This window comes from Streptomyces sp. ISL-100 (assembly GCF_018614615.1).
Taxonomy (GTDB): domain Bacteria; phylum Actinomycetota; class Actinomycetes; order Streptomycetales; family Streptomycetaceae; genus Streptomyces.
Genome location: NZ_JAGGOK010000069.1, coordinates 56,450 through 112,759, shown reverse-complemented (window position 1 = coordinate 112,759; position 56,310 = coordinate 56,450). Strand labels below are relative to the sequence as shown.

At 71.0% G+C, this 56,310-nt stretch carries 54 protein-coding genes, 1 pseudogene and 1 riboswitch (2 of these 56 only partly in view); of the genes and pseudogenes, 34 read left to right on the top strand and 21 right to left on the bottom strand.

What is annotated here, in order from left to right; genetic code table 11:
- Positions 1-216: the 5' portion of a long-chain fatty acid--CoA ligase gene (locus tag J7E89_RS29450; RefSeq protein ID WP_214977503.1), read on the bottom strand. It extends 1,581 nt beyond the left edge of the window; the window shows 216 of its 1,797 coding nt (coding positions 1-216); its start codon is at positions 214-216; the stop codon falls past the left edge of the window.
- Positions 217-501: 285 nt separating this feature from the next.
- On the opposite strand from J7E89_RS29450, the gene J7E89_RS29445 reads away from it, so the two are divergent.
- The 6 genes from J7E89_RS29445 to J7E89_RS29420 all read left to right on the top strand — a co-directional run bounded on the left by J7E89_RS29445 (position 502) and on the right by J7E89_RS29420 (position 5,419).
- A complete protein-coding gene (locus J7E89_RS29445) occupies positions 502-1,263 on the top strand; it encodes a metallophosphoesterase (protein ID WP_214977502.1) in 762 nt (253 codons plus the stop codon).
- A 93-nt stretch (positions 1,264-1,356) separates the two neighbouring features.
- Entirely contained in the window at positions 1,357-1,824 is a 468-nt protein-coding gene (locus tag J7E89_RS29440; RefSeq protein ID WP_214977501.1) for an SRPBCC family protein, read from the top strand.
- A 7-nt stretch (positions 1,825-1,831) separates the two neighbouring features.
- Entirely contained in the window at positions 1,832-3,052 is a 1,221-nt protein-coding gene (locus J7E89_RS29435) for an ArsA family ATPase (RefSeq protein ID WP_214977500.1), read from the top strand.
- 82 nt (positions 3,053-3,134) lie between these two features.
- The gene (locus J7E89_RS29430; protein ID WP_214977499.1) at positions 3,135-3,602 is read left to right on the top strand and encodes a DUF5304 domain-containing protein; all 468 of its coding nucleotides are present in this window, start codon (positions 3,135-3,137) and stop codon (positions 3,600-3,602) included.
- Positions 3,603-3,658: 56 nt separating this feature from the next.
- A complete protein-coding gene (locus tag J7E89_RS29425) occupies positions 3,659-4,600 on the top strand; it encodes an ROK family glucokinase (protein WP_214977498.1) in 942 nt (313 codons plus the stop codon).
- Between the two features lie 66 nt (positions 4,601-4,666).
- On the top strand, positions 4,667-5,419 hold the full coding sequence (locus tag J7E89_RS29420; protein ID WP_214977497.1) for an endonuclease/exonuclease/phosphatase family protein: 753 nt from the start codon (positions 4,667-4,669) through the stop codon (positions 5,417-5,419).
- Positions 5,420-5,521: 102 nt separating this feature from the next.
- On the opposite strand, the gene J7E89_RS29415 is transcribed toward J7E89_RS29420, so the two are convergent.
- Positions 5,522-6,241 (bottom strand): hypothetical protein, encoded by a 720-nt coding sequence (locus J7E89_RS29415; RefSeq protein WP_214977496.1) that lies wholly within the window; start codon positions 6,239-6,241, stop codon positions 5,522-5,524.
- Positions 6,234-7,013: a carboxylesterase gene (locus tag J7E89_RS29410; RefSeq protein WP_214977495.1), complete on the bottom strand. Its 780-nt coding sequence runs from the start codon at positions 7,011-7,013 to the stop codon at positions 6,234-6,236. The genes J7E89_RS29415 and J7E89_RS29410 overlap by 8 nt, the downstream gene beginning before the upstream one ends.
- Positions 7,014-7,221: 208 nt before the next feature.
- Here J7E89_RS29410 and J7E89_RS29405 point away from each other — a divergent pair, with 208 nt between their 5' ends.
- The 4 genes from J7E89_RS29405 (at position 7,222) to J7E89_RS29390 (ending at position 11,020) form a co-directional block, all read left to right on the top strand.
- Positions 7,222-7,944, top strand: coding sequence for a 1-acyl-sn-glycerol-3-phosphate acyltransferase (locus J7E89_RS29405; protein WP_214977592.1), 723 nt, complete (start codon positions 7,222-7,224; stop codon positions 7,942-7,944).
- Between the two features lie 36 nt (positions 7,945-7,980).
- A complete protein-coding gene (gene macS, locus J7E89_RS29400) occupies positions 7,981-9,213 on the top strand; it encodes a MacS family sensor histidine kinase (protein ID WP_214977494.1) in 1,233 nt (410 codons plus the stop codon).
- Positions 9,210-9,887, top strand: coding sequence for a response regulator transcription factor (locus tag J7E89_RS29395; RefSeq protein ID WP_214977493.1), 678 nt, complete (start codon positions 9,210-9,212; stop codon positions 9,885-9,887). The genes macS and J7E89_RS29395 overlap by 4 nt, the downstream gene beginning before the upstream one ends.
- Positions 9,888-9,991: 104 nt before the next feature.
- Positions 9,992-11,020 carry a 6-phosphofructokinase gene (locus J7E89_RS29390; protein ID WP_214977492.1) on the top strand — a complete coding sequence of 343 codons (1,029 nt, stop codon included), beginning with the start codon at positions 9,992-9,994 and terminating at the stop codon, positions 11,018-11,020.
- A 129-nt stretch (positions 11,021-11,149) separates the two neighbouring features.
- On the opposite strand, the gene J7E89_RS29385 is transcribed toward J7E89_RS29390, so the two are convergent.
- From J7E89_RS29385 to J7E89_RS29375, 3 genes are all read right to left on the bottom strand, one after another.
- Positions 11,150-13,024 (bottom strand): anthranilate synthase family protein, encoded by a 1,875-nt coding sequence (locus J7E89_RS29385; protein WP_214977491.1) that lies wholly within the window; start codon positions 13,022-13,024, stop codon positions 11,150-11,152.
- Positions 13,025-13,141: 117 nt separating this feature from the next.
- Positions 13,142-13,198, bottom strand: coding sequence for a trp operon leader peptide (locus J7E89_RS42485; protein ID WP_355716996.1), 57 nt, complete (start codon positions 13,196-13,198; stop codon positions 13,142-13,144).
- 65 nt (positions 13,199-13,263) lie between these two features.
- Positions 13,264-13,839: a TetR/AcrR family transcriptional regulator gene (locus J7E89_RS29375; RefSeq protein ID WP_214977489.1), complete on the bottom strand. Its 576-nt coding sequence runs from the start codon at positions 13,837-13,839 to the stop codon at positions 13,264-13,266.
- A gap of 51 nt (positions 13,840-13,890) precedes the next feature.
- Between J7E89_RS29375 and J7E89_RS29370 the strand changes: the two genes are divergently transcribed.
- The 3 genes from J7E89_RS29370 (at position 13,891) to J7E89_RS29360 (ending at position 16,615) form a co-directional block, all read left to right on the top strand.
- The gene (locus J7E89_RS29370; RefSeq protein ID WP_214977488.1) at positions 13,891-14,847 is read left to right on the top strand and encodes a DUF2867 domain-containing protein; all 957 of its coding nucleotides are present in this window, start codon (positions 13,891-13,893) and stop codon (positions 14,845-14,847) included.
- 18 nt (positions 14,848-14,865) lie between these two features.
- Positions 14,866-16,218 carry a class II 3-deoxy-7-phosphoheptulonate synthase gene (locus J7E89_RS29365; RefSeq protein ID WP_214977487.1) on the top strand — a complete coding sequence of 451 codons (1,353 nt, stop codon included), beginning with the start codon at positions 14,866-14,868 and terminating at the stop codon, positions 16,216-16,218.
- Between the two features lie 166 nt (positions 16,219-16,384).
- Positions 16,385-16,615 carry a (2Fe-2S)-binding protein gene (locus J7E89_RS29360; protein ID WP_308315639.1) on the top strand — a complete coding sequence of 77 codons (231 nt, stop codon included), beginning with the start codon at positions 16,385-16,387 and terminating at the stop codon, positions 16,613-16,615.
- Between the two features lie 30 nt (positions 16,616-16,645).
- Here J7E89_RS29360 and bfr read toward each other — a convergent pair whose 3' ends face one another.
- Entirely contained in the window at positions 16,646-17,125 is a 480-nt protein-coding gene (bfr, locus tag J7E89_RS29355; protein ID WP_214977485.1) for a bacterioferritin, read from the bottom strand.
- Positions 17,126-17,280: 155 nt separating this feature from the next.
- Here bfr and J7E89_RS29350 point away from each other — a divergent pair, with 155 nt between their 5' ends.
- A complete protein-coding gene (locus J7E89_RS29350; protein ID WP_214977484.1) occupies positions 17,281-17,913 on the top strand; it encodes a sulfite oxidase-like oxidoreductase in 633 nt (210 codons plus the stop codon).
- Between the two features lie 4 nt (positions 17,914-17,917).
- On the opposite strand, the pseudogene J7E89_RS29345 reads toward J7E89_RS29350, so the two are convergent.
- From J7E89_RS29345 to thiO, 6 genes and pseudogenes are all read right to left on the bottom strand, one after another.
- A pseudogene (locus tag J7E89_RS29345) lies at positions 17,918-18,087 on the bottom strand (DUF4396 domain-containing protein); the annotation flags it as partial.
- 41 nt (positions 18,088-18,128) lie between these two features.
- A complete protein-coding gene (locus tag J7E89_RS29340) occupies positions 18,129-19,004 on the bottom strand; it encodes a deoxyribonuclease IV (RefSeq protein WP_214977483.1) in 876 nt (291 codons plus the stop codon).
- Positions 19,005-19,044: 40 nt separating this feature from the next.
- Positions 19,045-20,979, bottom strand: coding sequence for a Stk1 family PASTA domain-containing Ser/Thr kinase (gene pknB, locus J7E89_RS29335; protein WP_214977482.1), 1,935 nt, complete (start codon positions 20,977-20,979; stop codon positions 19,045-19,047).
- A gap of 240 nt (positions 20,980-21,219) precedes the next feature.
- On the bottom strand, positions 21,220-22,014 hold the full coding sequence (locus J7E89_RS29330) for a thiazole synthase (protein ID WP_214977481.1): 795 nt from the start codon (positions 22,012-22,014) through the stop codon (positions 21,220-21,222).
- A gap of 3 nt (positions 22,015-22,017) precedes the next feature.
- On the bottom strand, positions 22,018-22,218 hold the full coding sequence (thiS, locus tag J7E89_RS29325; RefSeq protein WP_214977480.1) for a sulfur carrier protein ThiS: 201 nt from the start codon (positions 22,216-22,218) through the stop codon (positions 22,018-22,020).
- Positions 22,215-23,417, bottom strand: coding sequence for a glycine oxidase ThiO (gene thiO / locus J7E89_RS29320; protein ID WP_214977479.1), 1,203 nt, complete (start codon positions 23,415-23,417; stop codon positions 22,215-22,217). Before thiO ends, thiS begins: the two co-directional genes overlap by 4 nt.
- Positions 23,415-23,527: riboswitch (TPP riboswitch) on the bottom strand. (Overlaps the previous gene by 3 nt.)
- A gap of 92 nt (positions 23,528-23,619) precedes the next feature.
- Here thiO and J7E89_RS29315 point away from each other — a divergent pair.
- From J7E89_RS29315 to J7E89_RS29290, 6 genes are all read left to right on the top strand, one after another.
- On the top strand, positions 23,620-24,003 hold the full coding sequence (locus J7E89_RS29315; protein ID WP_214977478.1) for a hypothetical protein: 384 nt from the start codon (positions 23,620-23,622) through the stop codon (positions 24,001-24,003).
- Between the two features lie 93 nt (positions 24,004-24,096).
- Positions 24,097-25,275 (top strand): FAD-dependent oxidoreductase, encoded by a 1,179-nt coding sequence (locus tag J7E89_RS29310; protein WP_251061264.1) that lies wholly within the window; start codon positions 24,097-24,099, stop codon positions 25,273-25,275.
- Positions 25,276-25,343: 68 nt separating this feature from the next.
- Positions 25,344-25,709: an Rv2175c family DNA-binding protein gene (locus J7E89_RS29305; RefSeq protein ID WP_214977476.1), complete on the top strand. Its 366-nt coding sequence runs from the start codon at positions 25,344-25,346 to the stop codon at positions 25,707-25,709.
- Positions 25,710-25,786: 77 nt separating this feature from the next.
- Positions 25,787-26,443: a thiamine phosphate synthase gene (thiE, locus tag J7E89_RS29300; protein WP_214977475.1), complete on the top strand. Its 657-nt coding sequence runs from the start codon at positions 25,787-25,789 to the stop codon at positions 26,441-26,443.
- Between the two features lie 141 nt (positions 26,444-26,584).
- Positions 26,585-27,502 carry a methylenetetrahydrofolate reductase [NAD(P)H] gene (gene metF / locus J7E89_RS29295; protein WP_214977474.1) on the top strand — a complete coding sequence of 306 codons (918 nt, stop codon included), beginning with the start codon at positions 26,585-26,587 and terminating at the stop codon, positions 27,500-27,502.
- A gap of 51 nt (positions 27,503-27,553) precedes the next feature.
- Positions 27,554-28,390: a hypothetical protein gene (locus J7E89_RS29290; protein ID WP_214977473.1), complete on the top strand. Its 837-nt coding sequence runs from the start codon at positions 27,554-27,556 to the stop codon at positions 28,388-28,390.
- A 38-nt stretch (positions 28,391-28,428) separates the two neighbouring features.
- Here the strand turns inward: J7E89_RS29290 and J7E89_RS29285 are convergent, their stop codons facing one another.
- The 4 genes from J7E89_RS29285 to J7E89_RS29270 all read right to left on the bottom strand — a co-directional run bounded on the left by J7E89_RS29285 (position 28,429) and on the right by J7E89_RS29270 (position 33,869).
- Entirely contained in the window at positions 28,429-29,937 is a 1,509-nt protein-coding gene (locus J7E89_RS29285) for an NAD(P)/FAD-dependent oxidoreductase (RefSeq protein WP_214977472.1), read from the bottom strand.
- Between the two features lie 404 nt (positions 29,938-30,341).
- Positions 30,342-30,953 (bottom strand): TetR/AcrR family transcriptional regulator, encoded by a 612-nt coding sequence (locus J7E89_RS29280; RefSeq protein ID WP_214977471.1) that lies wholly within the window; start codon positions 30,951-30,953, stop codon positions 30,342-30,344.
- Positions 30,954-30,964: 11 nt separating this feature from the next.
- Positions 30,965-33,133, bottom strand: a complete 2,169-nt coding sequence (locus J7E89_RS29275; protein ID WP_214977470.1) for a YhgE/Pip family protein — start codon at positions 33,131-33,133, stop codon at positions 30,965-30,967.
- Positions 33,105-33,869 (bottom strand): ATP-binding cassette domain-containing protein, encoded by a 765-nt coding sequence (locus J7E89_RS29270; RefSeq protein WP_214977469.1) that lies wholly within the window; start codon positions 33,867-33,869, stop codon positions 33,105-33,107. The genes J7E89_RS29275 and J7E89_RS29270 overlap by 29 nt, the downstream gene beginning before the upstream one ends.
- Positions 33,870-33,974: 105 nt before the next feature.
- On the opposite strand from J7E89_RS29270, the gene J7E89_RS29265 reads away from it, so the two are divergent.
- The 3 genes from J7E89_RS29265 to J7E89_RS29255 all read left to right on the top strand — a co-directional run bounded on the left by J7E89_RS29265 (position 33,975) and on the right by J7E89_RS29255 (position 36,095).
- On the top strand, positions 33,975-34,520 hold the full coding sequence (locus tag J7E89_RS29265; RefSeq protein ID WP_374196908.1) for an SAV_6107 family HEPN domain-containing protein: 546 nt from the start codon (positions 33,975-33,977) through the stop codon (positions 34,518-34,520).
- A 117-nt stretch (positions 34,521-34,637) separates the two neighbouring features.
- Positions 34,638-35,408: a bifunctional 2-polyprenyl-6-hydroxyphenol methylase/3-demethylubiquinol 3-O-methyltransferase UbiG gene (locus tag J7E89_RS29260; RefSeq protein ID WP_214977467.1), complete on the top strand. Its 771-nt coding sequence runs from the start codon at positions 34,638-34,640 to the stop codon at positions 35,406-35,408.
- Positions 35,409-35,690: 282 nt separating this feature from the next.
- Positions 35,691-36,095, top strand: coding sequence for a DUF3040 domain-containing protein (locus tag J7E89_RS29255; protein ID WP_214977466.1), 405 nt, complete (start codon positions 35,691-35,693; stop codon positions 36,093-36,095).
- Between the two features lie 133 nt (positions 36,096-36,228).
- Here the strand turns inward: J7E89_RS29255 and J7E89_RS29250 are convergent, their stop codons facing one another.
- The 4 genes from J7E89_RS29250 to J7E89_RS29235 all read right to left on the bottom strand — a co-directional run bounded on the left by J7E89_RS29250 (position 36,229) and on the right by J7E89_RS29235 (position 41,920).
- Entirely contained in the window at positions 36,229-38,667 is a 2,439-nt protein-coding gene (locus tag J7E89_RS29250) for a DUF3488 and transglutaminase-like domain-containing protein (RefSeq protein WP_214977465.1), read from the bottom strand.
- Positions 38,664-40,121 (bottom strand): DUF58 domain-containing protein, encoded by a 1,458-nt coding sequence (locus tag J7E89_RS29245; protein WP_214977464.1) that lies wholly within the window; start codon positions 40,119-40,121, stop codon positions 38,664-38,666. Before J7E89_RS29245 ends, J7E89_RS29250 begins: the two co-directional genes overlap by 4 nt.
- On the bottom strand, positions 40,121-41,155 hold the full coding sequence (locus tag J7E89_RS29240) for a MoxR family ATPase (protein ID WP_214977463.1): 1,035 nt from the start codon (positions 41,153-41,155) through the stop codon (positions 40,121-40,123). Before J7E89_RS29240 ends, J7E89_RS29245 begins: the two co-directional genes overlap by 1 nt.
- Positions 41,156-41,356: 201 nt before the next feature.
- Positions 41,357-41,920, bottom strand: coding sequence for a carbonic anhydrase (locus J7E89_RS29235; protein WP_214977462.1), 564 nt, complete (start codon positions 41,918-41,920; stop codon positions 41,357-41,359).
- A 396-nt stretch (positions 41,921-42,316) separates the two neighbouring features.
- Here J7E89_RS29235 and rsmH point away from each other — a divergent pair, with 396 nt between their 5' ends.
- From rsmH to ftsZ, 11 genes are all read left to right on the top strand, one after another.
- The gene (rsmH, locus tag J7E89_RS29230) at positions 42,317-43,273 is read left to right on the top strand and encodes a 16S rRNA (cytosine(1402)-N(4))-methyltransferase RsmH (protein ID WP_214977461.1); all 957 of its coding nucleotides are present in this window, start codon (positions 42,317-42,319) and stop codon (positions 43,271-43,273) included.
- A complete protein-coding gene (locus J7E89_RS29225; RefSeq protein ID WP_214977460.1) occupies positions 43,270-43,887 on the top strand; it encodes a septum formation initiator family protein in 618 nt (205 codons plus the stop codon). The genes rsmH and J7E89_RS29225 overlap by 4 nt, the downstream gene beginning before the upstream one ends.
- Before the next feature lie 66 nt (positions 43,888-43,953).
- The gene (locus J7E89_RS29220; RefSeq protein WP_214977459.1) at positions 43,954-45,927 is read left to right on the top strand and encodes a penicillin-binding protein 2; all 1,974 of its coding nucleotides are present in this window, start codon (positions 43,954-43,956) and stop codon (positions 45,925-45,927) included.
- A 13-nt stretch (positions 45,928-45,940) separates the two neighbouring features.
- Positions 45,941-47,629: a UDP-N-acetylmuramoyl-L-alanyl-D-glutamate--2,6-diaminopimelate ligase gene (locus tag J7E89_RS29215; protein WP_214977458.1), complete on the top strand. Its 1,689-nt coding sequence runs from the start codon at positions 45,941-45,943 to the stop codon at positions 47,627-47,629.
- A complete protein-coding gene (murF, locus tag J7E89_RS29210; protein ID WP_214977457.1) occupies positions 47,626-49,056 on the top strand; it encodes a UDP-N-acetylmuramoyl-tripeptide--D-alanyl-D-alanine ligase in 1,431 nt (476 codons plus the stop codon). Before J7E89_RS29215 ends, murF begins: the two co-directional genes overlap by 4 nt.
- Complete coding sequence (mraY, locus tag J7E89_RS29205; RefSeq protein WP_214977456.1) at positions 49,053-50,123, top strand: phospho-N-acetylmuramoyl-pentapeptide-transferase; 1,071 nt, start codon at positions 49,053-49,055, stop codon at positions 50,121-50,123. Before murF ends, mraY begins: the two co-directional genes overlap by 4 nt.
- Positions 50,120-51,538: a UDP-N-acetylmuramoyl-L-alanine--D-glutamate ligase gene (gene murD, locus J7E89_RS29200; protein ID WP_214977455.1), complete on the top strand. Its 1,419-nt coding sequence runs from the start codon at positions 50,120-50,122 to the stop codon at positions 51,536-51,538. Before mraY ends, murD begins: the two co-directional genes overlap by 4 nt.
- A gap of 132 nt (positions 51,539-51,670) precedes the next feature.
- Entirely contained in the window at positions 51,671-53,005 is a 1,335-nt protein-coding gene (gene ftsW / locus J7E89_RS29195) for a putative lipid II flippase FtsW (protein WP_214977591.1), read from the top strand.
- A gap of 6 nt (positions 53,006-53,011) precedes the next feature.
- Positions 53,012-54,106: an undecaprenyldiphospho-muramoylpentapeptide beta-N-acetylglucosaminyltransferase gene (murG, locus tag J7E89_RS29190; RefSeq protein WP_214977454.1), complete on the top strand. Its 1,095-nt coding sequence runs from the start codon at positions 53,012-53,014 to the stop codon at positions 54,104-54,106.
- Positions 54,107-54,143: 37 nt separating this feature from the next.
- Entirely contained in the window at positions 54,144-54,959 is an 816-nt protein-coding gene (locus J7E89_RS29185; RefSeq protein WP_214977453.1) for an FtsQ-type POTRA domain-containing protein, read from the top strand.
- 272 nt (positions 54,960-55,231) lie between these two features.
- Positions 55,232-56,310, top strand: partial view of a cell division protein FtsZ gene (gene ftsZ / locus J7E89_RS29180; protein ID WP_214977452.1) — the 5' portion only. Its footprint extends 154 nt past the window's final position; 1,079 of the gene's 1,233 nt are visible here — the first part of the coding sequence; it begins with the start codon at positions 55,232-55,234; its stop codon lies off the right edge, out of view.

Below are 56,310 nucleotides of genomic sequence, written 5' to 3'. Positions count from 1 at the left end.
CCGGTCGCCCGGCTGGACGCCGGCTGCGATCAGGCCTTTGGCGGCGGCGCGGACCTCGGCGAGGAACTCGGTGGCGGTGACATCCGTCCAGGCGCCCGCGACCTTGCGGCTCATGACCGCCACATCGGGATGCTGAGTGGCGTTGCGGCGGATGAGATCTGTCAGGTTGCCGTCCGAGGGGACCTCGTACAGGGCCGGAAGGCTGAACTCGCGCAAGACTGCTGCTCCTCATCGGGCGCCGGCGCCACGTCAGTGTGCGCGTCGGCTGCGGTCCAAGACCGGGCAGGTGCTCAGTGGGGTGAGCACGTTGAACTGCTGGACTGCCCGGACGTTACCCACCAGTACTCGGTTCCCGATAGGGGGTTCCGGCCAGATGTTCGCTGCGTCACACGCCGTGGCGGTGCTCCCGGCAGACTAGTCCAACCATGCCGGGACCTGGAAGTAACCGCAGGTCCGGCCCCCTCTACCCAGGCGGGACCCGGGCGTCCTAGGGTGATCGTCATGCGAGTGCATGTGGTCAGCGACGTACACGGGAATGCCAAGGATCTGGCCAGGGCGGGGGACGGCGCGGACGCGCTCGTCTGCCTCGGTGACCTGGTGCTCTTCCTCGACTACGCGGATCACTCGCGCGGCATCTTCCCCGAACTCTTCGGCATCGAGAACGCCGATCTGATCGTCGAGCTGCGCACCGCCCGCCGCTTCGAGGAAGCCAGGGAGCTCGGCCGCAGGCTGTGGGCGGGCGTCGACCGGGCGGCCGCCACCGAAGCCGCGGTGCGCAAGCAGTACGCCGAACTCTTCGCGGCGTTCCCGACCCCGACGTACGCGACGTACGGCAACGTCGACATGCCGCCGCTGTGGCCCGAGTACGCCCGGCCGGGCACCACCGTCCTCGACGGTGAGCGCGTCGAGATCGGCGGCCGCGTCTTCGGCTTCGTCGGCGGCGGGCTCAGGACCGCGATGCGTACGCCCTACGAGATCGACGACGAGGAGTACGCCGCCAAGGTCGAGGCCCTGGGTGAGGTCGACGTGCTCTGCTCGCACATCCCGCCCGAGGTCCCCGAGCTCCTGTACGACACCGTCGCCCGCCGGTTCGAGCGGGGCAGCCGGGCGCTGCTGGAGGCGATCCGGCGTACGCGCCCCAAGTACGCGCTCTTCGGGCACGTCCACCAGCCGCAGGTCCGGCGCATGCGCGTCGGCGCCACGGAATGCGTCAACGTCGGCCACTTCGCTTCGTCCGGCCGACCGTGGGTGCTGGAGTGGTGACGGGCGGCCCGGACGGTCGCGGTAGCCTTCACGCGGACGTGTCCCCGGAGATACGGGCCCCCTGACCGGAACCGCACTGGAGGAGCCACAGCGATGGCGGAACACACCAGCTCGAGCATCACGATCGAGGCGGCACCGGCCGACGTGATGGGCGTGATCGCCGACTTCGCTCGCTACCCGGAGTGGACCGGCGAGGTGAAGGAGGCCGAGGTCCTGGCCACCGACGCCAAGGGCCGCGCCGAGCAGGTGCGCCTGCTGCTGGACGCCGGCGCGATCAAGGACGACCACACCCTCGCGTACACCTGGACCGGCGACAACAAGGTCAGCTGGACGCTGGTCAAGTCGCAGATGCTGCGGGCCCTCGACGGCTCGTACAGCCTCGCCGCGGTGGGCGGCGGCGACCGTACCGAGGTCACCTACCAGCTGACCGTCGACGTCAAGATCCCGATGCTCGGCATGATCAAGCGCAAGGCCGAGAAGGTCATCATCGACCGCGCACTGGCGGGCCTGAAGAAGCGCGTCGAGAGCAACCCCGGCACCCCGGGCGACGCGAAGGCCTGATGTCCTGATGCGCACGGTCCTCGTCACCGGCCCCGGCGGCGCGGGCCGTACCACCGTCGCCGCGGCGACCGCCCTGGCGGCCGCGCGCGGCGGGCTGCGCGTTCTGGTCCTGTCCACCGACCCGGTCGACACCCTTGGCGCGGCCCTGGGCATAACCACCGGCTCCGCACCGGCCGAGGCCGCGCCGGGCCTGTGCGCCGCGCGGGTCGACTCCGGCGCCCACTTCCGCGCCGAACTCCTCGCCCTCCAGGAGCGCGCCGGCTCCGTGCTCGACCTGCTCGGCGCCAACCGCCTGGCCACCGAGGAACTGACCGAGCTCCCGGGCAGCGAACAATTCGCACTGCTCCGCGCACTGCGCACGTGCGGTGAGGGCGCTGAAGGTGGCTCGGCGGCGTACGACCTCGTCGTTGTCGATCTGCCGCCGCTGCACGCCGCCCTTGCCGCCCTCGCGCTCCCCGAGCAGCTGCGCCGTTACCTGCGCCGGCTGCTTCCGCCCGAGCGCCAGGCCGCCCGTGCGCTGCGGCCCATGCTCGCCCAGCTCGCGGGCGTCCCGATGCCCGCGCAGTGGCTGTACGAGACGGCCGCCCGCTGGGACGGGGAGCTGGCCGCCGTGGAGGCCCTGCTCGCGGATCCCGGCACGACCGTACGGCTGGTCGCCGAGCCAGGACCCGCCGGAGCCGACGCCCTGCGCACCGCACGCACCGGACTGGCCCTCTTCGGCCTGCGCGTCGAGTCGGTCACCGCGAACCGGACCCTGCCGCAAGGCTCCCCGGACACCTGGCTCGCGACGCTCGCAGCCCAGCAGCAGAAGTGCCTGGCCGAGTGGGCCGACTGGTACGGCGCACGGCAGCCGGCGGCGCCGGTCCGCGAGGTGCGCCACCTCGGCGGCGATCCGCGCGGCCTCGACGGCCTCGACGCACTGGCCGCGGACGGGGCCCTGGCGGTTGAGCCGGGGCGCGTCGACGCGGACGAGCCGTGGACCGTGGAGGACCGGCTGGCGGAGGACGGCGTACTCGTCTGGCACCTCCCCCTGCCCGGGGCCGTGAAGGAGGAGCTCGGCCTGGTCCGCCGCGGCGACGAACTCGTGCTCGACGCGGGCCCGTTCCGCCGCATCCTGACCCTGCCGTCCGCCCTGCGCCGCTGCGACGTCTCGGGCGCGGGACTGACGGGCGGCGTACTGAAGGTGCGGTTCACGCCGGACCAGCGGCTGTGGCCGCAGACCAAGTGAACCGCGTGCCGCCGTTCGGGTAACGTCGGTGGTACGAGGCGTACGTGCCGTACGAACCGCCGTCCTGCCGCAGGAGTCCGCCATGAGCGATGTCACCGAGGGCCCCGCGCCCGAGCCCGCCGAGGCCCCCGACGCCGACGCGTGGGCGAAGGCATGCGCAGAGGATCTCGCCGCAGAGAAGGCCCGCCGTCGCGAGCAGAGCGGCAGCGGCGGGGCGCAGCCCGGGTCCGCCGCGGAGGAGCTGCGCAAGCTCCTCGACGCCGTCGCCGACAAGGTCACCTCGCTCCAGTCGTCGCTGCCCGGCATGGCCGCGCAGGGCACGGTCAGCCAGCTGATCAACCAGGCGAAGTCCGCCGTCGAGCCCGTCATAGAGCGCAACCCGGAGGTCTTCGACCACCTGGCCGCCGCCGGCAACGAGCTGCTGGCCGCCTACCGCTCCGCCGTGCAGGGCCAGGAGGGCCGCTGGACCCGCGGCCCCGCGCAGCCGACGGACCGTAAGAACGACGGCGACGACGGCCCCTCGTCCAGCAGGCACATCGACCTGGACTGAGCTGCGCCTCGGGTACGGTTGGCCCTAGCGGGGCTCGACCGAAAACTGAGGGACACATGGGACTCACCATCGGCGTCGACATCGGCGGCACGAAGATCGCGGCAGGCGTGGTCGACGAAGAGGGCACCATTCTCGACACGCACAAGGTGCCCACGCCGCCGACCGCCGAAGGCATCGTCGACGCGATCTGCGCGGCCGTCTCCGAGGCCGGCAAGGGCCACCAGATCGAGGCGGTCGGCATCGGCGCCGCCGGGTACGTCGACGACAAGCGCGCCACCGTCCTCTTCGCGCCGAACATCAACTGGCGGCACGAGCCGCTGAAGGACAAGGTCGAGCAGCGCGTCGGGCTGCCGGTCGTCGTCGAGAACGACGCGAACGCGGCGGCCTGGGGCGAGTACAAGTTCGGCGCCGGCCAGGGCCACGAAGACGTCATCTGCATCACCCTCGGCACCGGCCTCGGCGGCGGCATCATCATCGGCAACAAGCTCCGGCGCGGACGCTTCGGCGTGGCCGCGGAGTTCGGCCACATCCGGGTCGTCCCCGACGGCCTGCTGTGCGGCTGCGGAAGCCAGGGCTGCTGGGAGCAGTACGCGTCCGGGCGAGCCCTCGTCCGCTACGCCAAGCAGCGCGCCAACGCCACCCCCGAGAACGCTCAGATCCTCCTCGCCCTCGGCGACGGTACGGTCGCGGGCATCGAGGGCAAGCACGTCAGCGCCGCCGCCCGCCAGGGCTGCCCGGTGGCCGTCGACTCCTTCCGTGAACTGGCGCGCTGGGCCGGCGCGGGCCTGGCGGACCTGGCCTCGCTCTTCGACCCGTCGGCGTTCATCGTCGGCGGCGGTGTCTCGGACGAGGGCGAGCTCGTCCTCGACCCGATCCGCAAGTCCTTCCGGCGCTGGCTGATCGGCGGCCAGTGGCGGCCGCACGCGCAGGTGCTCGCCGCTCAGCTGGGCGGCAAGGCCGGGCTGGTCGGCGCGGCGGACCTGGCGCGCCAGGGCTGACGCCGTTGCCTGTGTGCCCGCCGTGCCCCCTTGGGGTGCGGCGGGCATTTCCGTATCGTGATCCACATGGCGACGAGCCCGATCAGTACGCTGCCCGAGTCCCGTACCGAGCCTGACGGTTCGGCCGTCATCCGTGTTCTCAGCTACAACATCCGCTCGATGCGCGACGACCGCGAGGCGCTGGCCCGGGTGATCAGTGCCTGTGAGCCCGACCTTGTGCTCGTGCAGGAGGCGCCGCGGTTCTTGCGCTGGCGAAAGCACGCGGCGTGGCTGGCCGCCCACAGCGACCTGGTGACGCTCGGCGGCGGAGCGACCGCTGCGGGCCCGCTGCTGCTGTGTTCGCTGCGGGTGACGGTGGAGCGTACGGAGGATGTGCTGCTGCCGCGTAGTCCGGGGCTGCACCGGCGGGGGTTCGCGACGGCGGTGGTGCGGATCGGGGGCGCGAGGCTCGGCGTACTGAGCTGTCACCTGAGCCTCCAGCGGGAGGAGCGGTACGCGCAGGGCGGGATGCTGCTCGACCGGCTGAAGGCGATGGACGTACCGCACGCGGTGGCGGGCGGCGACCTCAACGAACGGCCGGAAGGCCGGACCTTCCGCCGGCTGGCGGGGGAGCTGCGGGACTGCTGGGCGGTGAAGCCGTGGGGCGGCGAGTACACGTCGACCCCGGAGACCCCTCACCAGCGTATCGACGCGGTTTTCGCGACGCCGGGGATCGAAGTCCTGGGCTGCGGGGTCCCGTTGGGCCTCCCGGAGGCGGACGTACGCGCGGCCACGGATCACCTGCCGGTACTGGCGGCGTTGCGCGTCCCGGCGTCGTAGGCGCGAGGACCCTGCCGGGGGCTTCCCCCTACCCGCCGGACGGGCTGGATTCGGCCGCAGAGTGCCACAGCGGGAAGGGCCGGGGTGGGGAAAAGAAATGCCCTAAACGACCGCGCCGCGCCCCGGGTCGTCGTCCTCGTCGTCGCCGTGGGCCATCCGGGCCACCAGCGTGCCGAATCCGCCCAGGAAGCCGCCGACGCCGAGCGTCGTCATCCACCACGTCATGTCCCACTGGAGCAGGACCGCCGTGAGCAGCAGCACCGGGCCCCCGATGACCGCCAGCCAGGCGAACCGCGCCGTGGTGTCGGCGGGCGGCAGCGGGGGAGGCTCCGGCGGGACGAAGTGGCCCTCGTCGCTCTCGTCGAGGTCGTCCTCGCCCGGCTCCGCCAGCGAGTAGCTCCGCGGGCCGCTGCCGCCGACGCCGGGCGCGAAGACGACGGAGCTGCCCAGCGGTCTGTCCCCGTCGGAGTCCGCGTCAGGATCCGCGTCCGGGCCCGCGTCACCTTCCGCGTCCGGGCCCGCGTCGTCCTGGCCGGCCGCCTCCTCGGCGTCCTTCCGGAGTGACTTCTTCGGGCGGTCGCCGCCCGTGCTGTTGATGTCGCCCTCCGGCAGGTAGAGGTCCTCGATCGACTTGAACGGCTTCGCACCCGGCGGGTCCGGCGGCTCCTCGCCGTACCCGGCGACGATCGCGGCCCACGCCGCGTCCTCGTCGACGGACTCCCCGGCGGACTCGCCGGAGGCGGCAGCCCCGGATGCCGCCGCCGTCTCGTCCGGCTCCCGCTCTTCCTCGCGGCCCGCAGGCTCCGCGTCGTGCTCAGCCACCGGTCGTGCTCCCCTTCTTCCCGACACTTGGAGCGAGGCGGCCGATGAACGCATAACTCTCGTCGAAGATCCGCTCCGCGTCATGGTCCAACGTCGCGACGTGGTAGCTCTGTTCCAGCAGGACCTCGGTGACGTCGGTCGACGAGACCCGGCTGAGGATCCGGGCCGAGTCCGCCGCCGGCACCACATGGTCCTGCGGGCTGTGCAGCAGCAGCATCGGCTGCGTCACCTGGGGCAGCTCCGCGTCGACGAGCCGGAAGAAGTTCCGCACGGAGTGCGCCGCGTGCAGCGGGACGCGGTCGTAACCGACCTCCTCCGCCCCCGCCTTCGCGATGTCGCTCCGCAGCCCCTTTGTCGTACGTACGAGATGGCGGGCGACCGGCAGCGCGTACGCCGACAGGCCGTGCACCTTGTTCGCCGGGTTGACCACGGCGATCCCGGAGATCGCGTCCCCGTGCTTCGCGGCCAGCCGCAGTGTCAGCGCCCCGCCCATCGAGAGCCCGAACACGAAGACCTGGCGGCACTGCTCGCGCAGTACGTGCAGCTCGCGGTCGACCTCCGCGTACCAGTCCTGCCAGCCCGTGAGCTGCATGTCCTCCCAGCGGGTGCCGTGCCCGGGCAGCAGCGGAAGGGAGACGGTCAGTCCGCGCTCGGCCAGATGGTCTGCCCAGGGGCGCAGCGACTGCGGGGAACCGGTGAAGCCGTGACAGAGGAGGACGCCGACCTCTCCGCCCTCGTGGCGGAACGGCTCGGCTCCAGGAAGGACCGGCACCGGGGTCTCCTGTTCATGAGTGTGAGTGTGACTCTGAGTCTGAAGTCTTGGACTGCGAAGGGGGGCGCGAAGATGTACTTCACCGTACGCGACCGGACCGACACCGACCAGGTCCGTCGGGCCCCCTTGTCGGTAGAGAGGGCAGGCCCGGCACGGGTTATGGTCATGTCGACAGACAAGGGAAGGCACTCGGTTGATCTACGGCGCAATGAAGTTCTCCATCGGAGGGTCACTGAAGGTTGCCTTCAGGCCCTGGGTGGAGGGCCTCGAGAACATTCCCGCCGAGGGCCCCGCGATCCTCGCGAGCAACCACCTGTCCTTCTCGGACTCCTTCTTCCTGCCCGCGGTCCTCGACCGCAAGGTCACCTTCATCGCCAAGGCCGAGTACTTCACCTCGCCCGGTGTGAAGGGGAAGCTCACCGCCGCGTTCTTCAAGGGCGTCGGCCAGCTCCCCGTGGACCGCTCGGGTGCGCGCGGCGCGGGTGAGGCGGCGATCAAGGCCGGCATCGACGTCATCAAGGGCGGCGGCCTCTTCGGCATCTACCCGGAGGGCACCCGTTCGCCGGACGGCCGTCTCTACCGCGGCAAGCCGGGCGGCCTCGCCCGCGTGGCGCTCGCCACCGGCGCGCCTGTGATCCCGGTCGCGATGATCGACACCGAGAAGATCCAGCCGCCCGGCAAGGTCGTACCCAAGCTGATGCGCCCGGGGATCAAGATCGGCAAGCCGCTGGACTTCAGCCGCTATCACGGCATGGACAGCGACCGGTTCATCCTTCGGTCGGTGACCGACGAGGTCATGTACGAAATCATGAAGCTCTCCGGCCAGGAGTACGTCGACATCTACGCGACGGCGGCGAAGCGCCAGATCGCCGACGCGGAGAAGGCCGCCAAGGCGGAGAAGGCCGAGAAGGCGGAACGGGCCGGCGCTTAGCCGCGTCCGTCGGTCCGGCCGGGGTGGAGTGGGGGAATGATGGCCAAGGCTCAGCGCGAGCGTGTCGTGCGCATGTCGGTCGAGCAGCCGCTGTGGCGTGCGCTCACCGCCTACCGCGTCCTGACGATGCTGTACGCGGTGCTCCTGTTCGTCTTCACGCGGGAGAACTTCGAGCGCCCGTGGGTGGCCGTCGCGTTCCTCGCGGTGATGTTCGTCTGGACGCTCGTCACGCTCCCCAAGGTGGCGAACGCGGCGAGCTGCACCAAGACCTTCCTCGTCGCCGACCTCACCATCGCCCTCACCGGCGTCATGCTGACCCCGGTCGCCGACTTCCACGCGCAGCAGATCGACGGCCCCACCCTGCCGTCGATATGGACCGCGGGTTCCGTCCTCGCGTTCGCCATCAAGGGCGGCTGGCGCTGGGCGGCCTTCGCCTCCTCCTTCGTCGCCGCTGCCAACATCGTCGAACGCGGCCACCCCAGCCAGGACACCCTCCACAACGTCCTGCTGGTGTGGGTCGCCTCCATCGCGATCGGTTACGTCGTCGAGGTGGCCCGCGCCTCCGAGCGCACCCTCGCCCGCGCCCTGGAGATCGAGGCCGCGACCCGCGAGCGTGAGCGCCTCGCCCGCGACATCCACGACAGCGTGCTCCAGGTGCTCGCCATGGTGCAGCGGCGCGGCACCTCGCTCGGCGGCGAGGCGGCCGAGCTCGGCAGGATGGCCGGGGAGCAGGAAGTCGCCCTGCGCACCCTGGTGTCGAGCGGGCTCGTACCGGCGACGCGTGCCTCGGAGGACGCGGCGCAGGGTGCGGTCGTCCGTACGGTCGAGGTCGACGACGACGATGACGATGTCGGACGCGCGCGCCCCTGCGACCTGCGCTCCCTGCTCGCCCCGCACGCCGGATCGAAGGTCAGCTTCGCCGAGCCGGGCGCCCCGGTGCTGCTGGAAGCGGCGGCGGCCATGGAGCTCGCGGCGGCTGTCAGTGCCGCACTGGACAATGTGCGCAGGCACGCCGGGGAAGACGCCCAGGCGTGGATTCTGGTCGAGGACTGGCCGGAAGAAGTGATCGTGACGGTACGGGACGACGGTCCGGGGATTCCGGAAGGGCGGCTCGCGCAGGCCGAGGGGGAGGGGCGCCTGGGCGTCGCCCTGTCGATCCGCGGGCGGCTGCGGGACATCGGCGGCACCGCCGAGCTGATCTCGGTCCCGGGGCAGGGCACGGAAGTTGAATTGAAGGTTCCACGGGGGAAGGCAGGACAGGCGCGATGAGCGACGAACAGCAGACGATCAGGGTCATGGTGGTCGACGATCACCCGATGTGGCGGGACGCGGTCGCCCGCGACCTCGCCGCGGCGGGCTTCGACGTGGTCGCCACCGCGGGCGACGGACCGCAGGCGGTACGCCGCGCCCAGGCCGTCGGACCCCAGGTCCTGGTTCTCGACCTCAACCTGCCCGGCATGCCCGGCGTACAGGTCTGCAAGGAGCTCGTCGGCGCCGACCCGGCCCTGCGCGTCCTGGTGCTGTCCGCGAGTGGCGAGCACGCCGACGTACTGGAAGCGGTGAAGTCGGGGGCGACGGGCTATCTGCTGAAGTCGGCGGGGCCCGACGAGCTCATCGACGCGGTACGGCGCACGGCCGCCGGCGACCCGGTCTTCACGCCGGGACTGGCCGGCCTGGTCCTCGGCGAGTACCGCCGGCTGGCCTCGGATCCCCTCCCCGCCTCCTCCTCGAACGAGCCGAAGGCGCCACAGCTCACCGATCGCGAGACCGAGGTGCTGCGGCTGGTCGCCAAGGGCCTCTCGTACAAGCAGATCGCCGAGCGCCTGGTGATCTCGCACCGCACCGTCCAGAACCACGTGCAGAACACCCTCGGCAAGCTTCAGCTGCACAACCGCGTGGAGCTCGTCCGCTACGCGATCGAACGCGGCCTCGACGACGCTTAGTACGAGTCCCGAATTGCCCGACGCCCCATGTCGCTGTGACCTGAGTCACCACTAGCGTGGCCGCGACACGGCACTTCTGCTGAATGTGGCGAAGGGACAATTTCATGCGGGTAGGAGTACTGACCGGGGGTGGCGACTGCCCCGGGCTCAACGCAGTCATCCGCGCCGTCGTCCGCAAGGGCGTCCAGGAGTACGGCTACGACTTCACCGGCTTCCGGGACGGGTGGCGCGGACCGCTCGAAGGCGACACCGTACGGCTCGACATTCCGGCCGTACGCGGCATCCTGCCCCGCGGCGGCACCATCCTCGGCTCCTCGCGCACCAACCCGCTCCAGGCGGAGAACGGCATCCGCCAGGTGAAGGAGAACCTCGCCAAGTATGAGGTCGACGCGCTCATCGTGATAGGCGGCGAGGACACGCTGGGCGTGGCCACCCGCCTGTCCGACGAGTACGGCATCAAGTGTGTCGGCGTACCGAAGACCATCGACAACGACCTGTCCGCCACCGACTACACCTTCGGCTTCAACACCGCCGTCGGCATCGCGACCGAGGCGATCGACCGCCTCCACACCACCGCCGAATCGCACATGCGCGTCCTGGTCGTCGAGGTCATGGGCCGGCACGCGGGCTGGATCGCCCTGCACTCGGGCCTGGCGGGCGGCGCGAACGTCATCCTCATCCCGGAGCAGCGCTTCGACGTCGAGCGGGTGTGCGGCTGGATCACGTCCCGCTTCAAGGCGTCGTACGCGCCGATCGTCGTGGTCGCGGAAGGCGCGCTGCCGCAGGGCGGCGAGATGGTGCTCAAGGACGGCACGCTCGACTCGTTCGGACATGTGCGGCTCTCGGGCGTGGGGGAGTGGCTGGCAAAGGAGATCGAGAAGCGGACGGGGAAGGAAGCGCGCACGACCGTGCTGGGGCATGTGCAGCGCGGCGGTACGCCCAGTGCCTTTGACCGGTGGCTGGCGACGCGGTTCGGGCTGCACGCGATCGAGGCTGTGCGGGACGGGGACTTCGGGAAGATGGTCGCGCTTCAGGGGACGGACATTGTGCGGGTGCCGATGGGGGAGGCGACGGCGCGTCTGAAGACGGTGGATCCGGAGCTCTACGCGGAGGTCGGCGTGTTCTTCGGCTGAGCGGGCTGCCGCTGCGGGGCGAGCCCCAGCCCCCAGGAGCGGGGGCTGGGGCGGAGCCCCCACGCGGCGGAGCCGCAAAGTGTCACTGCGGGAAGGGGCGGGTAGGGGAAGGGCCCCGCAGGGCGCGCCCTACCGCCGGCCGAGCAGCGACGGGGTCAGGAGGTCCGTGACCAGGGCCGTGCCGCGCAGCGTAAGCACCGACTCCGGGTGGAACTGCACGGACGCAAAGCCAGGGGCCCGGAGCGCGTGCACCTCGCCAGAGTGCGCGTCGCGCGCCACCTCGGTCCCGTGCGCCGCCAGCTCCGCCGCCTGCTCGTCGTCGCAACCGGCGACAAAGCTGTTGTAGAAGCCGACCGTCTCGGGCCTCCCGAAGAGGTCGATCCGCGTCTGCGCCCCCTGGTACGGCACCCGCTTCCGCACGATCTCCAGCCCCAGCTCCGCCGCCAGCAGCTCATGCCCCAGGCACACCCCGAGCACCCCGTGCCGGTGCCCCCGCACCAGTTCCGCCGCCAGCCCCCGCAGGAACCGCATCTTGGGATCGCTCGCGTCGGACGGGTCACCAGGACCGGGGCCGAGCACCACAGGCCCCTCGTGCGTGAGCGCCGCCTCCCGCACGCCGGGCTCGTCGTACCGCCGTACGCTCACCTCCAGCCCCGACGACCGCAGCAGATGCGCGAGCATCGCCGTGAACGTGTCCTCCGCGTCGATCACCAGCGCGTGCCCGCTCAGGGCCGGCGTACGCTCCTGCATCCGCAGCCAGAACGGCGCGAGCGACGCCCGCCGCGAGTCCAGCGCCTCCCGCACGCGCGGATCGTCGGCCAGCTTCGGCCGTAGTCCCTCGCCCCCCGGCCTGCCGGGACGCACCCCCAGCGCCGCCAGCACCCCCGCCGCCTTCGCGTGCGTCTCGGCGACCTCGCTGCGCGGGTCCGAGTCGCGCACCAGCGTCGCGCCGACCGGCACCCGCAGCCGGCCGTCGGCCGCGATGTCGGCGGTACGGATCAGGATCGGCGAGTCCAGGGTCTGGGCCCCGCCCGCGTCACGGCCGATGAGGGCCAGTGCGCCGGCGTAGTAGCCGCGGCCCCCGGGCTCGTACCGCTCGATGACGCGGCACGCGTTCTGCACCGGCGACCCGGTCACCGTCGCCGCGAACATCGTCTCCTTCAGTACCTCGCGCACATCGAGGGAAGACCGGCCCCGCAATTCGTACTCGGTGTGTGCGAGATGGGCCATTTCCTTGAGCCGCGGGCCGATCACGACCCCTCCCCTGTCGCCGACGGTGCACATCATCTTGAGCTCTTCGTCGACGACCATCGAGAGCTCGGCGGTCTCCTTGCCGTCGTCGAGGAAGTCCAACAGACCCTCTGTGCTCGGCCCGTCCGCCGGGTAGCGGTACGTACCGCTGATCGGGTTCATCACGACCGTTCCGCCGCTCATCCGCACGTGCACCTCGGGGCTCGCGCCGACCAGCGTGCGCTCCCCGGTGTGTACGACGAAGGTCCAGTACGCGCCCCGCTCACCGGCGAGCAGCCGTCGGAAGAGCGCCAGCGCGTCCGCTCGCCCGAACCCGGGGATTTCGCCCTCGAAAGTCCGGCGGATGACGAAGTTCGCGCCCTCGCCGCGCCCGATCTCGTCCTCGATGACCCGCCGTACGATCCCGGCGTACTCCTCGTCGCCGACGTCGAAGGCCCCGCCCCGCACGCGCACGTCGTGGGTGGGCAGCTGAGCGAGGACGTCGTCGAGCGGCAGCGCGTACGTCTCGTCGGCGACCAGCACACTCAGTGGCGTCCCGTCGTCCCGTACATCGAAGCCGCGCTCCCTGATCTGCCGGAACGGCACCAGCGCGAGCACGGGCATGTCGTCTGCGCCGGCCGGGATGTCGGCCAGGCGCGCGGCCTCGTGCACATCGCCGATCAACAGCTCGACGGTGTCGTGGTCGTGGCCGGGGGTCCGCCTGCGCAGCAGCGCGAAGGGGCGGGTGTCGTCGAGGAGGGTGCTGATGAGCATCGGTGGTGTTCCTTCCGGGGGGAGCCCGATGTGGAGTCCGGGTGGAGAGGAACAGCCCCTGGAAACACCAAAGGCCGCCCCTCGGGCGGCCTTCGCGATTCAGTGTGCGCGCGATTGTCAGTGGGCCGCCGGATGAGCGGTCCACCACCAGGTCTGAGTCGTCTGCGCGAACATGCTCCGCACCCTAGCGGAATCGACCAGGCGCGTCACGCGTGTCTCAGCGACGCGTCAGCGCCTCATCAGGGCCTCATCAGCGCGTCGAGCGCCGCGTCGAGGTACGAGGTCAGCTCGTCGCCCTCGGGAAGTACGGAAGGGGCGGCGTGTCCCAGCTGGCTGTGTCCGAGGTAGACGCTGTACGCGAGAAGTCCGCGGCGGCGTGCCTCCGGCTCCGGGAAACCGAGATCGGCGAAGAGCCGGGTCACGTAGCCGACCCGGCGCTCGGTCACGCGCCGCAGCGCCGCCGCGACCTGCGGATGCGAGGCGGTGGCCAGCAGGGAGACCTCCAGCGGGTCTGCGACGGCCGACCTGACGGCCTCGGTGAAGAGCCGGCGGATGCGGGAGGCAGGGTCGGGCCCGGTCTCGATCTCGGCGATGGCCGCCTCGGTGTCGGTCTCGGCCCAGCGGGCGAGCGCGGCCTCGATGAGCGCCTCCCGGTTGGTGAAGTGCCAGTAGAAGCTGCCCTTGGTGGTGCCGAGCCGGGCGGCGAGCGGTTCCACCGCGACGGCCGCGAGACCGCCCTCGCCGATCGCGGTGAGCGCCGCGTCCGCCCAGTCCTGCGCGCTCAGCCGGGGCTTCTTCTGCTGCCGTCGTGCCATGACCGTACGGTACCGTATGGTTGACCATACGCCAGCGTATGGAGGTTCGTCATGAGCGCGATCCGCGATGTCCACGAACGCACCGTCCAGGCCCCCGCGGAAGTGGTGGGCGCCCTGCTCGACCGGCTCTCCGCCGAGGACGACCCGATCTTTCCCACGCCGGCCTGGGAACCGATGCGCTTCGACCGCCCGCTCGCCGTGGGCGCCGTCGGCGGTCACGGTCCCGTCCGCCTCAGCGTCTCGGCGTACGAACCGGGCCGCCATGTCCGCTTCACCTTCGCGCCGCCCGACAACGGCTTCCACGAGATGACGGTGGAGCCGCTCGGCCCGGAGCGCTGCGTCGTACGGCACGTGCTGGAGCAGGACCTGCGTGGCGCCGATTTCCTGCTGTGGCTGACCGTGGTCAAGGCGGTCCACAGCACGGTGGTCGAGGAGGTCTTCGACAACATCGAGCGGGTCGCGGCCGGCGGGGTGGAGCGCCCCGTGCGGTGGTCGCCCTGGGTGCGGCTGCTCAACCGGCTGGCGTGGGGCAGGGCGGTCGCGGTCGAGATCCCGGAGAGCGCCAGGCTGATCCGTACGGCCATCGACCGGCCCGGCTACCGGGACGCGTACCGGATGGAGCTGCTGCCCGGAATGCCGCGCGATCCGGACGGCTGGACGGGAATCCTGCGGGACGCCTTCCCCGTCGTGGCGCGCGAGGGTGGCGAGCTGCTGATGAATGTCGACACGGCGGGCGTGAAGGCGCGGGCCTCGATCCTGGTCGACGAGCGGCACGTGACGCTCAGCACGGTGGCGAAGGCCGACACCGTGCGCGGGCGGCTCTACTGGGGTGTCGTACGCAGAGTGCACCCCCTCATGGCCCGCACCATGCTGCGCCGCGCCCACCGCAGGCTGGCCCTGGCCGCGCCGAGCGCGGGGGAGCGCGCCACTGCTGTCAGGACTGTCGCGTCTGTAACGTCTGTCACGGCTGTCTCATCTGGTGGGCCAGGGCGTGGACAGCCGGTCTGAGGACGTAATGTTGGCGAGGTGACCGTGAACGCTAAGACCACCCCTAACGGTGGCAACACCTGGCGAGACCTTCCCGCGGCGCAGCAGCCTGAGTACCCCGATGCCGAGGCTCTGCGCGATGTGATCGCGGACCTCGAGTCGTATCCGCCGCTCGTCTTCGCGGGCGAGTGCGATCAGCTGCGCGCCCGACTGGGAGCCGTCGCCAAGGGCGAGGCGTTCCTGTTGCAGGGTGGCGACTGTGCCGAGGCCTTCGACGCCGTATCCGCCGACCACATCCGAAACAAGCTCAAGACCCTTCTCCAGATGGGCGCGGTACTGACGTACGCCGCCTCCGTGCCCGTCGTGAAGGTGGGCCGGATCGCCGGCCAGTACTCCAAGCCGCGCTCCAAGAACACCGAGACCCGCGACGGCGTGACCCTGCCGACCTACCGCGGCGACTCGGTCAACGGCTTCGAGTTCAATGAGAAGGCCCGGATCCCGGACCCCGAGCGGCTGAAGCGGATGTACCACGCATCCGCCTCGACGCTGAACCTCGTACGCGCCTTCACCACCGGCGGTTACGCGGACCTGCGCCAGGTGCACGCCTGGAACCAGGACTTCGTGAAGTCGTCCCCCTCCGGTCAGCGTTACGAGCAGCTGGCCCGCGAGATCGACAACGCGCTGAACTTCATGAAGGCCGCGGGGACCGACCCCGCCGAGTTCCGCACGGTCGAGTTCTACGCCTCCCACGAGGCGCTGCTCATGGACTACGAGACCGCCCTGACCAGGGTCGATTCGCGCACGGGCCACCTGTACGACGTATCGGGCCACATGCTGTGGATCGGTGAGCGCACCCGCCAGCTCGACGGGGCGCACATCGAGTTCGCCTCGAAGATCCGCAACCCGATCGGTGTGAAGCTCGGCCCGACGACCACGGTCGACGAGGCGCTTCAGTACGTCGACAAGCTCGACCCGGACCGCGAGCCCGGCCGGCTGACCTTCGTCGTCCGGATGGGCGCCGACAAGGTCCGCGACAAGCTCCCCGAGCTGGTCGAGAAGGTCACTGCCTCCGGCGCCGCTGTGGCGTGGGTGACCGACCCGATGCACGGCAACACCTACGAGGCTGCCTCCGGCCACAAGACGCGTCGCTTCGACGACGTGCTCGATGAGGTCAAGGGCTTCTTCGAGGTGCACAAGGGCCTCGGTACGCACCCGGGCGGCATCCACGTCGAGCTGACCGGTGACGACGTCACCGAGTGCGTGGGCGGCGGCGACGAGATCTTCGTCGACGACCTGCACCAGCGTTACGAGACGGCCTGCGACCCGCGGCTCAACCGCAGCCAGTCGCTGGACCTGGCGTTCCTGGTCGCAGAGATGTACCGCGACCAGTAGGCAGCGGCAGTAGAAGCAAGAACACCTGTGGGGCGCGGATCGAATGTGATCCGCGCCCCACAGTCATATCCGGGCCGGGGCTTTTGCGTGCGGGGGACGGCGGGTAAGGTTAGGTTGACCTTACCGATTAGTCGTCCCCCTCGACCCGTGTCAGGAGGTGTTCCGCGTGTTCGTCTGCTCATGCTTCGGCGTAACGGACCGGCAGATCAAGGAGCACGCGGCTGCCGGTGCCTGCACGCCGCGCCAGATAGCGTCGGTGAGCAAGGCGGGGACGGACTGCGGCTCCTGCGTACGCATGATCCAGGGGCTTCTCGGCCGTGGCGCGTGCCCGCGCCGCACGCTGGTCGACCAGGGTGAGACGGCACTCGCCGAGGCGCCTCTGCCGGAAGCCGCCTGATCAGTGATTGATCACCGGATCACTGATTGATCAGCTGTCCGGCTGCTCGATCAGCTGGGCGATGTAGAGCGACTCACCGAGCTTGTTGACGAGCTCCAGCTGAGTGTCGAGATAGTCGATGTGGTGCTCTTCGTCCTTGAGGATGTCCTCGAAGATGTTCGCCGACGTGACGTCCCCCTTCGCCCGCATCACCTCGATGCCGCGCTTCAGGCGGTCGATCGCCTCGACCTCGATCTCCCGGTCCGCCTGGAACATCTCGGTGACGGTCTGGCCGACCCGCACATGGAAGAGCCGCTGGTAATTCGGCAGGCCGTCCAGGAAGAGAATCCGGTCGGTCAGTGTCTCCGCGTGCCTCATCTCGTCGAACGACTCGGCCCGGGTGTATTTCGCGAGCTTCGTCCAGCCGAAGTTGTCCTGCATCTTGGCGTGCAGGAAGTACTGGTTGATGGCAGTCAGCTCGGCGGTCAGCTGCTCGTTGAGGAATTCGATGACCTCGGGGTCGCCCTGCATCGCAGAGGCTCCTTCCAGGCGTGGTACTGGGCAGGTTTCGCGCATCCTTGCACCGCGGGTGAGAGGCGTCCAGTAAGTGCAGGCTTATTAGGAGTTGCCCCGAATCGGGTCACACCTGGTCATGACCACCCCTCGCCGTCTGTCACCATGGAGTCATGGGTCAGCCGGAAAGCCGGGAACGTCACGAATCAGAGCAGCCCGAGCTTCCGCCCGGACAGCGGCTGCAGCGTGGCTGGCCCGTCACCCACTACGGTCCTGTACCCAAATTCAAGCCGGATCGCTGGGAGTTCCGCGTATTCGGTGCGACGGCCGACGGTGACAAGCACTGCTGGAATCACGAGCAGTTTTCGGCGCTCCCGTTCGCCACGGTCGAGGCCGATCTGCACTGCGTGACGAAATTCAGCATGCTTGGGGCCGAATGGGGTGGAGTACTCGCTCGTACGCTCGTCGAACTCGCGCCCCCCGCCCCGAGCGTCACCCATGTCATGGTCTGGGCCGAGTACGGCTTCAGTGCGAATCTGCGGCTCGCCGACTTCACTTCCGAGCGGACCATTTTCGCCACCCACAAGGGCGGTGAGCTGCTCACCGCCGAGCACGGCTTTCCGCTGCGCCTGGTCGTACCGCATCTGTACGCCTGGAAGGGGCCCAAGTGGGTCCGGGGCGTCGAGTACATGACGGCGGACCGCCGGGGCTTCTGGGAGGAGCGCGGCTATCACAACGTCGGCGACCCCTGGCGTGAGCAGCGGTACTCCTACCAGGAGGAACCGGGGGACGGGCCGGAGCTGTAGGTGATCAGTGGTGGTACTGGTGGACCACCGGGTGGCCCTTGCCGCGGCCGATCATCCACTTGTTGACGGGTGTGGTGATGACGAAGGCCGCGAGGAGCGCGAAGGCGAGTACGCCCCAGAACATGCCGTCGGTCAGATGCGCGTCCATCTCGCGCCGGGCCACAGTGCGAGCACGCTGTACCCCCTGGGGTATTACTCAAGGGATTTCAGCCGCCTCAGAAATCACGCAGCTCCTTCAGCCGCGCCACATCGGCGGCATGGCCCTCCTTGCCGCCCGGCGTCTCGATCGTCAGCGGTACGCCCTCGGTCGCCGGGTGCGAGAACAGCTCGCGGAACGGCTCCTCCCCGATGTGTCCGGAGCCGATGTTCTCGTGCCGGTCCTTGTGGGCTCCGACGCCTTCCTTGGAGTCGTTGGCGTGGATCAGCTTGAGCCGGCCCTCGCCGACCGTGTCCACCAGCAGGTCCAGCGTCTGCTTCATCCCGCCGGGCCCCGCGAGATCGTGCCCCGCAGCGTAGATGTGGCACGTGTCGAGGCAGACGCCCAGCTTGGGGTGCGCGTCCAGCGCCTCGAAGTACGGGCCGAAGTCCCAGGTGCGCGAGCACAGCGAGGAGCCCTGCCCCGCCGTCGATTCGAGCAGCAGCCACGGGTCGTCGTCGTGCGTCAGTTCGTCCAGGAGTGGCAGCAGGTGTGTGCGTACCTGCGCGAGCGCCTCGGAGCGCGGTCGGCCGCCGGTCGCCGAGCCGGTGTGCACCACCACGCCCAGCGCGCCGATCTCGCGGCCGCGGCGCAGCGAGTGCCGCAGCGACTCCACGGACCTCTCGACGGTCGCCTCGGTGTGCGAGCCGAAGTTGATCAGGTACGGGGCATGGACATACGCCGGTATCCGTTCGGCGGCGCACGCCGCGCGGAACAGCTCGTCCTGTGCCGGGTTTCCGGTGGGTGTCGCCCAGCCGCGCGGGTTGGCGACGAAGACCTGAACGGCCTCGGCGCCCATTTCACGGGCGTACGCGAGACCGATGGTGGCGAGGCCGCCGGCCACGGGGACATGGCCGCCGACGGGGTTTCGGGAGGGGAAAGGTGCGTTGCTCATCGCCGTCAAGCATGCCAGGACGGGTGAGGGCCCCTTTCCCCTACAGGCCCTTGGTCCTGATGGTGATCGTGCTGCCCTCCGGAGCCTCGTCGCCCTCCTCGACCGACTGGCTCGCGATCTTGTCGCTGAAGGAGAGGAAGGGACGGTCGACCTCGACCTCGAAGCCCGCTTCCTCGAGCGTGCTCTTCGCGTCGTCGACGTCGTCACCGACCACATCGGGCACGGGAATCATGCGCGGTCCCTTGGAAAGCGTCAGCGTGATGGTGTCGCCCTCGGCGAGCCGCGCGCCCTCGGCCGCCGACTGCCTGGCGACGGAACCGGCCTCCTCCTGGGAGGTGATCCGCCCGGGCGCGACCTTCACGATGAATCCGGCCTCCTCCAGTTCGGAGGTGGCGTCTTCCGCGCTCTCGCCAGTCACGTCCGGCACCTCCACGAAGGAGCCCTTGCTGACGACGATGGCGATCGCGGAGTCCGGGCGCCGCTCGGTGCCGGCGTCCGGGTCCGTACTGACGACGGAGCCCTGCGGGACGTCATCGCTGAACGCCCTGGTGACGATGCCGGGGGCCAGACCGGCCTCCTCGATCTCGCTCTTGGCCTTGGCCAGCGGCAGCCGCTCGACGTCGGGGACCTTCACGGTCTGGGGGCCGCGCGAGACGACAAGCGTGACTGAGCCGTTGTCGCGGATACGGGCGCGGGACGCCGGGTCGCTGTTCATGACGGTGCCGCGTTCGTAGGTCGCGCTGTACTTGCGCTCGACCTTCTTCACGTCGAGGCCGGCGGCGGAGAGCCGCTTGGCGGCCTCCTTCTCGGTCTGGCCGAGGAGCGAAGGGACGCGGGTGAACTGCCCGGAGTTGATGTACCAGACGCCGGCGCCGACCCCGAGGACGAGCAGGACGGCGACGACGGCCGCGAGTACGCCGCGCCTGGGCGCCGCGAGGGCGCGCCTGGGGGACGAGGGCTGCGGGGCGGGCATCTGGAGACGGCTGGTGCGGTTGAGAGGCTCTTCGCCGTTGCTGTTGCCGACGCCGGTCCCTTGTCCGACGGCCCGGGGGATGACGCTCGTACGGTCCTCGGCGCCGTTGTGTGTCACCTGCGCGCGGGCCTGTGGCGGCACGGCGTCGAGCTGCTCGTCGCTGAGCGCGGCGCGCGCTTCCCTGGCCTGCGCGAGGAGCGCCACGGCGTCGTACGGACGGATCTCGGGGTTGCGTGCGGTGGCGCCCGCGACGAGCTCGTCCAAGGCGGCGGCGAGGCCGGGCACGGCGGCGGACGGGGCGGGCACGTCCTCGTGGAGGTGCTGGTAGAGCACCTGCGCGGGGGTGCCGCCGGTGTGCGGCTTGGCGCCGGTCAGCATCTCGTACAGCACGACACCGCAGGCGTAGACGTCGGCGCGGGTGTCGGCGGTGCCGTGCTCTATCTGCTCGGGCGCGAGGTAGGAGACGGTGCCGAGGATGGACCCGGTGGTGCTGGTGACGGTGCCCACGGCCCGTACGAGACCGAAGTCGGCGACCTTCACGCGCCCGTCGTCCCCGATCAGGACGTTCTCCGGCTTCATGTCCCGGTGCACGAAGCCGGCGCGGTGCGCGGCGCCGAGCGCGGCCAGTACGGGCTCCAGGATGTCGAGGGCGGCGCGGGGCTGGAGAGCGCCGCGCTCGCGCAGTGCGTCGCGCAGGGTGCACCCGGCGACGTACTCCATCGCGAGGTAGACGTACGCCCCGTCCGTGCCCTGGTCGAAGACGCCGACCACGTTGGGGTGCGCGAGCCGGGCGACCGACTTCGCTTCGCGGATGAACCGGTCCACGAAGGAGGCGTCGGCGGCGAGGGTGGGGTGCATCACCTTGAGGGCGAGCACGCGGTCGAGGCGGGTGTCGACGGCCCGGTAGACCGTGGCCATGCCGCCGACGGCGATGCGCGCGTCGATGCGGTAGCGGCCGTCGAGCACGTGCCCGACGAGCGGGTCCTGGAGGGTCGTATCCACGGAGGGAGTCTACGAGCCGCCGCTGACACGTCTTGCGGTGCGGCGAGGTCGGGGCCGTACTGCAGCCGAGCTGTGACGCGGGCGGGCGCCCCGCACCATCCACCCCCTCCGGCGTTTTGAGGAGCAGGGTCTGGGGCGGAGCCCCAGCAGCCCCCGGCCATTTCAGCCCGTCCGGCGCTGAGGACCGGGGTCCGGGGCAGCGCCCCAGTTCCGGAAGCCCGCGCAGCGGCTGGCCCGGGGTCAGAACGCCGGGCGTTCCGGGTCCAGTAGCGCCATGCCGGCCGCAGGCGACGACGCCTCGGCGAAATGCCGCCGAGGAATCCGCCCCGCCCGGTACGCCAGCCGCCCCGCCTCCACCCCGTGCCGCATCGCGTCCGCCATCAGCACCGGCTCCTGCGCCCGCGTAACCGCCGACGCCAGCATGACCGCCGCGCACCCCAGCTCCATCGCCAGCGTGGCGTCCGACGCCGTACCCGCTCCCGCGTCCAGAACGACCGGCACGCGCGCGTGCTCCACGATCAGCTGGAAATTGTGCGGGTTACGGATGCCCAGCCCCGACCCGATGGGCGAGCCCAGCGGCATGATCGCCGCACACCCCACGTCCTCCAGCTTCCGCGCGAGCACCGGATCGTCGTTCGTGTACGGCAGCACGGTGAAGCCGTCGTCCACCAGCGTCTCCGCCGCCTCCAGCAGCTCGATCGGATCGGGCAGGAGCGTGCGCTCGTCGGCGACGACCTCCAGCTTCACCCAGTCCGTCCCCAGCGCCTCCCGCGCCAGCCGAGCCGTCAGCACGGCCTCGCCCGCCGTAAAGCACCCCGCCGTATTCGGCAGCACACGGATCCCGAGCTTCTCCAGAACGGAAAGAACCGATCCCTGGACCGTCGGATCGAGCCGCCGCATCGCGACGGTCGTCAGCTCGGTCCCGGACGCGACAAGTGAACGTTCCAGTACGTCGAGGCTCGGCGCCCCGCCCGTTCCCATGATCAGACGTGAGGAGAACGTCGCGTCGCCGATGGTCAGAAGGTCGTCGGCCATGGTTCAGCCTCCCTGGACTGCGGTGAGGACTTCGATACGGTCACCGTCGCCGAGCGCGGTGGCATCCCACTGCCCGCGCGGTACGACGGTTTCGTTGAGGGCTGCGGCGACCCCCGAAGGGGCCTTGGTGAGGGTCGCGACGAGCGCGCCCAGCGTCGTACCGGCGACGACCTCGCGGGTCTCGCCGTTCACGGAGATGGTCATGCGGGCTGCTCCTGCGGTACGGAGGCGGGGGACAAGGCGGACGGTGTCGGCGAGAAGCGCAGCGGGCTGAACGCACGCGCCTCTTCCGGCAGCTCCCCGCCGGTCAGTACAGCGGCCATCGCATCGCCCGTGACCGGCGTGAGCAGCACCCCGTTGCGGTAGTGCCCGGTGGCCAGATGCAGCCCCGGAAGTGCGGTCGGCCCGAGCAGGGGCGCGTTGTCCGGGGAGCCGGGCCGGAGCCCCGCGCGGGTCTCCGTAAGGGGCAGCTCGGTGATCCCGGGCACCAGCTCGTGCGCGTCGCGCAGCAGCTCGTACACGCCGCCCGCCGTGACCGTCGTGTCCCAGCCGAGCTCCTCGCTCGTCGCGCCGACGACCAGCTCGCCGTTCTCGCGCGGCACGAGATAGACGTGACTGCCCCGCACCACCGCACGCACGGTCCGGCTCAGGAAGGGCGCGTACGCGGGTGGCACGGCCAGCCGCACCACCTGCCCCTTCACCGGGCGTACCGGCGGCAGCACCTCCTCCGGTACGCCCGCGAGCCTGCCGCTGAGGCTTCCGGCCGCCAGCACCACCTGGCCGGCGGCGAGTTCCGTCCCGTCGGCCAGTACGGCCCCGGAGGCCCGTTCCCGTACGACAGACAGCCGATCCACCCAGCCGCGGTGGAATGCCACTCCGGCCCGCTCGCAGGCCGTCAGGAGGGCGGCGGCGAGCCGCCTCGGGTCGACCTGGTGGTCGCCGTCCACGCGCAGGCCGCCGCGCACGCCCGGCGCGAGCATCGGCTCCAGGCGGCGGCATTCGCGCCCCGTGAGCCACTCGGACTCCAGGCCGGAGCGGCGTTGCAGCGCGTGGAGCTCGCGCAGATGGGCGCGGTCGTCGGTGTCGAGCGCGACCGCGAGCGTGCCGCACGAGCGGTAACCGGTGTCCTGCCCGCTCGCCGCCTCCAGCTCGGCGACGAACGCCGGATAGCGCTCGGCGGACGCGAGATTGAGCCCGAGCAGCGTCTGCTCGCCGTAGTGCAGCTCGGTGACGGCGGCGAGCATTCCGGCCGCGACCCGCGCGGCCCCGCCGCCCGGCTCCGGATCGGCCACAGCGACGCGCAGCCCCCGCTGCGCGGCCCGCCAGGCCGTGACCAGGCCGATGATTCCGCCCCCGATGACGAGGACGTCTGATGTGTCGGATGTATCCGATGTACGCGACATGGGCGTCCAGCCCCTCCCTTCGCCGGCATGACCCGGATCAGGTTCGTACGGTCGGAGGCCGCCCAGCCTCCCTCTCAGCCCGGTACGCCCGGACTCCCGCGAGTGGTTGTTCCTGCTGGGGGTCCGGGGTCGTCCCCGGACGGCAGCAGTACGGTGGCCACCCTAACGCCCGGCCCCAACGCGCTGTAAGGGAGCAACTCCAGTGGCCCGCTCGCTCGACGGACTCGTCCTCTCGCCCGTCGCCGACCAGGCGCCCGGCCAGGTCGGGACGCGTACCCGCTTCACGTACCACGAGCAGGACGGCCGGATCTGGGCCGACTACGCGGGCGGCGACGTCGTACGCGGCCATCTCGTCGGCACGCGCGAGGGCGACGCGCTGGACTTCCGGTACGTACAGCTGAAGCAGGACGGCACCACCTCGTCGGGCCACTGCACGTCGACCGTCGTCGCGCTCCCCGACGGGCGTCTGCGCCTGGAGGAAACCTGGGCGTGGGAGTCCCAGGAGGGCAGCGGGACGAGCGTTGTCGAGGAGCTGCCGTCCCGTCCGCGTGACGGTGTGTCAGAGATCTCCCCTTCGTGGCCTTGAGAGCAGCGGGACAGGCCGTCCTACAGTGACCGGGTGAGCGACCAGGGGCAGAGGCAGACAGCAGAGCGGCGCGTCGTCATCGTCGGCGCGGGAATGGCCGGCGTGCAGACCGCTGTGGCCCTGCGCGAGCGCGGCTGGACCGGCTCCGTCACGCTGATCGGCGCCGAGCCGCATCAGCCGTACGACAGGCCGCCGCTGTCCAAGGCGGTGCTGCTCGGGACGGCAGAGGAGTCGGCCTTCGACGTCGACTTCGAAGCGCTCGGCATCGAACTCCACCTGGGGCGCGAAGTGACGGGCGTGCGCCCCGGGGCGCACGAAATCGACACTCCCTCGGGCCCCGTTCCGTACGACGTACTGGTCCTCGCCACCGGAGCGGTGCCCATCACGCTGCCCGGCAGCGAGGGCATCCAGGGAGTCCATCTCCTGCGCACGCTCGACGACGCCGCGCGGCTGCGGCCCGTGCTCGACCGGAAGCACGACATCGTGGTCGTCGGGGCCGGCTGGATCGGCGCGGAGTTCACCACGGCCGCCCGCGGGGCGGGCTGCGCGGTGACCGTCGTGGAGGCCGCGGACCGGCCGCTCGCCGGCACCATGCCCGCCGAGATCGCCGCGCCCATGGCCGCCTGGTACGCCGAGAGCGGCGCCGAACTGCTCACCGGCGCGCTCGTGGCGGCGATCGAGCCCGGCGCGGTCGTCCTCGCCGACGGACGGCGGCTCGCGGCCGGTGCGGTGGTTGTCGGCATCGGCGCCAGGCCCGCGACGGCCTGGCTCGCCGGCTCTGGCATCGCGCTGGGCCCGGACGGCTCCGTCACCGCCGACGCGCGCCTGCGCACGTCGCAGCCCGACGTGTACGCCGTCGGGGACTGTGCCTCCTTCCCCTCCGCCCGCTACGGCGAACGCCTGCTCGTCCACCACTGGGACAACGCGCTTCAGGGACCGCGCACGGTCGCGGCGAACATCGTCGCGGCGAACACCCCGGGCGGGACACCGCAGGAGTACGACCCCGTCCCGTACTTCTGGTCCGAGCAGTTCGGCCGCTTCGTGCAGTACGCGGGCCACCACGCCCACGCCGACACGACGGTGTGGCGCGGCGACCCGGCAGGCGCCGCCTGGACGGTGTGCTGGCTGCGCGAAGGGGCGCTCGTCGCACTGCTCACCGTGGCCCGGCCGCGCGACCTCGCGCAGGGCCGCAGGCTCATCGCGTCGGGCGCCCGGTTGGACCCGGAGCGGGCCGCCGATCCGGCCGTCCCGCTCAAGTCCGCCACCCTTTAGGCGGGCACTGCCCCCCGGACGGCAGGCCCCGGCTACCGGCTGTCAGTCCCAGATGGCACGCTTGTCCTGTGACCGAGATTGACGCAAAGATCGATGCTCTCGTCCCCGCCTGGCTCTACCTCCCCGACATCGCCGAAAAGCTCGGTGTCGAGGTGACGCGCGTCCGGCAGCTGGTCAAGGAAGGCCAGCTGATCGCCGTACGCCGCGGAGAGAACCGGGCGCTTCAGGTGCCTGCCGCCTTCATTGACGGCGACAAGGTGGTCAAGGGTCTCGCCGGGACCCTGACGCTCCTGAGGGACGACGGCTTCTCCGACGAAGAGATTATCGAGTGGCTCTTCACCCCCGACCCGACCCTGCCCGGTACCCCCGCGCAGGCGTTGAGTGAGAATCGCGGCACGGAGGTGAAGCGGCGCGCCCAGGCGCTCGCCGTCTGACCTCTGCCGACATAACCGCACGCGGTGTACGGGCCTTCGACGGCCCGTACACCGCCCACCAACGGGGGGACACCACCATGCCCGCGTCCACGAAGCGCGCACTGCTCGCCGATGCCCGGCTGTACCTGTGCACGGACGCGCGAAAGCGCCAGGGCGACCTCCCGGACTTCCTGGACGCCGTCCTGTCCTCCGGCGTGGACATCGTGCAGTTGCGCGACAAGGGCATGGAGGCCGGCGAGGAGCTGGAGCACCTCCAGGTCTTCGCCGACGCCTGCCGCAGGCACGGCAAGCTGCTCGCCGTGAACGACCGGGCCGACGTGGCCCACGCCATCGGCGCCGACGTCCTGCATCTGGGACAGGGCGACCTGCCGGTTCCGGCCGCCCGGGCGATCCTCGGCGCCGACGTCTTCGTCGGCCGCTCCACGCACGGTGAGGCGGAGGTCGACGCGGCCGTCGCGGAGCCCGGCGTGGACTACTTCTGCACGGGCCCCTGCTGGCCCACCCCCACCAAGCCCGGCCGTTACGCCCCCGGCCTCGGCCTCGTCCGGTACGCCGCCGGGCTGCGCCAGGACCGGCCGTGGTTCGCGATCGGCGGCATCGACGCGGGCAATCTCGACGAGGTGCTGGACGCGGGTGCCCGCAGGGTCGTGGTCGTGCGGGTCATCACCGAGTCCGACGACCCGGCCGCCGCCGCGGCGGCGCTCGCGAAGAGGGTCAGGGCGTACGCCGTATAGCCGTCCAGGGCCGGGCCCATGGCCTGCCCGCGGCCGTCCAGGACTGTCCACGGGTGTCCGATAGGTGGACAATAATCTGGCAATACGGACAAAGCGCCCGCTTTTGTTGGGGTCGCGCCGAGCCCTGGTTAACCTGCGGGTATGGCCCTTGGCACAGCTTCGACCAGGACGGATCACGCGCCCACCGTGCGTGAGCTGCTCGCGACCGGCAAAACTTCGCACTCGTTCGAGTTCTTCGCACCCAGGACCGAAAAGGGTGAGCGGAACCTCTGGAACGCGCTGCGCCGGGTCGAGGCGGTAGCCCCCAGCTTCGTCTCCGTGACGTACGGCGCGGGCGGATCCACCCGCGCCGGAACGGTCGGGGCCACCGAGCAGATCGCCTCCGACTCCACGCTCACCCCGGTCGCGCACCTCACGGCGGTGGACCACTCCGTCGCGGAACTGCGCAACATGATCGGCCAGTACGCGGACGCCGGCATCCGGAACATCCTCGCCGTGCGCGGAGACCCGCCCGGCGACCCGATGGGCGAGTGGGTCGAGCACCCGCAGGGCGTGCGGTACGCCGCAGACCTGGTCCGGCTCATCAAGGCGTCCGGCGACTTCTGCGTGGGCGTCGCTGCCTTCCCCGAGATGCACCCGCGCTCGACCGACTGGGACACCGACATCGGGCACTTCGTGGACAAGTGCCGGGCCGGCGCCGACTACGCGATCACGCAGATGTTCTTCGAGCCGGAGAACTATCTGCGGCTGCGCGACTCGGTCGCCGCCGCGGGGTGCGAGACGCCGATCATCCCGGAGGTCATGCCCGTAACGGGTGTCAAGCAGTTGGACAGGCTTCCGCAGCTCAGCAACGCGCACTTCCCGGCCGTCGTGAAAGAGCGGATCCTCGCCGTCAAGGACGATCCGGCCGCTGTACGCTCCATTGGCATCGAGTTCGCCACGGAGTTCTGCGCGAGGCTGCTCTCCGAGGGCGTACCCGGATTGCACTTCATCACGCTCAACAACTCCACGGCGACGCTCGAGATCTACGAGAATCTCGGACTGCACGAGCAGTCCTGACCGGCCGTACCCGCCTTCTTTCGCGGGAGCGGCCGTAGGAGAGGGGCGGGCATGGGCTGGGCGGTCCTCTACATCGCGTTCGGAGTTGTCGCACTGTGGCTGCTCGGCGAAGTGCTGCTGCAGTACAAGGCGCGGCTGAGGTGGCGGCTGCTTGCCTTCGCCGGCTTCATGGGCGTGGTGCTCGGTGTGCTGCTGCCGTCCGTGTTCGTGATCGCGGGCGGCGCGGTCGCCTTCGCGATCGGTCAGACGTACGTCACCCTGTCGTTCCGCCGCGGCTTCTCGACGGGCTGGGCGATCGGCGGCAAGCCGGGCGAGAGCCGCCGCCGCAAGCGCGGTGCGCGGCCCGTCGAGCAGGAGCCGACGCTGGAGGTGTCGGACCTCGAGTACGAGCCGGCCGACGCCCCGGCGGAGCCGGTGTACGCGCCGATGCAGCCGCTGCCCGACGAGACCGGGCAGTACGGCGTGTACGACGTGGCGGCCTACGCGGCCGAACAGCAGTCCCGCAGCGACGGGTTCGGCGCCGGGTACGGCACGTACGACACCTACTCCGGCTACGACCAGCCGAACCAGGAGACGTACACCGGCCAGTACGACTACGCGCCCGACCAGCAGCAGTACGCCGCCTACTCCGACCCGTACATCGGCACGCAGCAGTACGGCGGCCAGGGCTACGGAACGCAGGAGTACGGAAACCCGGTGTACGGAAACACGGAGTACGGCGCTCAGCAGTACAGCGGCCAGCAGTACGGCAACGAGACCCCGCCCGGCGGCGTCTGGGTCCCGCAGCAGCGTGACGGCGAGCAGCCCTTCAGCGGCGAGCAGCCGGCCCAGGAGCCGTACCAGAACGGCTACGACAACACCGGCTACAACGAGCAGTACCGCTACTGACCTGCCGGGCCCCAGCACGGCCACAGATCCTGTCGCCCCTACTGCGAGCCGCGGAAGCCCTCCCCCTCGACGACGAGCCCCGCGACGAGGGCGCCGGACATTCCGGCGTGCGCCGGCCCGCCGCCGGGATGCGCCCAGCCTCCGGCCAGCAGAAGACCGGGCAGCCGCGTGCTGTTGGCAGGGTGGAGCAGGCGGCCCCCGGCGCCCGCCAGCGAGGGCGGTGGCACCGCGCCCCCCGGGGCGCCGGTCGCGGCCGCTATGTCCGCCGGGGTGCGGACCTCGCGCCAGAGCAGGCGCTCGCGCAGGTCCGGCACGGCCGCGAGCGCGGCCTCGACCACCTCGTCGGCGTACCGCCCGGCCAGTGCTTCGTCCGTCCAGTCGACCGGGCCCTGCGCGGCGACGGTCGCCGTCAGCGTGACGGCCTCGTGCGCGTCGTCCGGGCGGGTCAGCGGGTCGTCGGGCCGCAGCACAGTGACGGTGGGGCGCTCGGCGTGCTCGCCGGCGAACGCCGCCGACGCCTCGGCACCGGCGTCGGGGGAGTGGACCACCGTCCGGTGCGCGGCGCCGTCCTGGCGACCGCCGCGCAGCGCGAGGAACACCGTGAGCCGGCTCGGGGGAACCGGCCCCGGCACGACGTCGTCAGCGGCCCACACCTCACGCCCCGGTGTCATACCGCCGAGGAGACGGGGGTCGCCCCCGAAGACCACCGAGTCCGCTGCGGCGACCGTGCCGTCGGCCAGCTCGACGCCCGCCGCGCGGCCGTCCTTCTCCGTGATCGCGACGACCTCGGCGCCGAAGGCGAACTCCACCTTCCGGGCCAGGCACCGCTCGTACAGCGCCCGCGCCAGCTCCCGCATCCCGCCGCGCACGTACCAGCTGCCGAAGGTCTGCTCCATGTACGGCAATACGGCGGCCGCCGCGGGGGCGCGGCGCGGATCGAGTCCGTACGCCAGGGCATAACTGTCCAGCAGGGCGGCCAGCCGGGGGTCCGCCAGCTCCCACTCGCCGATTTCGGCGAGCGTGGCGGCCGCCCGGTCGCGCCGCAGCAGCCTGCGTTGCCGCAGCGACGGATACGGGTCACGGCCGAGCACCTGCCAGTCCGGCCACAGCGGTTCTTCGAGCAGGGGCCGTCTGGTCCGGTCCCACGCGTCGCGGGCCCGGTTCATGAAGTCGCCCCAGCGCTCACCGGCTCCGGCGCCGAGCGCCGCGTCCAGCGCGGAAACGACGCCGGCGCGCGAGGCGTTGGGCAGCGAGACGTCCGTACCGTCGGCGAAGAGGTGGCGGCTCGCCGGGTCCACGGGGTCCAGGCCGACGCACTGCTCCAGGGACTCCTTGCCGGTCTTGGCGAACAGATCCCGGTACACGGCGGGCAGGTGCAGCAGGCCCGGCCCCGTGTCGAAGACGAAGCCGTCCCGCTCGAACCTGCCCAGCCCGCCGCCGTACGTCGCCGCGCGCTCGTACACCACCACGCGGTGGCCCGCGACGGCCAGCCGGGCGGCGGACGCCATCGCGCCCATCCCGGAGCCGATCACCACAATCCGTGCCATGCCAGGGACTTTAGCGGCCGCCACTGACAACGCGGCCGCCACGGGTGGGGAGTACGAACGCGGGCGCGATCGTCACCAGTCGGCGGGCCGCTCGGCTGGGGCTGAGCACACAGGCGTGAGTATCCGTACCTAGTACAGGAGATGAGTAGCTGCGCGGATGGGCTCTCACCTGCGCAGACGGAAGAGTGGGGACCACGGAAGGGGCGCAGCGCCGTACCGCCGACACGGGGCGGCGGAGCGGCGCGGCTCCCCTGACGGAGCGGGGGTGTACCACGGGGGTCGGGGGACCCGCGGGGGAGGAGAAGGGAAACGCCGGTCCGGCGAGGCTCGGGGGGATCGAGCCTCGAAGGACCGGCGTTTTTCGCTGTTCGCAGCCGCTCTCAAGCGGGTCCCGGCAAGGTTTTCTAGCGGCGGCCGCTCACCCGGCCGTGCAGCAGCAGCGACAGCGCGGAGTGCACGTCGTCGATCGTCCGCTCGCGCTGGAACGCCTGCCAGTCGAGCGCCGCCACCAGCACCATGCCGACCAGCGCGGCCGCCGTCAGCGGAATGTCGATCTCCTGGCTCAGCTCGCCGTTCTCGACGCCCTCGCGCAGCACCGTCTCGATGACCGCGACGGCTTCCTGCCGCACCACCAGGAGCGTCGACTGCCACGCCCTGTTGGTGCGCCACAGTTCGGCGACGTACAGCTGGGTGAAGGCCGGATAGCGGTCGATGAAACCCAGACCGGCCCTGATCATCGCGTCAAGGGCCTCCACCTTGGTGCCGCCGCGCTCATCTGTCTCGTCGGCCGCCGCCTGGAGAGAGGCGGTGAGCAGTCCTACGCCGTGCCGCAGCAGCTCCTCGAAGAGCTCGGTCTTGCTCTTGAAGTTGTAGTAGACCGTGCCCTTGGCGACGCCGGCGCGCTCGGCGATCTCGTCCACCGTCGTCGAGGAGAAACCCTGCTCCGCGATGAGAGTGACGGCCGCCTCGTAGAGCTTCTGCTTGGTGCCGGAGCGGCGCGTTCTGCTGCTTTCCATGGACACGATTCTCACAGGCTGAGCTCCGGGTGGAGACGATCGAGGGTCCACACCTGCTTGCGCCGCGCCGAGACGGCCGTCAGCGCCAGCGCTCCCACGGTGAAGGCCAGCAGCACGAGGCTGCCTGTCCAGACCGGCTCCAGGCCGCCGCCCGTGATGAGCCGGCGCAGGCCTTCCACGACGTAAGTCATCGGCAGGAAGGGGTGGATGGCGTTGAAGAACCCCGGACTGGTCTGTACGGGGTACGTGCCGCCGGCCGAGGTCAGCTGGAGCATCAGAACGGCAAGGACCAGGATGCGGCCCGCCGCGCCGAACCGGGCGTTGAGCCACTGCACGATCGCGGAGAAACAGCCCGTCACGAGCACCAGGAAACCGATGGTTCCCGCGGCGCGTTCCATCTGCAGTCCCAGGCCCCAGTGCAGTACGGACATGAGCGCGGCCACTTGCAGCACCCCGAGCGCGGCCACCGGCAGCCAGCCCGCGAGGGCGATCCGCCAGGCGGAGGCTCCCGCGGCGAGGGCGCGGCGGTTGAGCGGCTGGATCAGCATGTACGCCACCATCGCGCCGACCCACAGGGACAGCGGGATGAAGTACGGGGCGAATCCGGTGCCGTAGTTGGGCGCCTTGTGCATCGACTGCGAGGCGAGCTGGACCGGGTCGGCCATCACGCCGGTGCGCTGGTCGCGGTTCTCCTTGTCGTAGTCCGGGATCCGGCCGACGCCCTTGTGCAGGCCGCCGGCGAGTTCGCCGGAGCCGTCGGCGAGCTTGATCAGGCCGCCGTTCAGTTCCCCGGCGCCGGTCTGGAGCCTGCCGAGCCCGTTGTCGAGGTCGGTGGCGCCGGTCTTGAGCCTTCCGATGCCGCTGTCCAGGTCGGTGGCGCCGGTCTTCGCGCTGGCCAGGCCCGTGTTGAGTTTCGCGGCTCCCTGGGCGACCTTCTTGGCGCCGGCGTTGAGCGCGTTGACCTTGGCGACGGCGCTGTTCAGGTCCTCGTACAGGTGAGGGGCGCGCGTCGACAGCTCGCGCGCCTGCCGCTGGAGTTTGGCCAGGTCCTTGTCCAGCTGGGTGAGGGCGCCGCGCTGGTCCTTGATGAGGTTGTTGACGTCGGCGGCGACGGCGGCCGCGTCGGCGGCCGCCTCGTCGGCCCTCTTCAGCTGCGGGCAGGCGGGGTCGGGGAGCGGCTGGTTCACACAGCGCGCCTCGTAGACGGTGTGCAGGTCGGCGGCGGCCGCACGGGCCTCCTCGGCCGCGACGGGCGCGTCCTTCACGAGTGAGCCGAGTCCGTCGCGGACCGCCTGGGTCTTGTCGGCGACGAGCTTCGCCGTGTCCCCGATCGTCTTGCCGTTGTCCTTGAGGTACGGCCCGATCGCGTCGGAGATGCCGTTGACCTTGTCCGCGAGCGTCTGCGTTCCGTTCGCGACCTGCTGCGAGCCGCTCTTCAGGTCGCCCGATCCCTTGTGCAGCTTCGTCACGCCGGCGGACAGGTCGCCGCTGCCCTTCTTGGCGTCCTTCAGCCCGTCCGCGAGCTTCTGGGAGCCGGCCTTGGCAGTGTTGAGGCCGCTCTGGAGATCGCCCGAGCCCTTCTTCGCCTTTCCGATCCCGCCCTTGATCTCGTCGGCGCCCTTGGCTGCCTTCTCCGTGGCGTCATGGATGTCGGAGAAGGAGATGAAGATCTTGTCGAGGAATGAACGGGAGGCGTTCTTCGAAGCCGCGGTGCGAACCTCCGAAAAGACCGTTCGCGAGATCTGCCCGACGATGTAGTTGTTCGCGTCGTTGGTACGCACCTGAAGGGCGCTCGTCTCGGGAACGTCGCCCGAGCTGGACGCGATCCGTTCGCTGAAGTCCGACGGCATGGTCAGGGACAGGTAGTACGCGCCGTCCTCAACCCCTTTGCGGGCCTCCTCGGAACTCACCTCGTGCCATTCGAAGACCTTGCTGTCGCGCAGCTTTCCGGTGATGTCGTCACCCGCGGCGATCTTCTTGCCGTCGGCGGTGGCGCCCTTGTCGTCGTTGACGAGTGCGACGGGTATCCGGTCGAGCCTGCCGTACGGGTCCCAGAAGGACCACAGGTACAGGGCGCCGTACAGCAGTGGAAGCAGCAGCAGCGCGACGAGCGCGGCCCGCGGCAGCTTTCCCCTGCCGAACCGCTTCAGCTCAAGCGCGGCCAGTTTCGGCGAGCGCATCGTCCGCCCCCTCTTCGGTGTCGTTGGAGTTGTCGGTTCCGGTGGTGACGCGCAGCGCGTCGTCGGGCGCCTCACTGCACACCGCGACGACGGTCGTTCCCCCTCGGGCGACGGACCGCAGCAGCTCCCAGGCCAGCACGCGTTCGGCGTCCGAGAGCTTGAGGTCCATGTCGTCCACGGCGAGCAGCCGGGGGCGGCCCATCAGCGCCAGCCCGACGGACAGGCGCAGCGCCTCCAGGCGCTCAAGGTCCCGTACGGACGTACGTGTCCCCTTGGGCAGCGTGTCCACGTCCAGGCCGGCGGCTTCCAGCGCGGCGTCGATCCTGGCCCGCGCGTCGGCGGCGCGCTCGGCGCGGGGCCGCAGCAGTGCGCGCAGAGAGCCGCCGTAGTGGCGCTGGAGGAGCGCGCGCTCCCGCAGGTGCTCGGCGACCGTGAAGGCCGGGTCGAGCTCGCTGACGCCGGTGACCGGGCCGAGCGCGCTCATGCGGCGTACGGCGGCCATCTTCTTCGGCAGGCGCAGGCCGCCGACCTCCGCGTGGCCCTCGGTGGCGCGCATGCGGCCGGTGAGGGCGAGCAGGAGGCAGGTGCGGCCGGAGCCGGACGGGCCCTCGACCGCGATGAGCGCGCCGGGCTCCGCCTCGACGCTCACGCCGCGAAACGCCCAGCCGCGCGGGCCCTTCAGTCCGAAGCCTTCCGCGGTGACAGCTGCCCCGTGCGTGCTGCTCGGGCTGTCCACGAGCCCTCCCCTTATTTGAACTGACCAGTCAGTGCAAAAACTATCGCGAACCTGCGATCGAAGCAAAAGGCCAGGTCAGCCGGATTGTCAGTGGTGCCCTTCACGATGGACACATACGGCTGCAGAGCCGTCACGCGACGAAGGAGGCTCGTCATGGCTCACACTTCCTCTCGTACGTCCTCTCGCACGTCCCCAGACGTCCACCCCGTGCCGCGCAGGGCCGGTGCGCCGCCCGCCGCCCTCGATCTGCTCTCCCAGGCCCGCAGCGGGCTGGACGAGGCCGCCGGCCTCGAAGTGCCGAACGAGCGGTACGCCACGGCCCACCTCGCCGCCCTGCGCACCGCTGCCGCCGTTCTCGCGGCCCGCGGCCGGCCGGAGACCGCGCCCCGGCGCCGGCGGATCCGCAGCGCCTGGGAGGTGCTTCCGGAGATCGCGCCGGAACTGACCGAGTGGAGCGCCCTGTTCGCCTTGGGCGCCCGCCGCCGCGCCCGCGCGGAGGCGGGCATACAGGGAGCGGCGACGACCAGGGACGCCGACGACCTGGTGCGCGACGTGGCGATGTTCCTGCGCCTGGTCGAGCGGCTGCTCGTGCTCGATCCGGTGCTGCCGCTTCCCCGTACCGGGAGTACGGACCGCTCGGAAGCGGGATGACGGGTGCGGTTCGCGGAGGCAATAGGGTGGGAGGGCGTTGAGAGCCTGTGTCTGAGCGCCCCGCACCGTTCACCGCCCCGCCGCCCGCGGCGGCACCGCGCCGAGGAGTCAACTGCCGTGTCGGACCCGATGCGCCCCCGCGCCTCCCTCCGTACCGCCGTGGTCTGGGAGGTCCTCAAGGACGCTCTCGACCGCAAGGCCAAGGCGGCCGGGAGTGACGCCCTGGACGTCCTCGACACCGGCGGCGGCACGGGCAACTTCGCGGTGCCCGTCGCCCGCCTCGGCCACCGCGTCACCGTCGTCGACCCCAGCCCCAACGCGCTGTTCGCGCTGGAGCGCCGGGCCGCCGAGGCCGGCGTCGCCGACCGCGTGCGCGGAGTGCAGGGCGACATCCACGGCCTCTTCGACGTCGTCGACCGCGGCGGCTACGACGCGGTCCTTTGCCACGGCGTCCTCGAGTACGTCGACGACCCGGCCGAGGGCGTGCGTAACGCCGTCGACGCCCTCCGCCCCTCCGGAACCCTCAGCCTGCTTGCCGCAGGCCTCGGCGGCGCCGTGCTGGCCAGGGCCCTCGCCGGTCACTTCACCGAGGCCAGGCGCGCCCTCACCGACCCGGCGGGCCGCTGGGGCGAGGGCGACCCGGTGCCGCGGCGCTTCACCGCCGATCAGCTCACCGACCTGGTCGGCAAGGCCGGCGTCGAGGTCGGCGCCGTCCACGGCGTACGGGTCTTCGCCGACCTCGTGCCCGGCGCCCTGGTGGACACCGAGCCCGGCGCCCTGGACGCCCTGCTCAAGCTGGAGGCAGCGGCGGCCGAGCTCCCCGCCTTCCACTCCGTCGCGACCCAGTTGCACGTCCTCGGCGAGAAGCAGGGGCCCGGCGAGCGCTGAGGAACGGTCCCGGCGGGCGCGAAAAGCGGCTGATCAGCAACGCAGTGGCAGATGGAGTCCGCCACAGGCCCCCCGATCGGCCGCCTTGCCCCGTATGATCGGAGCACACCGTGCGCATGGCGGATCGGCCAATGGGGAATGTCTTCCTCAGGCAACCGAGACGGCATGGCGGCCCGGATTGTGAATTGGCGTAGAGGGCGGGTTTCACGGGGGCGATTCCCTGCCTATTCTGAAAGGGCCGCAAACGGTCGCCCCCCGCGACCGACGAGTAGGAGGACTCCCGTGCCGCTCTCGGAGCACGAGCAGCGAATGCTCGAGCAGATGGAGCGAGCGCTGTACGCCGAAGATCCCAAGTTCGCGACAGCGCTTGAGGGAAGCGGGCTGCGTACGTACACCCGACGACGGGTCTACCAGGCAGTCGCAGGCTTTCTGGTGGGTATCGCGCTCCTCATGGCCGGAATGGTCGCACAGCAGATCTGGGTCAGCGTGGTGGGCTTCCTTGTGATGCTCGGCTGCGCGGTGCTCGCGGTCACCGGCTGGCGCAAGGCCCCGAAGCCGGGGGAGCAATCGGCTCCCGGCACCGGTACTGGCACGGCTGCTCGCAGCCAGCCTCGGCAGCGACGTTCGGTCATGGACCGGATCGAGCAGCGGTGGCAGCGCCGCCGCGACGAGGGCCAAGGCCACTGACACGCTGACTTCGGCCGCGTTCGCTGACCGGACAGCGATCGATCGCATCCAACACTTGCTTACGAGTGAGGGGTGACCGCTTCCACGCGGTCACCCCTCACTTCGTTTCCCGGTCGCGAGTCTCCCGCGCCCGTCAGCCGCGCTGCCGGGACGGGCGGCGCCGCAGGGCGACCGGCCACCAGGATCGGCTGTCGAAGGCCCGGCGGCTCGCGGCCCACCGGTTCGTCAGCGCGGCCCAGCGACCCGAGACGGCCCACACCACCCGGACAGCCGAGCGCGGTGCGAGAACCGCCCGCACACGCGCTCCCCGCCCGGCCGAGGCCCGCAGACCCTCCCGTACCAGCTGCGCCTCCTCGGCGAGACTGCCCGCGACGGCAGGCCGCGGGGAGTAGAGCACCACCTCCACCGCGCCCGCCGCCCGGTGCACCGCCTCGGCCGAGGCACCTTCGAGCCCGCCCAGGCGCACCATCCGCGCGGCGGCCTTGCGCGGCGTCTGCGACTCGTCCGGCGCAATGCCGAAGTCCCACGCCGCGTCGGTGATTTCACGCCAGCCGGCCAGCGTACGAGCGTCCGCGTCCGCGGGTGTACGCCCGCCGGACCCCAGCCGTTGCGCACGCACCCGGCTCCGCCACAGCAGCGGCAACAGCACCAGGAGCACCACAAGAGCCACGCCCAGGGTCACCAGCAGCAGCGGACCGAGCGGGAAACCCGTATCGGTGGGCCCGGCACCGCCCTGCTGCGCGGGCCCGCCGCACTCGCCCTGCCTCCTCATCCGCGGGGGGCAGCTGTCCGTGACGCTCGGCGCCGCCGAAGGCGCGGCCGAGGCGCTCGGCTGCGCCTGCGCGGGGTTGGACGCGCTGCCGGACGGTGTCTCGTCGCGGGTGTACTCGGGCACCGAGCCACGGGTCGGCGTCGGCTCGAACCGCGTCCACCCCACGCCCTCGAAGTACAGCTCCGGCCAGGCGTGCGCATCGCGCAGGCCGACCGACATGGTGCCGTCGGGCTGAGTGGAGCCGGGCGTGAAGCCCACGGCCACCCGCGCCGGGATCCCCAGCGTCCTGGCCATCGCGGCCATGGAGAAGGAGAAGTGGACGCAGAAGCCTTCCTTGTCCCGGAGGAAGCGGGCGATCGCGGCCGTACCGCTGCCGGACCGCACTTGCGTGTCGTACGTGAAGCCGCCCTCCGAGGCGAACCAGTCCTGGAGCGCGACCGCCCGCTCGTAGTCGTTCGAGGCGCCCTTCGTCACTTTGAGCGCCGTCGACTTGACCACCTCCGGCAGCGAACCGGGGACCTTGGTGTAGTCGCGCAACAGGGGGGCCGGCGGCGCGGCGGCCGCGGCCAGCTGCTCGGCCGTCGGTTGCACTATCAAGCTGCCCGCCGTGTAGCGCACGCCCCGGGTGTTCTGGCCCCGGTCGCCTACGAGGGTGCGGCCGGCCGGTTCGTAACGCCAGCGGCCGCCGATCTCCACCTGCGTCGCCGGATAGGGGAGCGGCAGATAGCTCTGCGCGTACCAGCCGGCCGCCGAGACGCTGGAATTGATCTCCGTCGTACGGACCCCGGGGCTGAGCCCCTGCGGCCGCGGCAGTCGCTCCGGTACGTCCTCGATCCGGCGCTCCGACGACTTCCACGCGGCGCCGTCGAACTGGTCGAGCGAGACGATCCGCAGATAGAGATCCTTCGTGTCTTCCGTGTTCGTGCGGTACCGCAGCACCTCGCGGTCATCGGGCTGGTTGAGGCTGTTCTGCAGCGAGACCAGCGGATTGACCGCCGAAATGGTGCCGCCTCCGGAATCGCCACCGCCTCCGGTGCCCGTGCCGTTCAGCAGCCCGCCGTCCAGGGCGGGCAGCAAGGCCGGCACGACCAGGGCGATGCCCAGCGCCAGTACGCCGATCCGCCTGCCCGTACGGACCGGGGCGAGCGCGGAACCGCCCGCCGTCTCGAACCCGGCGGCTGTCGTACGGCCTTCGGCGCGCGGCGCACCGCCGAATACGCGACCCCACTGCGAGAGCCGGTCCCGGCCCTCGGACAGCAGGAGCAGCAGGTAGCCGGAGGCCGCCAGCAGGAACCAGAGCCAGCTCGCGCCGCCCGGCGAAAGCCCCGCGGCCACCGAGTAGAGCGCGAGCAGCGGCAGTCCGGCCGGGGCCGCACTGCGGAACGTCACCGCGATCGCGTCCACCGCCAGGGCGATCACCAGGACCCCGCCGACCAGCATCAGCCTGATGCCCTCGCTCGCCGGCGCCGGGATGGCGTACCGCGCGACATCGTCCGCGCCCGCCTCCAGCAGCCGCGCGAACTCACCGAACGCCCCGGGCCCCGGCAGCACCCCGCCGATCGCCGAGTCCCTGGCGAACACCACGGTCAGCAGCACCAGCGCCACGAGGGCCTGGACCGCCACGGTCAGCGTCCGCGCCAGCGGCACCCGCCGGGCGAGGGCTCCCACCCCCGCCTGGACCGACACCAGCAGTACGGCCGTCAGGAACCAGGACGCCTTGTTGACCAGCGGCAGCAGCGCGCCCGCCGCCATCAGGGTGGCCGCCGTGGCGCACAGCGCCAGCCGTCCGCGACCGCTCATGACCATCCCCCCGTTGTGCGTGGCGCGCCGCCCGAGGGCGAGGCCCCCGAGCCGGCGCGCTGTCGTTCGGCCATCCGCCACAGGTCGGCCAGCGGCATGCCGGGCGGCACGGTCAGCACCGTCCACCCCGCCTCGCGCAGCGGCCTCACCCGTTCCTCCGCCGCGGCCGGAACGCGCGCCATGAGTCCCGCCGCGTCCGCTGCCCTGCCCTGCCCCGGCGCCCTCCCCTGCGTCCAGGTCTCGCTGTCCAGGACGAAGGCGACGGCGGCCCCGCTGCGTTGGCGCATGCGCGCCGCCACAGCCGCCTGGTCCTCGTCCAGGTCGCCGAAGAAGGCGACCAGGAGCCCTTCGTTCCCGCCGCGCAGCACGTCGTACGACGCCGAGAGCCCCGCGCTGTCCGAGTGCCCGACGACGGCGAGCGTGTCCATCATCAGCCCGGCGGAGTCGGCCGTCTCCTGGGTGGCTCCGGCAAAGCCGCCGGCCCCCTCCCCGGGCACCGAATTGCCGGTGTCGGTCAACAGCCGTACGGAGAAGCCCCGTTCGAGCATGTGCACCAAAGCGGAAGCCGCCCCGGACACCGCCCACTCGAAGGCCGAATCGGGCCCGGCCCCCTGGTAGGCGGCCCGTCGGGTGTCGAGCAGCACCGTGCACCTGGCCCGCTGCGGCTGCTCCTCGCGGCGCACCATCAGCTCGCCGTAGCGCGCGGTGGAGCGCCAGTGCACGCGGCGCAGGTCGTCGCCGTGCCGGTACCCGCGCGGGATCACATCGTCCTCGCCGGCCAGCGCCAGCGACCGGTTGCGCCCGTCGCCGTACCCCGACGCCTCGCCGGTCATCCGCACCGCGGGCAGCGCCTCGACGCGCGGGATCACGGTCAGGGTGTCGTACGCGCTGAACGAGCGGGTCAGCTCGCACATGCCGAAGGGGTCCGTCAGCCGCAACTGGAGCGGCCCGAGCGGATAACGCCCGCGCAGGTCCGACCGGACCCGGTACGACACCTCACGCCGGCCGCCCGCCTCCACCCGGTCCAGCACGAACCGCGGCCGCGGCCCCAGAACGTACGGCACCCGGTCCTGGAGCATCAGCAGACCGGTGGGCAGCCGCGAGACGTTGTCCAGCCGCAGATGTACGCGCGCCTCCGAGGCCGTCGGTACGCGCGACGGCGTCAGCCGCCTGCTGCCCGAGACCCGGTAACGCGTGCGGTACAGCACGCTCACGCACACCAGCGGCAGCACGGCGAGCAGCAGCCCGACCCGCAGCAGGTCCCCCTGCCCCAGGACGTACGCGCACACCGCGGCGGCCACGCCGGCCGCCAGGAACGACCGGCCGCGCGTGGTCAGCCCCGACAGCGCGGCCCGCAGACCGCCCTTGCCGTCGCCGTCCCTGCTGGTGTCGCTCCCACCGGTGTCGGTCTCGGCGAGTGCGGCGCCACCCCCAGTCGTCGGCGCAGGCGCCATCACAGTCGCCGTACGCCGGGCTGCTGAGCGCCGTACATCGGAGCAGCGGCAGGCGGCGTCGCCCGCCGCTCGGCCGTCGGTACGGCGGTGCGCTGGAGGATTTCCAGTACGACCTGCTCAGAGGTACGCCGGTTCAGCTGGGCCTGTGCCGTCGGCAGCAGCCGGTGCGCGAGCACCGCCACCGCGAGGGCCTGTACGTCGTCGGGCAGCGCGTAGTCGCGCCCGCTCAGCGCGGCGGAGGCCTTGGCGGCGCGCAGCAGGTGCAGCGTGGCACGCGGCGAGGCGCCGAGGCGCAGATCGGGGTGGCTGCGAGTGGCCGAGACCAGCTCCACGGCGTACCGCCGCACCGCTTCGGCCACGTGGACCGTACGGACCGCGTCGATCAGCTTCAGGATCTCGTGGGCGTGCGCCACCGGCTGGAGGTCGTCGAGCGGCGAGGCCGCGCCGTGCACATCCAGCATCTGGAGCTCGGCCTCCGCGCTCGGGTAGCCGATGGAGACCCGCGCCATGAAGCGGTCGCGCTGGGCCTCGGGCAGCGGGTACGTACCCTCCATCTCCACCGGGTTCTGCGTGGCGACCACCATGAAGGGCGACGGCAGCTCGTACGTCTGTCCGTCGATCGTGACCTGGCGCTCCTCCATGGACTCCAGCAGCGCGGACTGCGTCTTCGGCGAGGCGCGGTTGATCTCGTCGCCGATCACGATCTGGGCGAAGATCGCGCCCGGTTTGAATTCGAAGTCACGCCGCTGCTGGTCGTAGATGCTGACGCCGGTGATGTCCGAAGGCAGCAGGTCGGGCGTGAACTGAATGCGCCGTACCGAGCAGTCGATGGATCTGGCGAGCGCCTTGGCGAGCATCGTCTTGCCCACGCCCGGCACGTCTTCGATCAGCAGATGCCCCTCCGCGAGGAGCACGGTCAGCGAAAGGCGTACGACCTCGGGCTTGCCCTCGATCACACCCTCCACCGACCTGCGGACTCGCTCCACTGTGGTGGTCAGATCTGTGAGGCTCGCTCGATCGTCATAGGTCGTCACCCCGGCCCTCCTAGCCCGTTCAACGGGCCGGCGCCACAACGACGGAACGGCCCACCCCGAAATACGGACACCGCGCTCGGACGGTTCCGAACGGGATGTCACACCCGCATTGTTGTTGCCGTTACCGCTTCGTGTCACTCGCCTGTGGATAACTGAGAGCGGTATGTCGGGGGTTGCCGTGTTTACACCCGCGCGGCCCGCCTACTTCACCGGGTCGATCTCCCGCAGCAGCCCGGTGGCCACCTCGAAGACGAAGCCGCGTACATCGTCGGTGTGCGGCAGGAACGGCGATGTCCGCACGCGCTGCATCGACTGGCGAACGTCCTGGTCGACGTCCCGGAAGGCCTCCACGGCCCAGGAGGGACGCTGTCCGACCTCGTCCTCCAGCTCGTGCCTGAAGTCCTCGGTGAGGCTTTCCAGACCGCAGTTGGTGTGGTGGATGAGTATGACGCTGCGCGTGCCGAGGGCGCGCTGGCTGATGGTGAGCGAGCGGATCACGTCGTCGGTGACCACGCCGCCGGCGTTGCGGATGGTGTGGCAGTCGCCCAGTTCGAGACCGAGGGCGTCGTGCAGGTCGAGCCGCGCGTCCATGCAGGCGACCACGGCGACGTGCAGCACGGGCCGCGCGTCCATCCCCGGGTCGTGGAAGCCGGCGGCGTACTGCCGGTTCGCTTCGACGAGGCGGTCGGTGACCGTACCGCCCGTGCGGGCCGCGACGGTCCTCGCGGCGGTGGGCTCGGCGGGAAGGGGCGCAGAAGTCGACATGCCTTAGACGTTAATGGCCACGGGCAGTGCGGGCCCGCTGTGAGATGGGACAAAGAACGTCAACCAGGGTTGTTGTGAGGTAACCCACAGGCGTCACGAAGCATCCTCCGTACGGGTGAACGCAAGGCCGCGCGACGCGCTGGCCCGTTGATTGACCGGGCGGACGAGTCGACTAAAGTGACGCGAAGTGGGTGGCGTGACGCGTCCCTTACTGCTTTACGGACACATCTCGCACATTTTGAATTACTCCCGCGTGCGCGGCGTACGTACGGCCCGGCCTCCTCCCGCTCGCCGGTCGGCCGACGCCACTTCCCCGGCGCCGGCAGGCCGTCCCCTTTCGAGCGGGTGGGGACCAGGCCGTACGTACACAGCCGCGCCGGTACCTGAGAGGGCGCATTGAGCCAGTCCCGACACGTCCCGGTGATGCTCCAGCGATGCCTGGACCTGTTGGCCCCGGCCCTCGGCGAGCCCGGAGCGGTGGTCGTCGACTGCACCCTCGGTCTCGGCGGACACAGCGAGGCCCTGCTCACCGCCTTCCCCGAAGCGCGGCTCATCGCGCTCGACCGGGACAAGGAGGCGCTGCGGCTCTCCGGCGAGCGGCTCGCCCCGTTCGGTGACCGGGCCACCCTGGTGCATGCCGTCTACGACGAGCTGCCCGAGGTCCTGGAGCGGCTCTCCGTCCCGCGCGTCCAGGGCATCCTCTTCGACCTCGGCGTCTCCTCGATGCAGCTCGACGAGCGCGAGCGCGGTTTCGCGTACGCCCATGACGCCCCGCTCGACATGCGCATGGACCAGACGACGGGCGTCAGCGCGGCCGAGGTCCTCAACACGTACCCGCCGGGCGAGCTGGTCCGCATCCTGCGCCAGTACGGCGAGGAGAAGCAGGCCAAGAGAATCGTCTCCGCGATCGTGCGTGAGCGCGAGAAGGAGCCCTTCAGCAACAGCGCCCGGCTCGTCGAGCTGATCCGCGACGCACTGCCGCAGGCCGCCAAGCGCACCGGCGGCAACCCGGCCAAGCGCACTTTCCAGGCGCTGCGCATCGAGGTGAACGGTGAGCTCAGCGTGCTGGAGCGGGCCATCCCGGCGGCGGTGAAGACGCTCGCCGTGGGCGGCCGGATCGCGGTCCTCTCGTACCACTCGCTGGAAGACCGTCTGGTCAAGCAGGTCTTCGCGGCGGGCGCCGCCAACACGGCGCCGCCCGGCCTGCCGGTCGTACCCGAGCAGTACCAGCCGAGGCTGAAGCTGCTGACGCGCGGCGCGGAACTGCCGACGGACGAAGAAATCGCGGAGAACCGCCGCGCCGCCCCGGCCCGGCTGCGCGGGGCGCAGCGCATCCGGGAGGACGTGCTGTGACCAAGCCGGCCAAGCAGCTGAAGGGGCGGGCCGCGCGGTTGTCGCGGCTGATGCCGTCGGGTCCCGCCCAGGCGGCCAGGACCCCCTTCGTACTGCTGGTCGTGCTGCTGCTCGGCGGCGGGCTCATCACGCTGCTGCTGCTGAACTCCTCGCTCAACGAGGGCTCGTTCAAGCTGAGCGAACTCAAGAAGCGGACCACCGAGCTGACCGACAAGGAACAGGAACTCCAGCAGTACGTGGACGACCGGTCCGCGCCCGGCGCCCTGGAGCGCAGGGCGCGTGAACTGGGCATGGTGCCCGGCGGCAGCCCCGCGTTCCTCAACCCCGACGGCTCGGTCCGGGGCGTACCCTCCCGGGCGTCCGCCGGCGCCGCCCCTGCCCGCACCGCCCCGCTGAGCTTCCCCGTGCCGGGCCCGTTCGCCCCGCCTGCCCCGTCGGCCGCCTACCCGCCGGTTTCCGTCCCACCGGTCCCACCAGTCCCACCGGCCCCGTCGGCCGCCCCACCGGCCGTCCCCGCCCCGTCTGTCCCGACGCAGTTCGCGTCCCCGCCCGCGTCCCCGCCCGCGTCCGCTCCGGGCCCCGTGGGCCCGCCCGCCGCCGTTCCCGTCCCGTAAGCCACCCAGCAGCCCGCCAGCAGCCCTCGTCCGCGAAGCCGACCACGACCCCCGGCAGGTGACGCAGTGCCCCCCCAGGAACCACCGCGCCGCCGCGTGCCCGGCCCCGGGCGCCCGCACAGCGGCGGGCGGCCCAAGCCCGCCGCGCGGCCCAAGGCGCGCCCCCCGGTCGGGCGGCCGCGCCCCGCGCCCAGGGCCGGCCGCGCCCTGGTGCTCGGCAGCCCCCGGCCCAGACTGCGGCTGGTCGGCGTCGGACTGACCCTGGTCATGGTGGCCTTCGTCGTACGGCTGCTCCAGGTCCAGGCCGTCGACGCGAGCACGTACACCGCCAAGGCGGAGAAGAACCGGTACTCCAGTGCCACGCTGGCCGCCGAGCGGGGCCAGATCACCGACCGCGGCGGCATCGCGCTGGCCACCAGCGTCGACGCGCACAACATCACGGCCGACCCGTCGATGTTCACCGCGAAGTTCACCAAGACCCCGGACGCTCCCGAGCAGGCCGCCGCGCTCCTCGCGCCGATCCTCCGCAAGGACGCGGACGACCTGGCGAAGAAGCTGAGGACGCCAAAGAGCCTCTACGTCCTCCTGGCCCATCGCCAGACGCCGCAGATCTGGAACCAGATCAAGGACCTCAAGAACGTCTTCGCCGAGAAGGCACAGGCGGACAAGGCCAAGGGCGGCAAGGGCGTCAACGTGCTCGCCGGCGTCTTCCAGGAGGCCAGCAGCAAGCGCGTCTACCCCAACGGTGATCTCGCCGCCGGGATACTCGGTTACGTCAACGCCGAGGGCAAAGGCGCGGGCGGCCTGGAGACCCAGCTGGACAAGGAGCTCGCCGGCAAGGACGGGGAGATCAAATACGCCCAGTCCGGTGGCCGCAGAGTCCCCACCGTCGGTGCCCGCGAGGTCCCTGCCGTGCCCGGCTCCGACATCGAGCTGACCATCGACCGCGACATCCAGTGGGCCGCCCAGGACGCCATCAGCAAGCAGGTGGAAAAGTCCGGGGCGGACCGCGGCTACGTGATAGTCCAGGACACCCGCACCGGCGAGGTCCTCGCCATGGCCAATTCCCCCGGCTTCGACCCCAACGACCTCTCGCAGGCCGACGCCGCCGCCATGGGCAACGCCGCCCTGCAGGACGCGTACGAACCGGGCTCCACCGCCAAGGTCATGTCCATGGCCGCGGTACTGGAGGAGAACGCCGCGGCGCCGGGCACCCACGTCGTCGTACCGAACCGGCTGCACCGGGGCGACCGGCTGTTCAAGGACGACATCGATCACCCCACCTGGTACCTGACGCTCAACGGGGTTCTGGCCAAATCCAGCAACATCGGCACGATCCTGGCGACCGAGCAGCTCGGCAAGACCCGGCCCGAGGCCAACCAGGTCCTCCACTCCTACCTGCGCAAGTTCGGCCTCGGGAGCCCCAGCGGCCTCGGCTATCCCGGCGAGACGGCGGGCATCCTCGCCGCGCCCAAGGACTGGAGCACCTCGCAGCAGTACACGATCCCGTTCGGCCAGGGCCTCTCGCTGAACGCCATGCAGGCGGCCTCGGTCTACTCGACGATCGCCAACGGCGGCGTACGGATCCAGCCGACGCTCATCCGCGGCACCAAGGGTCCCGACGGCCGCTTCACCCCGGCCCCGGCGCCCAAGAAGACCCGCGTGGTCAGCGAGAAGACCGCCAAGACCGTGGCCACCATGCTGGAATCGGTCGTCGACGACGAGGAGGGTACGGGGACCAAGGCCCGTATCCCGGGCTACCGCGTCGGCGGAAAGACCGGCACGTCCAACCGGGTGGATCCGGCCACCGGGCGCTACAAGGGCTACACCGCCTCGTTTGCCGGATTCGCGCCCGCCGACAAGCCGCGGGTCACCGTCTACTGCGCCATTCAGAACCCGACCAGGGGCAGTTATTTCGGCGGCCAGATCTGCGGCCCCATCTACAAGAAGGTTATGGAGTTCGCACTGAAGACCCTCCAGGTCGCACCGACCGGCAGCAAGCCCGCCCGGCTGCCGGTGTCCTTCACACCCGGCGAGTGACTCAGGACCACCAGTGACAACCATCACCCGAAACCCCGGGAACTCCGAAGACCCCCACCCCTCGTTTCGCGAGGGGCCGGGTACGCCCGGTACGCTCACCGCCGTGCCACACGCTGATCAGTCCCAAACCACCCAGAAGGACGCCCCGGTGACGTACCCCGGAGCGCCCCGGCCGGTCCAGGTCCGCCCGACACCCCTCGGGGAGCTGGCCGAACGGCTGGGTATCGAGCCCCGAGCCGTCGAAAGCGCGGCCGAGGTCACCGGTATCACGCACGACTCCCGCGCGGTGAGGCCAGGCGATCTGTACGCCGCCCTGCCAGGGGCGCGCCTCCACGGCGCGGACTTCGCCGCGCAGGCGGCGGGTCTCGGCGCGGCCGCGATCCTCACCGATCCGGCCGGCGCCGCACGGGCCGAGGCCACGGGCCTGCCGGCCCTGGTCGTCGAGGACCCGCGCGGCCGGATGGGCGAGCTCGCCACCGAGATCTACGGCCACCCGGGCAGCGGCCTCCTCCAGATCGGCATCACCGGCACCTCCGGCAAGACCACCACGGCGTACCTCGTCGAGGGCGGTCTGCAGGCAGCCGGGAAAATGACCGGTCTGATCGGTACGGTCGAGATGCGCATCGGCGACGAGCGCATCAAGTCCGAGCGCACCACCCCCGAGGCCACCGACCTCCAGGCTCTCTTCGCGGTCATGCGCGAACGCGGGGTCGAGGCGGTCGCCATGGAGGTTTCCAGCCACGCGCTGGTGCTCGGCCGGGTCGACGGCTGTGTCTTCGATGTCGCGGTCTTCAACAACCTGAGCCCCGAGCACATGGAATTCCACTCCGACATGGAGGACTACTTCCAGGCGAAGGCACGTCTCTTCACCCCGGAGCGCAGCAGGACCGGCGTCGTGAACTTCGACGACGAGTACGGCCGCAGGCTCATCAGCGAGTCCGGCGTCCCGGTCACCTCCTTCTCCGCCGAGGGCCACCCGGACGCCGACTGGCGCGCCGAGGGCGTCGAGGTCGGCCCCTTCACCAGTACGTTCACGGCCGTCGGACCCAAGGACGAGCGCATCACCGCGACCGCCCCGCTGGCCGGCCCCTTCAACGTCGCCAACACGCTCGCCGCGATCGTCACGCTCGCCGTCGCGGGCGTCGACCCGCAGACCGCCGCCGACGGCATCGCCGACGTCCCCGGCGTACCGGGCCGCCTGGAGCGTGTGGACGCGGGCCAGCCGTACCTCGCCGTCGTCGACTACGCCCACAAGACGGACGCTGTCGAATCGGTCCTGCGCGCCCTGCGCAAGGTCACCGGGGGCGAGCTGCACATTGTGCTCGGCTGCGGCGGCGACCGCGACAAACAGAAGCGGCCCTCGATGGGCGCAGCCGCCGCCCGCCTCGCCGACACGGCCGTACTGACCTCCGACAACCCGCGCTCCGAGGACCCCCTCGCGATCCTCGCCGCGATGCTCGCCGGCGCCGCCGAGGTGCCCGCGCACGAGCGCGGCGACGTCCTGGTCGACGCCGACCGGGCCTCGGCCATCGCGGCCGCGGTCGCCCGCGCCAAGCCCGGTGACACCGTGCTCGTCGCGGGCAAGGGGCACGAGCAGGGCCAGGACATCGCCGGAGTGGTACGTCCCTTCGACGACCGCCAGGTGCTGCGCGCCGCGATCCGCGCCGCCGCACTGACCCAGGACGGCGGGGTGGCCAAGTGATCGCACTCTCCCTCGCTGAAATCGCCGAGATCACCGGCGGGCAGTCGCACGACATACCGGACAGCGCCCTGCGGGTGACCGGCCCCGTAGTCATCGACTCGCGCGAAGTGAAGCCCGGCAGCCTCTTCGCCGCCTTCGCGGGCGAGAAAGTCGACGGCCACGACTACGCCGAGCGGGCCGTCGCCTCCGGTGCGGCAGCCGTGCTGGCCACCCGCCCCGTCGGCGTACCCGCCATCGTCGTGGACGACGTCACCGAGGCGCTGGGCGCCCTGGCACGGGCCGTCGTCGGACGGCTCGGCACGAAGGTCGTCGCACTCACCGGCTCGGCCGGCAAGACGTCCACCAAGGACCTGATCGCCCAGCTCCTGGAGCGCAAGGCCCCCACGGTCTGGACGCCCGGCTCCCTCAACAACGAGATCGGCCTGCCGCTCACCGCGCTGCGCACCACCGAGGAGACCGAGCACCTGGTCCTCGAAATGGGGGCGCGCGGCATCGGCCACATCCGGTACCTCACCGAGCTGACCCCGCCGCGCATCGGACTCGTACTGAATGTCGGCACCGCCCACATCGGCGAGTTCGGCGGCCGCGAGCAGATCGCCGAGGCCAAGGGCGAGATGGTCGAGGCGCTGCCGCCGGCGGACGCGGGCGGGATCGCCGTGCTCAACGCCGACGATCAGCTCGTACGCGCCATGGCATCCCGTACAAAAGCCCGGGTCGTGCTCTTCGGTGAGGCCGCGGACGCGGACGTACGCGCCGAGAATGTCCGGCTCACGGAGAATGGCCAGCCGGCCTTCAGTCTTCGCACACCCACCGGGTGCAGTGACGTGACCATGCGGCTGTACGGTGAGCACCACGTGTCGAACGCGCTCGCCGCGGCCGCCGTCGCCCATGAGCTGGGCATGTCCGTGGACGAGATCGCCACCGCGCTCTCCGAGGCGGGCACCCTCTCCCGCTGGCGCATGGAGGTCACCGAGCGTCCTGACGGCGTGACGGTCGTCAACGACGCCTACAACGCGAACCCCGAATCCATGCGAGCCGCCCTGCGCGCGCTCGCGGCAATGGGTCGGGCCTCCCAGGCAAAGGGGGGGCGTACGTGGGCTGTGCTCGGTCACATGGCCGAGCTGGGTGACGATTCGCTCGCCGAGCACGACGCGGTCGGACGGCTCGCCGTCCGGCTCAACGTCAGCAAGCTCGTGGCAGTCGGGGGCAGGGAAGCGTCCTGGCTGCAGCTGGGCGCTTACAACGAGGGTTCGTGGGGTGAGGAGTCGGTGCACGTGTCCGACGCGCAAGCGGCGGTCGACCTGTTGCGCAGTGAACTGCGTCCGGGAGACGTCGTGCTGGTGAAGGCTTCCAGGTCGGTCGGTCTCGAGCGAGTCGCGCAGGCGCTCCTCGACCACCGCACCGAGGGCGAGGTCACCGGCCGATGAGGCAGATCCTCTTCGCGGGAGCCATCGGGCTCTTTCTGACCCTGATCGGCACCCCGCTGCTCATCAAACTGCTGGCCCGCAAGGGATACGGGCAGTTCATCCGGGACGACGGTCCGCGCGGCCACCACGGCAAGCGCGGCACCCCGACCATGGGCGGCATCGCCTTCATCCTGGCGACGCTCATCGCGTACGCCATGGCGAAGGTGATCACCGGCGAGAAGCCGAGCGTCTCCGGCCTGCTGGTGCTCTTCCTCATGGCGGGCATGGGCCTGGTCGGCTTCCTCGACGACTACATCAAGATCGTCAAGCAGCGTTCGCTGGGCCTGCGGGCCAAGGCGAAGATGGCCGGACAGCTGATCGTCGGCATCGCGTTCGCCGTGCTGGCCCTGCAGTTCAAGGACATCCGCGGCAACGCCCCGGCCTCCACCAGGCTCTCCTTCGTCCAGGACTTCGGCTGGTCGATCGGCCCGGTGCTGTTCGTGGTGTGGGCGCTGTTCATGATCCTGGCGATGTCGAACGGTGTGAACCTCACCGACGGCCTCGACGGACTCGCCACCGGCGCCTCCGTGATGGTCTTCGGCGCGTACACCTTCATCGGTCTGTGGCAGTTCCAGGAGTCCTGTGCGGACGCGCCGAGCCTGACCAACCCCGAAGCCTGTTTCGAAGTACGAGATCCACTCGACCTCGCGGTCGTCGCGGCGGCCCTGATGGGCGCCTGCTTCGGCTTCCTGTGGTGGAACACCTCGCCCGCCAAGATCTTCATGGGTGACACCGGCTCGCTCGCCCTCGGCGGCGCGCTCGCGGGTCTGGCGATCTGCTCGCGCACCGAGTTCCTGATGGCGCTCCTCGGCGGTCTGTTCGTCCTGATCACGATGTCCGTCGTGATCCAGGTCGGCTCGTTCAAGATGACCGGAAAGCGCGTCTTCAAGATGGCGCCGCTCCAGCATCACTTCGAGCTCAAGGGCTGGTCCGAAGTCCTTGTGGTGGTCCGCTTCTGGATCATCCAGGGCATGTGCGTAATCATCGGTCTGGGGCTCTTCTACGCGGGCTGGGCGGCCGACAAGTGACAGCAGTGACCTGGACCGGCAAGCGGGTGACCGTCGCGGGTCTTGGCGTCTCCGGGATCCCCGCGGCACGTGTGCTGCGGGGCCTGGGGGCACACGTCACCGTCGTCAACGACGGTGACGACGAGCGATCCCGCGCCCAGGCCACCGAACTCGAAGCCCTGGGCGTCACCGTGCGCCTCGGCGACGGCGCCACCCTTACCGAGGGCACCGAGCTGATCGTCACCGCGCCCGGCTGGAAGCCCGACAAGCCGCTGTTCCTGGCGGCCGCCGAGGCGGGCGTGGAGATCTGGGGCGACGTCGAGCTGGCGTGGCGCCTGCGTGGTCCGGATGCCGCCCCCTGGCTCGCGGTCACCGGCACCAACGGCAAGACCACGACCGTACGCATGCTGGCCTCCATCCTGGAGGCCGCGGGCCTGCGTACCGCCGCCGTCGGCAACATCGGCGTATCGCTGCTCGACGCCGTCCTCGGCGACGAGAAGTACGACGTGCTGGCCGTCGAGCTCTCCAGCTACCAGCTGCACTGGGCGCCCTCGCTGCGCGCCCACTCCGCGGCCGTGCTGAACCTCGCCCCCGACCACCTCGACTGGCACGGCTCCATGGAGGCGTACGCCGCCGACAAGGGCCGCATCTACCAGGGCAACCAGGTCGCCTGCGTCTACAACGCGGCCGACCCGGCGACCGAGGACCTGGTCCGCGAGGCCGACGTCGAGGAGGGCTGCCGCGCGATCGGCTTCACCCTCGGCCCGCCCGCGCCCTCCCAACTCGGTGTCGTCGACGGCATCCTGGTCGACCGCGCCTTCGTCACGAACCGCCAGAAGAACGCGCAGGAGCTGGCCGAGGTGGCGGACGTCAATCCGCCGGCCCCGCACAACATCGCCAACGCCCTCGCGGCCGCCGCCCTGGCCCGCGCCTACGGCGTCGAGCCCGCCGCCGTACGCGACGGACTGCGCGCCTTCCGCCCCGACGCCCACCGCATCGAGCATGTCGCGGACGTCGCCGGTGTCGCGTACATCGACGACTCCAAGGCCACCAACACCCATGCCGCCGAGGCCTCTCTGGCGGCGTACGACCCGATCGTGTGGATCGCGGGCGGCCTGGCCAAGGGCGCCACCTTCGACGAGCTCGTCGAGAAGTCGGCAAAGCGGCTGCGCGGCGTCGTCCTCATCGGCGCCGACCGCGAGCTGATCCGCGAAGCCCTCGCGCGACACGCGCCCGAAGTACCGGTGGTCGACCTCGACCGGACCGACACTGGGGCGATGTCGGCGGCGGTGCGGGAAGCGGCGCGGCTCGCCCGGCCCGGGGACACGGTCCTGATGGCCCCGGCCTGCGCCTCCATGGACATGTACACCAACTACAACAAGCGCGGCGAGGCGTTCGCCGATGCCGTACGCGAGTTGGCCGCGGAGCGGGACTAGCGGACCGGTCCCCGCGCCACGGACCGGCCGGCGCAGCTCATGAGTGGAGGGGACGCCGAGATGTTGGCCGACGACAGTGCCCCGCGCGGCCGCACCGCGCTGCGCGGGCGCTCCGGGGCCGGGACGGTACGGATGCGGTCGGCCGGGACGCGGACCCCCCGCCGTCCGGCCGCCACGCGCCGCCGCGGCAGGCTCCTGCCGAGACCGCCCGGTGAGAACGGTCCGCGCCGGCTGTACGAGCAGGCGCGCCGCACCTGGGACCGGCCTCTCACGGCGTACTACCTCATCCTGGGCAGCGCCCTGCTGATCACCGTGCTCGGCCTCGTGATGGTCTACTCGGCGTCGATGATCAAGGCGCTGGAGCTGTCGCTGCCCGCCTCGTACTTCTTCCGCAAGCAGTTCCTCGCCGCGCTCATCGGCACGGCTCTGCTGCTCGCCGCCTCCCGGATGCCCGCCAAGCTGCACCGCGCGCTCTCGTACCCGCTGCTGGCCGTGTCCGTCTTCCTGATGGTGCTCGTCCAGATCCCCGGGATAGGAGTGGCGATCGGCGGCAATCAGAACTGGATCTCGCTGGGCGGCCCCTTCATGCTCCAGCCCAGCGAGTTCGGCAAGCTGGCTCTCGTCCTGTGGGGGGCCGACCTGCTCGCCCGCAAGCAGGAGAAGCGGCTGCTGACCCAGTGGAAGCACATGCTGGTGCCGCTCGTCCCGGTCGCCTTCCTGCTGCTCGGCCTGATCATGCTCGGCGGCGACATGGGTACGGCGATCCTCCTCACCGCCATCCTCTTCGGCCTGCTGTGGCTCGCGGGAGCGCCCACCCGGCTCTTCGCCGGCGTGCTCGGCTTCGCGGCCTTCGTCGGCTTTGTCCTCATCAGCAACAACCCCAACCGGATGTCGCGCCTCGCCTGCACCGGCGCGACCGACCTCGGCCCCAAGGGTGAATGCTGGCAGGCGGTGCACGGAATCTATGCTCTGGCGTCGGGCGGATGGTTCGGTTCCGGGCTGGGTGCAAGTGTGGAGAAATGGGGTCAACTCCCCGAGCCGCACACCGACTTCATCTTCGCGATCACGGGTGAGGAACTGGGTCTGGCGGGGACGCTGTCGGTACTCGCCCTCTTCGCGGCTCTAGGCTATGCGGGTATCCGCGTGGCCGGACGCACGGAGGACCCCTTCGTGAGGTACGCCGCGGGAGGTGTGACCACCTGGATCACGGCTCAGGCCGTGGTCAATATCGGTGCGGTGCTCGGCCTGCTGCCGATCGCCGGGGTCCCGCTCCCGCTGTTCTCCTACGGGGGCTCGTCCCTGTTGCCGACCATGTTCGCCGTAGGGTTGCTGATCGCCTTCGCGCGAGAGGATCCCGCTGCGAAGGCCGCCCTCGCCATGCGAAGGACAGTCCTTGGCAAAGGGGCCGGGGTGAGATGGAAGACGATGAGACGGCGCGTCAAGAAGCGTCCGTCCGGAGAGCGGTGAATTTCGGTGCATGTCGTACTCGCCGGTGGGGGGACCGCCGGCCACATCGAGCCCGCGCTTGCCCTCGCGGACGCACTGCGGAGGCAGGACCCTTCCGTGGGCATCACAGCCCTCGGCACGGAGCGCGGACTTGAGACCAGGCTCGTACCCGAGCGCGGCTACGAACTCGGGCTGATCCCGGCGGTGCCGCTGCCCCGCAGGCCCACCCCCGAACTGATCACCGTTCCCGGGCGGCTGCGCGGCACCATCAAGGCCGCCGAGCAGATCCTGGAGCGTACGAAGGCGGACTGCGTCGTCGGCTTCGGCGGTTACGTCGCCCTGCCCGGCTACCTCGCGGCCAAGCGCCTCGGCGTACCGATCATCGTCCACGAGGCCAACGCCAGGCCCGGCCTCGCCAACAAGATCGGCTCGCGCTACGCGCACGCCGTCGCCGTCTCCACCCCCGACAGCAAGCTGCGCGGCGCCCGCTACATCGGCATCCCGCTGCGCCGCACCATCGCCACCCTCGACCGGGCCCGGGTCCGCCCGGAGGCGCGTGCCGCCTTCGGTCTCGACCCGAACCTGCCGACGCTGCTGGTCTCCGGCGGCTCGCAGGGCGCGCGGCGGCTCAACGAGGTGGTGCAGCAGATCGCGCCGGTGCTCCAGCGCTCCGGCATCCAGATCCTGCATGCGGTCGGCCCCAAGAACGAACTGCCGCGCGTGGACAACATGCCCGGGATGCCGCCGTACATCCCGGTACCGTACGTGGACCGGATGGACCTCGCGTACGCAGCGGCCGACATGATGCTCTGCCGCGCGGGCGCGATGACCGTCGCCGAACTCTCCGCCGTCGGGCTGCCCGCCGCCTACGTCCCGCTGCCCATCGGTAACGGCGAGCAGCGGCTCAACGCCCAGCCGGTGGTCAACGCCGGAGGCGGCCTGCTGGTCGACGACGCGCAGCTGACGCCCGAGTGGGTGCAGAGCCAGGTGCTGCCGGTCCTCGCGGACCCGCACCGGCTGTTCGAGATGTCCCGCGCCGCCGCCGAGTTCGGCCGCCGGGACGCCGACGACCTGCTCGTCGGCATGGTGTACGAGGCGATCGCCGCACGCAGGGCCGGCTGAACGGCCCACCGACGCAGGTCCCAGGAGGCGACAGGCAGTGGCCGGACCGACGACCGCCCAGCGCGGTGAACGACAGGCGCAGGGGTCGTCGGCGGCCCGCCCGCCGCACGGCCCTGCCGGTCGGGGTGGAGCCGGCCGCCGCTTCCGGCTGCCCGGGCGTGGCGTCCTGATCCTGGTACTCGTCCTGGCGGTGCTGGGTACGGGGGGCGGAATCTGGGTGCTTTACGGCTCTTCCTGGTTGCGCGTGGAGCAGGTGAAGGCGTCGGGCACGCAGGTTCTGACGCCCAATGAGGTACTGGATGCCGCGGCCGTCCCGGTCGGGGCGCCTCTGATTTCAGTCGACACGGACGACATCGAGGACCGGCTGCGCCGGAAATTGCCCCGTATCGACTCGGTGGAAGTCGTTCGTTCATGGCCGCACGGCATTGGTCTGAAAGTGACCGAGCGAAAGCCGGTACTGCTCATGAAAAAGGGCGCAAACTTCATCGAAGTGGACGATGAGAGTGTGCGGTTCGCCACGGTCGCCAAGGCGCCCGCGGGCGTGCCGCTGCTGGAATTGGTGTCCGGCGACTCCCCGAGTCTGCGCCGCTTCGGCGCCGATCGACTGCTCCGTGAGGCGGTACGGGTGACGGGTGATCTGCCGGAGACTGTGGCTCCCGACGTACGCACCATCCAGGTCGGCTCGTACGACTCCATCACCCTGGGGCTGGGTGGGGACCGTACTGTCATCTGGGGCAGCGCCGAGCAGGGAGAGGCGAAGGCGCGAGCACTGAAGGCGCTCATGAAAGCAGCTCCGGGGGCCGGGCACTTCAATGTGAGTGCGCCCACCGCGCCCGCCGCGTCGGGGAGTTGACGGTCATACGTGCTGGCCAGCACCCTGGTTGGCCAGCGATATGGGTGATCACATAGGGTGAAAAGAAAAACGGGAGGTTCGGCGTGTTCGTTGAACGTGCGCCACTTGTCGACTTAGTGTCCTGTTCGGAGAGTCCAAGGAACAGACACACTGGTAACCCTAAACTTCACCGTTAGGGTTCGGGTCGGCGTTCGGACCGTCCCAATCGGCATCAGTCGTCGCGGCGCTGCAACCCCGCGGCGGCACGTAACTCGAGGCGAGAGGCCTTCGACGTGGCAGCACCGCAGAACTACCTCGCAGTCATCAAGGTCATCGGTGTCGGCGGCGGTGGTGTCAATGCCATCAACCGAATGATCGAGGTCGGTCTCAAGGGCGTCGAGTTCATCGCGATCAACACCGACGCGCAAGCCCTGTTGATGAGCGACGCCGACGTCAAGCTCGACGTCGGACGTGAACTGACCCGCGGCCTCGGCGCCGGAGCCAACCCGGCAGTCGGCCGCAAGGCGGCAGAGGACCACCGCGAGGAGATCGAGGAGGTCCTCAAGGGGGCCGACATGGTCTTCGTCACGGCCGGCGAAGGCGGTGGCACCGGAACCGGTGGCGCACCCGTCGTCGCCAACATCGCGCGTTCGCTCGGCGCCCTCACGATCGGTGTGGTCACCCGCCCGTTCACCTTCGAGGGCCGGCGCCGCGCGAACCAGGCGGAGGACGGCATCGCCGAGCTCCGCGAAGAGGTCGACACCCTCATCGTCATCCCGAACGACCGGCTACTGTCCATCTCGGACCGTCAGGTCAGCGTGCTGGATGCCTTCAAGTCGGCGGACCAGGTCCTGCTGAGCGGTGTTCAGGGCATCACCGATCTCATTACGACTCCGGGTCTGATCAACCTCGACTTCGCCGATGTCAAGTCGGTCATGTCGGAGGCCGGTTCGGCTCTCATGGGCATCGGGTCGGCGCGCGGCGACGACCGCGCGGTGGCGGCGGCGGAGATGGCGATCTCCTCGCCGCTCCTGGAGGCCTCCATCGACGGCGCCCGTGGCGTGCTGCTCTCCATCTCGGGTGGCTCGGACCTCGGGCTCTTCGAGATCAACGAGGCCGCGCAGCTGGTGAGCGAGGCCGCTCACCCCGAGGCCAACATCATCTTCGGCGCGGTCATCGACGACGCGCTGGGCGACGAGGTACGGGTCACCGTCATCGCCGCGGGCTTCGACGGCGGACAGCCGCCGGCCCGCCGCGAGAACGTGCTGGGCGCCAGCTCGGGGGCGGCCGCCAAGCGCGAGGAGCCCGCACCGTCCCGGCCCGCCGAGACCTCTCGGCCGGCCGGCGGCATCGGTACGGTCCCGCCGCGCGA

Bases quoted from the DNA above. Each gene is read 5' to 3' on its own strand.
- J7E89_RS29445 (WP_214977502.1), top strand. From the start codon at position 502: ATGCGAGTGCATGTGGTCAGCGACGTACACGGGAATGCCAAGGATCTG.
- J7E89_RS29440 (WP_214977501.1), top strand. From the start codon at position 1,357: ATGGCGGAACACACCAGCTCGAGCATCACGATCGAGGCGGCACCGGCC.
- J7E89_RS29435 (WP_214977500.1), top strand. From the start codon at position 1,832: ATGCGCACGGTCCTCGTCACCGGCCCCGGCGGCGCGGGCCGTACCACC.
- J7E89_RS29430 (WP_214977499.1), top strand. From the start codon at position 3,135: ATGAGCGATGTCACCGAGGGCCCCGCGCCCGAGCCCGCCGAGGCCCCC.
- J7E89_RS29425 (WP_214977498.1), top strand. From the start codon at position 3,659: ATGGGACTCACCATCGGCGTCGACATCGGCGGCACGAAGATCGCGGCA.
- J7E89_RS29420 (WP_214977497.1), top strand. From the start codon at position 4,667: ATGGCGACGAGCCCGATCAGTACGCTGCCCGAGTCCCGTACCGAGCCT.
- J7E89_RS29405 (WP_214977592.1), top strand. From the start codon at position 7,222: ATGAAGTTCTCCATCGGAGGGTCACTGAAGGTTGCCTTCAGGCCCTGG.
- macS (WP_214977494.1), top strand. From the start codon at position 7,981: ATGATGGCCAAGGCTCAGCGCGAGCGTGTCGTGCGCATGTCGGTCGAG.
- J7E89_RS29395 (WP_214977493.1), top strand. From the start codon at position 9,210: ATGAGCGACGAACAGCAGACGATCAGGGTCATGGTGGTCGACGATCAC.
- J7E89_RS29390 (WP_214977492.1), top strand. From the start codon at position 9,992: ATGCGGGTAGGAGTACTGACCGGGGGTGGCGACTGCCCCGGGCTCAAC.
- J7E89_RS29385 (WP_214977491.1), bottom strand. From the start codon at position 13,024: ATGCTCATCAGCACCCTCCTCGACGACACCCGCCCCTTCGCGCTGCTG.
- J7E89_RS29375 (WP_214977489.1), bottom strand. From the start codon at position 13,839: ATGGCACGACGGCAGCAGAAGAAGCCCCGGCTGAGCGCGCAGGACTGG.
- J7E89_RS29370 (WP_214977488.1), top strand. From the start codon at position 13,891: ATGAGCGCGATCCGCGATGTCCACGAACGCACCGTCCAGGCCCCCGCG.
- bfr (WP_214977485.1), bottom strand. From the start codon at position 17,125: ATGCAGGGCGACCCCGAGGTCATCGAATTCCTCAACGAGCAGCTGACC.
- J7E89_RS29350 (WP_214977484.1), top strand. From the start codon at position 17,281: ATGGGTCAGCCGGAAAGCCGGGAACGTCACGAATCAGAGCAGCCCGAG.
- J7E89_RS29340 (WP_214977483.1), bottom strand. From the start codon at position 19,004: ATGAGCAACGCACCTTTCCCCTCCCGAAACCCCGTCGGCGGCCATGTC.
- J7E89_RS29330 (WP_214977481.1), bottom strand. From the start codon at position 22,014: ATGGCCGACGACCTTCTGACCATCGGCGACGCGACGTTCTCCTCACGT.
- thiS (WP_214977480.1), bottom strand. From the start codon at position 22,218: ATGACCATCTCCGTGAACGGCGAGACCCGCGAGGTCGTCGCCGGTACG.
- thiO (WP_214977479.1), bottom strand. From the start codon at position 23,417: ATGTCGCGTACATCGGATACATCCGACACATCAGACGTCCTCGTCATC.
- J7E89_RS29310 (WP_251061264.1), top strand. From the start codon at position 24,097: ATGGCCGGCGTGCAGACCGCTGTGGCCCTGCGCGAGCGCGGCTGGACC.
- thiE (WP_214977475.1), top strand. From the start codon at position 25,787: ATGCCCGCGTCCACGAAGCGCGCACTGCTCGCCGATGCCCGGCTGTAC.
- metF (WP_214977474.1), top strand. From the start codon at position 26,585: ATGGCCCTTGGCACAGCTTCGACCAGGACGGATCACGCGCCCACCGTG.
- J7E89_RS29290 (WP_214977473.1), top strand. From the start codon at position 27,554: ATGGGCTGGGCGGTCCTCTACATCGCGTTCGGAGTTGTCGCACTGTGG.
- J7E89_RS29285 (WP_214977472.1), bottom strand. From the start codon at position 29,937: ATGGCACGGATTGTGGTGATCGGCTCCGGGATGGGCGCGATGGCGTCC.
- J7E89_RS29280 (WP_214977471.1), bottom strand. From the start codon at position 30,953: ATGGAAAGCAGCAGAACGCGCCGCTCCGGCACCAAGCAGAAGCTCTAC.
- J7E89_RS29275 (WP_214977470.1), bottom strand. From the start codon at position 33,133: ATGCGCTCGCCGAAACTGGCCGCGCTTGAGCTGAAGCGGTTCGGCAGG.
- J7E89_RS29265 (WP_374196908.1), top strand. From the start codon at position 33,975: ATGGACACATACGGCTGCAGAGCCGTCACGCGACGAAGGAGGCTCGTC.
- J7E89_RS29250 (WP_214977465.1), bottom strand. From the start codon at position 38,667: ATGAGCGGTCGCGGACGGCTGGCGCTGTGCGCCACGGCGGCCACCCTG.
- J7E89_RS29245 (WP_214977464.1), bottom strand. From the start codon at position 40,121: ATGGCGCCTGCGCCGACGACTGGGGGTGGCGCCGCACTCGCCGAGACC.
- J7E89_RS29235 (WP_214977462.1), bottom strand. From the start codon at position 41,920: ATGTCGACTTCTGCGCCCCTTCCCGCCGAGCCCACCGCCGCGAGGACC.
- mraY (WP_214977456.1), top strand. From the start codon at position 49,053: ATGAGGCAGATCCTCTTCGCGGGAGCCATCGGGCTCTTTCTGACCCTG.
- ftsW (WP_214977591.1), top strand. From the start codon at position 51,671: ATGCGGTCGGCCGGGACGCGGACCCCCCGCCGTCCGGCCGCCACGCGC.